Annotated in this window: 54 protein-coding genes and 1 pseudogene (2 of these 55 cut by a window edge); 18 read left to right on the plus strand and 37 right to left on the minus strand. The window is 36.6% G+C overall.

Going from position 1 to position 57,671, the window contains the following annotated elements; translation table 11 throughout:
- Nucleotides 1–63, minus strand: partial view of a DegV family protein gene (locus HHT355_RS07390; RefSeq protein WP_103202801.1) — the 5' end (the start) only. The gene continues 816 nt to the left of window position 1, outside the view; 63 of the gene's 879 nt are visible here — the first part of the coding sequence; the start codon lies at nucleotides 61–63; its stop codon lies off the left edge, out of view.
- Between the two features lie 427 nt (nucleotides 64–490).
- Here HHT355_RS07390 and HHT355_RS07395 point away from each other — a divergent pair, with 427 nt between their 5' ends.
- The 4 genes from HHT355_RS07395 (at nucleotide 491) to HHT355_RS07410 (ending at nucleotide 3,573) form a co-directional block, all read left to right on the plus strand.
- Nucleotides 491–1,057, plus strand: a complete 567-nt coding sequence (locus HHT355_RS07395) for a manganese efflux pump MntP (protein WP_103202802.1) — start codon at nucleotides 491–493, stop codon at nucleotides 1,055–1,057.
- A 123-nt stretch (nucleotides 1,058–1,180) separates the two neighbouring features.
- Nucleotides 1,181–1,777 (plus strand): GNAT family N-acetyltransferase, encoded by a 597-nt coding sequence (locus tag HHT355_RS07400; protein ID WP_158245923.1) that lies wholly within the window; start codon nucleotides 1,181–1,183, stop codon nucleotides 1,775–1,777.
- Nucleotides 1,770–2,609 carry an HAD family hydrolase gene (locus tag HHT355_RS07405; protein WP_103202804.1) on the plus strand — a complete coding sequence of 280 codons (840 nt, stop codon included), beginning with the start codon at nucleotides 1,770–1,772 and terminating at the stop codon, nucleotides 2,607–2,609. The genes HHT355_RS07400 and HHT355_RS07405 overlap by 8 nt, the downstream gene beginning before the upstream one ends.
- A 115-nt stretch (nucleotides 2,610–2,724) precedes the next feature.
- Nucleotides 2,725–3,573, plus strand: coding sequence for an aldo/keto reductase (locus HHT355_RS07410; protein ID WP_103202908.1), 849 nt, complete (start codon nucleotides 2,725–2,727; stop codon nucleotides 3,571–3,573).
- A gap of 278 nt (nucleotides 3,574–3,851) precedes the next feature.
- On the opposite strand, the gene asnA is transcribed toward HHT355_RS07410, so the two are convergent.
- From asnA to HHT355_RS07450, 8 genes are all read right to left on the minus strand, one after another.
- Nucleotides 3,852–4,859 (minus strand): aspartate--ammonia ligase, encoded by a 1,008-nt coding sequence (gene asnA, locus HHT355_RS07415; protein ID WP_103202805.1) that lies wholly within the window; start codon nucleotides 4,857–4,859, stop codon nucleotides 3,852–3,854.
- A 123-nt stretch (nucleotides 4,860–4,982) separates the two neighbouring features.
- Nucleotides 4,983–6,134, minus strand: a complete 1,152-nt coding sequence (gene mmsB, locus HHT355_RS07420; RefSeq protein ID WP_103202806.1) for a multiple monosaccharide ABC transporter permease — start codon at nucleotides 6,132–6,134, stop codon at nucleotides 4,983–4,985.
- Between the two features lie 2 nt (nucleotides 6,135–6,136).
- Nucleotides 6,137–7,675 carry a multiple monosaccharide ABC transporter ATP-binding protein gene (mmsA, locus tag HHT355_RS07425; protein WP_103202807.1) on the minus strand — a complete coding sequence of 513 codons (1,539 nt, stop codon included), beginning with the start codon at nucleotides 7,673–7,675 and terminating at the stop codon, nucleotides 6,137–6,139.
- A 105-nt stretch (nucleotides 7,676–7,780) separates the two neighbouring features.
- Complete coding sequence (gene chvE / locus HHT355_RS07430; protein WP_103202808.1) at nucleotides 7,781–8,860, minus strand: multiple monosaccharide ABC transporter substrate-binding protein; 1,080 nt, start codon at nucleotides 8,858–8,860, stop codon at nucleotides 7,781–7,783.
- Nucleotides 8,861–9,066: 206 nt separating this feature from the next.
- Nucleotides 9,067–10,101 (minus strand): sugar ABC transporter substrate-binding protein, encoded by a 1,035-nt coding sequence (locus HHT355_RS07435; RefSeq protein ID WP_103202809.1) that lies wholly within the window; start codon nucleotides 10,099–10,101, stop codon nucleotides 9,067–9,069.
- A gap of 66 nt (nucleotides 10,102–10,167) precedes the next feature.
- On the minus strand, nucleotides 10,168–11,775 hold the full coding sequence (locus tag HHT355_RS07440) for a helix-turn-helix domain-containing protein (protein ID WP_103202810.1): 1,608 nt from the start codon (nucleotides 11,773–11,775) through the stop codon (nucleotides 10,168–10,170).
- Nucleotides 11,776–11,907: 132 nt separating this feature from the next.
- Nucleotides 11,908–13,434 (minus strand): sensor histidine kinase, encoded by a 1,527-nt coding sequence (locus tag HHT355_RS07445; RefSeq protein ID WP_103202811.1) that lies wholly within the window; start codon nucleotides 13,432–13,434, stop codon nucleotides 11,908–11,910.
- Between the two features lie 42 nt (nucleotides 13,435–13,476).
- The gene (locus tag HHT355_RS07450) at nucleotides 13,477–14,520 is read right to left on the minus strand and encodes a substrate-binding domain-containing protein (protein ID WP_103202812.1); all 1,044 of its coding nucleotides are present in this window, start codon (nucleotides 14,518–14,520) and stop codon (nucleotides 13,477–13,479) included.
- A 192-nt stretch (nucleotides 14,521–14,712) separates the two neighbouring features.
- Between HHT355_RS07450 and HHT355_RS07455 the strand changes: the two genes are divergently transcribed.
- The gene (locus HHT355_RS07455) at nucleotides 14,713–15,288 is read left to right on the plus strand and encodes an N-acetylmuramoyl-L-alanine amidase family protein (RefSeq protein WP_103202813.1); all 576 of its coding nucleotides are present in this window, start codon (nucleotides 14,713–14,715) and stop codon (nucleotides 15,286–15,288) included.
- A 251-nt stretch (nucleotides 15,289–15,539) separates the two neighbouring features.
- Here the strand turns inward: HHT355_RS07455 and HHT355_RS07460 are convergent, their stop codons facing one another.
- From HHT355_RS07460 to HHT355_RS07525, 14 genes are all read right to left on the minus strand, one after another.
- Nucleotides 15,540–16,025, minus strand: coding sequence for a ferritin-like domain-containing protein (locus HHT355_RS07460; RefSeq protein ID WP_103202814.1), 486 nt, complete (start codon nucleotides 16,023–16,025; stop codon nucleotides 15,540–15,542).
- An 84-nt stretch (nucleotides 16,026–16,109) separates the two neighbouring features.
- A complete protein-coding gene (rlmH, locus tag HHT355_RS07465; RefSeq protein WP_103202815.1) occupies nucleotides 16,110–16,589 on the minus strand; it encodes a 23S rRNA (pseudouridine(1915)-N(3))-methyltransferase RlmH in 480 nt (159 codons plus the stop codon).
- A gap of 631 nt (nucleotides 16,590–17,220) precedes the next feature.
- Nucleotides 17,221–18,141 (minus strand): carbohydrate ABC transporter permease, encoded by a 921-nt coding sequence (locus HHT355_RS07470; RefSeq protein ID WP_103202816.1) that lies wholly within the window; start codon nucleotides 18,139–18,141, stop codon nucleotides 17,221–17,223.
- A gap of 15 nt (nucleotides 18,142–18,156) precedes the next feature.
- Entirely contained in the window at nucleotides 18,157–19,791 is a 1,635-nt protein-coding gene (locus HHT355_RS13910) for an ABC transporter permease (RefSeq protein ID WP_330403385.1), read from the minus strand.
- 175 nt (nucleotides 19,792–19,966) lie between these two features.
- Entirely contained in the window at nucleotides 19,967–21,721 is a 1,755-nt protein-coding gene (locus HHT355_RS07480) for an extracellular solute-binding protein (protein ID WP_103202817.1), read from the minus strand.
- A 159-nt stretch (nucleotides 21,722–21,880) separates the two neighbouring features.
- Nucleotides 21,881–23,473, minus strand: a complete 1,593-nt coding sequence (locus HHT355_RS07485; RefSeq protein ID WP_103202818.1) for a response regulator transcription factor — start codon at nucleotides 23,471–23,473, stop codon at nucleotides 21,881–21,883.
- A complete protein-coding gene (locus tag HHT355_RS07490; RefSeq protein ID WP_158245925.1) occupies nucleotides 23,474–25,279 on the minus strand; it encodes a sensor histidine kinase in 1,806 nt (601 codons plus the stop codon).
- Nucleotides 25,280–26,083: 804 nt separating this feature from the next.
- Nucleotides 26,084–27,400: a hemolysin family protein gene (locus tag HHT355_RS07495; protein ID WP_103202820.1), complete on the minus strand. Its 1,317-nt coding sequence runs from the start codon at nucleotides 27,398–27,400 to the stop codon at nucleotides 26,084–26,086.
- 27 nt (nucleotides 27,401–27,427) lie between these two features.
- Nucleotides 27,428–27,796 carry a type II toxin-antitoxin system PemK/MazF family toxin gene (locus tag HHT355_RS07500; RefSeq protein WP_103202821.1) on the minus strand — a complete coding sequence of 123 codons (369 nt, stop codon included), beginning with the start codon at nucleotides 27,794–27,796 and terminating at the stop codon, nucleotides 27,428–27,430.
- 130 nt (nucleotides 27,797–27,926) lie between these two features.
- Nucleotides 27,927–29,075, minus strand: coding sequence for an alanine racemase (alr, locus tag HHT355_RS07505; protein ID WP_103202822.1), 1,149 nt, complete (start codon nucleotides 29,073–29,075; stop codon nucleotides 27,927–27,929).
- Nucleotides 29,076–29,082: 7 nt separating this feature from the next.
- Nucleotides 29,083–30,696, minus strand: coding sequence for an NAD(P)H-hydrate dehydratase (locus HHT355_RS07510; RefSeq protein WP_103202823.1), 1,614 nt, complete (start codon nucleotides 30,694–30,696; stop codon nucleotides 29,083–29,085).
- Nucleotides 30,697–30,728: 32 nt separating this feature from the next.
- A complete protein-coding gene (gene acpS / locus HHT355_RS07515) occupies nucleotides 30,729–31,094 on the minus strand; it encodes a holo-ACP synthase (protein ID WP_103202824.1) in 366 nt (121 codons plus the stop codon).
- Nucleotides 31,095–31,127: 33 nt separating this feature from the next.
- Nucleotides 31,128–31,733 (minus strand): hypothetical protein, encoded by a 606-nt coding sequence (locus HHT355_RS07520; protein ID WP_103202825.1) that lies wholly within the window; start codon nucleotides 31,731–31,733, stop codon nucleotides 31,128–31,130.
- Between the two features lie 32 nt (nucleotides 31,734–31,765).
- Complete coding sequence (locus HHT355_RS07525; RefSeq protein WP_103202826.1) at nucleotides 31,766–32,407, minus strand: redox-sensing transcriptional repressor Rex; 642 nt, start codon at nucleotides 32,405–32,407, stop codon at nucleotides 31,766–31,768.
- A gap of 179 nt (nucleotides 32,408–32,586) precedes the next feature.
- Between HHT355_RS07525 and HHT355_RS07530 the strand changes: the two genes are divergently transcribed.
- Nucleotides 32,587–34,545 (plus strand): ABC-F family ATP-binding cassette domain-containing protein, encoded by a 1,959-nt coding sequence (locus HHT355_RS07530; RefSeq protein ID WP_103202827.1) that lies wholly within the window; start codon nucleotides 32,587–32,589, stop codon nucleotides 34,543–34,545.
- Nucleotides 34,546–34,786: 241 nt separating this feature from the next.
- On the opposite strand, the gene HHT355_RS07535 is transcribed toward HHT355_RS07530, so the two are convergent.
- The 9 genes from HHT355_RS07535 to HHT355_RS07575 form a co-directional block, all read right to left on the minus strand.
- Nucleotides 34,787–35,455, minus strand: a complete 669-nt coding sequence (locus tag HHT355_RS07535; protein ID WP_103202828.1) for a GntR family transcriptional regulator — start codon at nucleotides 35,453–35,455, stop codon at nucleotides 34,787–34,789.
- A gap of 55 nt (nucleotides 35,456–35,510) precedes the next feature.
- Nucleotides 35,511–36,677: an isocitrate/isopropylmalate dehydrogenase family protein gene (locus tag HHT355_RS07540; protein ID WP_103202829.1), complete on the minus strand. Its 1,167-nt coding sequence runs from the start codon at nucleotides 36,675–36,677 to the stop codon at nucleotides 35,511–35,513.
- An 81-nt stretch (nucleotides 36,678–36,758) separates the two neighbouring features.
- Nucleotides 36,759–38,150, minus strand: a complete 1,392-nt coding sequence (locus HHT355_RS07545; RefSeq protein WP_103202830.1) for a beta/alpha barrel domain-containing protein — start codon at nucleotides 38,148–38,150, stop codon at nucleotides 36,759–36,761.
- A gap of 265 nt (nucleotides 38,151–38,415) precedes the next feature.
- The gene (locus tag HHT355_RS13625; RefSeq protein WP_158245926.1) at nucleotides 38,416–38,571 is read right to left on the minus strand and encodes a hypothetical protein; all 156 of its coding nucleotides are present in this window, start codon (nucleotides 38,569–38,571) and stop codon (nucleotides 38,416–38,418) included.
- Between the two features lie 200 nt (nucleotides 38,572–38,771).
- Nucleotides 38,772–39,503 carry a DUF554 domain-containing protein gene (locus tag HHT355_RS07555; RefSeq protein WP_103202832.1) on the minus strand — a complete coding sequence of 244 codons (732 nt, stop codon included), beginning with the start codon at nucleotides 39,501–39,503 and terminating at the stop codon, nucleotides 38,772–38,774.
- 41 nt (nucleotides 39,504–39,544) lie between these two features.
- On the minus strand, nucleotides 39,545–40,114 hold the full coding sequence (locus HHT355_RS07560) for a hydrolase (protein WP_103202833.1): 570 nt from the start codon (nucleotides 40,112–40,114) through the stop codon (nucleotides 39,545–39,547).
- Between the two features lie 85 nt (nucleotides 40,115–40,199).
- Nucleotides 40,200–40,964: a tRNA threonylcarbamoyladenosine dehydratase gene (locus HHT355_RS07565; protein WP_103202834.1), complete on the minus strand. Its 765-nt coding sequence runs from the start codon at nucleotides 40,962–40,964 to the stop codon at nucleotides 40,200–40,202.
- 96 nt (nucleotides 40,965–41,060) lie between these two features.
- Nucleotides 41,061–41,222 (minus strand): rubredoxin, encoded by a 162-nt coding sequence (gene rd, locus HHT355_RS07570; protein ID WP_103202835.1) that lies wholly within the window; start codon nucleotides 41,220–41,222, stop codon nucleotides 41,061–41,063.
- 63 nt (nucleotides 41,223–41,285) lie between these two features.
- Entirely contained in the window at nucleotides 41,286–41,510 is a 225-nt protein-coding gene (locus HHT355_RS07575) for a hypothetical protein (protein ID WP_103202836.1), read from the minus strand.
- A 162-nt stretch (nucleotides 41,511–41,672) separates the two neighbouring features.
- On the opposite strand from HHT355_RS07575, the gene HHT355_RS07580 reads away from it, so the two are divergent.
- Nucleotides 41,673–41,861, plus strand: a complete 189-nt coding sequence (locus HHT355_RS07580) for a ferredoxin (RefSeq protein ID WP_103202837.1) — start codon at nucleotides 41,673–41,675, stop codon at nucleotides 41,859–41,861.
- 110 nt (nucleotides 41,862–41,971) lie between these two features.
- Here HHT355_RS07580 and xylA read toward each other — a convergent pair whose 3' ends face one another.
- The 4 genes from xylA to HHT355_RS07600 form a co-directional block, all read right to left on the minus strand.
- Nucleotides 41,972–43,291: a xylose isomerase gene (xylA, locus tag HHT355_RS07585; protein WP_103202838.1), complete on the minus strand. Its 1,320-nt coding sequence runs from the start codon at nucleotides 43,289–43,291 to the stop codon at nucleotides 41,972–41,974.
- Between the two features lie 553 nt (nucleotides 43,292–43,844).
- Nucleotides 43,845–44,819: a glycosyltransferase family 2 protein gene (locus HHT355_RS07590; RefSeq protein ID WP_158245927.1), complete on the minus strand. Its 975-nt coding sequence runs from the start codon at nucleotides 44,817–44,819 to the stop codon at nucleotides 43,845–43,847.
- Nucleotides 44,819–45,916: a glycosyltransferase gene (locus tag HHT355_RS07595; RefSeq protein WP_146039177.1), complete on the minus strand. Its 1,098-nt coding sequence runs from the start codon at nucleotides 45,914–45,916 to the stop codon at nucleotides 44,819–44,821. Before HHT355_RS07595 ends, HHT355_RS07590 begins: the two co-directional genes overlap by 1 nt.
- A gap of 28 nt (nucleotides 45,917–45,944) precedes the next feature.
- Nucleotides 45,945–46,901 carry a S8 family peptidase gene (locus tag HHT355_RS07600; protein WP_103202910.1) on the minus strand — a complete coding sequence of 319 codons (957 nt, stop codon included), beginning with the start codon at nucleotides 46,899–46,901 and terminating at the stop codon, nucleotides 45,945–45,947.
- Between the two features lie 378 nt (nucleotides 46,902–47,279).
- On the opposite strand from HHT355_RS07600, the gene HHT355_RS07605 reads away from it, so the two are divergent.
- On the plus strand, nucleotides 47,280–47,498 hold the full coding sequence (locus tag HHT355_RS07605) for a hypothetical protein (RefSeq protein WP_103202841.1): 219 nt from the start codon (nucleotides 47,280–47,282) through the stop codon (nucleotides 47,496–47,498).
- A gap of 323 nt (nucleotides 47,499–47,821) precedes the next feature.
- On the opposite strand, the gene HHT355_RS07610 is transcribed toward HHT355_RS07605, so the two are convergent.
- Nucleotides 47,822–48,031: a hypothetical protein gene (locus HHT355_RS07610; protein ID WP_103202842.1), complete on the minus strand. Its 210-nt coding sequence runs from the start codon at nucleotides 48,029–48,031 to the stop codon at nucleotides 47,822–47,824.
- 254 nt (nucleotides 48,032–48,285) lie between these two features.
- On the opposite strand from HHT355_RS07610, the gene aroC reads away from it, so the two are divergent.
- From aroC to HHT355_RS07660, 10 genes and pseudogenes are all read left to right on the plus strand, one after another.
- Entirely contained in the window at nucleotides 48,286–49,398 is a 1,113-nt protein-coding gene (gene aroC, locus HHT355_RS07615) for a chorismate synthase (RefSeq protein WP_103202843.1), read from the plus strand.
- 176 nt (nucleotides 49,399–49,574) lie between these two features.
- Entirely contained in the window at nucleotides 49,575–50,249 is a 675-nt protein-coding gene (locus HHT355_RS07620; protein WP_146039178.1) for a hypothetical protein, read from the plus strand.
- A gap of 560 nt (nucleotides 50,250–50,809) precedes the next feature.
- On the plus strand, nucleotides 50,810–51,349 hold the full coding sequence (locus HHT355_RS07625) for a cupin domain-containing protein (RefSeq protein ID WP_103202845.1): 540 nt from the start codon (nucleotides 50,810–50,812) through the stop codon (nucleotides 51,347–51,349).
- Nucleotides 51,350–51,371: 22 nt separating this feature from the next.
- Nucleotides 51,372–52,448, plus strand: a complete 1,077-nt coding sequence (gene potA / locus HHT355_RS07630; RefSeq protein ID WP_103202846.1) for a spermidine/putrescine ABC transporter ATP-binding protein — start codon at nucleotides 51,372–51,374, stop codon at nucleotides 52,446–52,448.
- An 81-nt stretch (nucleotides 52,449–52,529) separates the two neighbouring features.
- On the plus strand, nucleotides 52,530–53,339 hold the full coding sequence (locus tag HHT355_RS07635; RefSeq protein ID WP_103202911.1) for an ABC transporter permease: 810 nt from the start codon (nucleotides 52,530–52,532) through the stop codon (nucleotides 53,337–53,339).
- Nucleotides 53,333–54,079 (plus strand): annotated as a pseudogene (locus tag HHT355_RS13975) (ABC transporter permease); the annotation flags it as partial. The gene HHT355_RS07635 and the pseudogene HHT355_RS13975, both read left to right, overlap by 7 nt.
- A gap of 139 nt (nucleotides 54,080–54,218) precedes the next feature.
- Complete coding sequence (locus HHT355_RS13980) at nucleotides 54,219–55,265, plus strand: ABC transporter substrate-binding protein (RefSeq protein ID WP_103202848.1); 1,047 nt, start codon at nucleotides 54,219–54,221, stop codon at nucleotides 55,263–55,265.
- A 239-nt stretch (nucleotides 55,266–55,504) separates the two neighbouring features.
- The gene (locus HHT355_RS07650) at nucleotides 55,505–55,954 is read left to right on the plus strand and encodes a DUF2975 domain-containing protein (protein WP_103202849.1); all 450 of its coding nucleotides are present in this window, start codon (nucleotides 55,505–55,507) and stop codon (nucleotides 55,952–55,954) included.
- A 12-nt stretch (nucleotides 55,955–55,966) separates the two neighbouring features.
- Nucleotides 55,967–56,212 (plus strand): helix-turn-helix domain-containing protein, encoded by a 246-nt coding sequence (locus HHT355_RS07655; RefSeq protein ID WP_278320047.1) that lies wholly within the window; start codon nucleotides 55,967–55,969, stop codon nucleotides 56,210–56,212.
- 328 nt (nucleotides 56,213–56,540) lie between these two features.
- Nucleotides 56,541–57,671: the 5' portion of a DUF4153 domain-containing protein gene (locus tag HHT355_RS07660; protein WP_103202850.1), read on the plus strand. 321 nt of this gene lie beyond the right edge of the window; 1,131 of the gene's 1,452 nt are visible here — the first part of the coding sequence; its start codon is at nucleotides 56,541–56,543; its stop codon lies beyond the right edge, outside the window.

Genomic DNA, 57,671 nt, shown 5'->3' on the forward strand with positions numbered 1-57,671 from the left:
TTCTTCTATTATGGAATAGGGTAAATCTAAAGTTGCGTCACTTACTATAACATAATCTCTCATAACCAATCCCCTTTTTACGATAACTTTATAGATAATTTTATACGATAAATACTATTATAGCAAGTAATTTACATAAAAACCTATGATGTAATCATAAATGAGTTCTTATATTCTAATATATTAATAAATTCTAAAATTATCATAAAAATGATATTAGTACTTGCACAGTTTTTAACCGATATGTTATAATCCTGACAATAAAATAACCTTATGAGGGAGTAGTTTGCATACCTATGGTATGTGTGTAAGTCAACATCATGATTTGCCACTGTGCAAATCTGGCTTACCTTAAAAAACGAGACTCATGTATGGCTCAATAACCATGCATGAGTTTTATTTATGCGAAGGGAAACAAGCAGATAAATTAAATATTAAATCTGCAAGTAAGTAATATTATATAACATATAAAAACGGAGAGGATACCTGCATGGATTTGATAACCCAGATATTGCTAGGCTTTTGCTTAGCTGCGGATGCATTTGCTGTTTCTATTACCAACGGGATGTGCAGCAGTCAGATTAATCAAAAAAATGTTTTGTCCACAGCTCTTACTTTTGGCTCTTTTCAGGCGGTTATGCCGTTACTTGGGTATACCCTTAGCAGTACCTTTACAGAAATAATATCAAAATATCAACATTATATTGCTTTATTTTTGCTTAGTGCCATAGGGATTAACATGGTCGTTGATGCCATAAAGGAATATAAACATCCCGAAAATGTATGCAGTACAAAAAACATCTTTGCAGTCGGAAACTTGCTTTTACAAGGGGTAGCTACCAGTATTGATGCATTGGCGGTTGGTGTCAGTCTGGCTGCCATTAGTGCCAATATCTCTACTACTTCCCTCATAATCGGAGTTGTTACCTTTATTTGCTGCGCAGTTGGGGTAGTTATAGGACGCAAATTCGGTCTGCTGTTAGGTATCAGAGCAAAACTAGGCGGCGGTATTTTGCTTATATTAATAGGAGTAAAAATATTTGCAGAACATATGTAGGGAAATTATATTTGTAGGTTTATGTTATAATATAAGACAAAACTTTTTAAATTGATTGATATTTTTATCCTTTTGTAAGATAATAGACTTAAATTAACGCTTATCTTCGAAAGGAGAATAAAATTGGACTTTTCCAAATACTTTCCTGCCCTGCCGTCAATTGAAACAGAGCGTTTGCTGCTGCGCCAGATTACATTAAGTGACAGCGACGGCAGAGATTGCTTAGAATTTATCAATGATTACGATGTATACCGGTTCTGGGGCCTGTATGACGAAAAAAGAGAGCCTGACAAAAAGCCTGAAAAAGTTGTCAGGTTGGATGCCCATTATTATGAAACGATGAAAGAATATAAAGCCGGCAGAGAACTGACCTGGCTGATAGAACTTAAAGAAAACCGAAAAGTTATCGGCGAAATAGTCCTATATGATTTTTTGCTTGATCTTCAGGCCGATATGGGTTACAGGCTGAATAAGAAATATTGGGGCCACGGATATGCTACCGAAGCAGGGCTTGCAATCGTAAAATTTGCTTTTGAAACTTTAAAACTAAAGAGGCTTCAGATCCGCTGTTTTAAAGAAAACCAAGCCTCCGCAAAAATAGCACAAAAACTCGGTTTCAAACAGGAAGGTTTAATTCGTAACGGGGTAATACTAAATGTAATGACCGATTACTATATATTTGGTTTGCTACAGGAGGAATATAATACAAACAATGATTAGCAAATTAACACCTAAGACGCTTTATGTATCCGATTTGGACGGTACACTGCTTAACAATAACGCCAAAATATCCGACAGGAGCTTAAATATAATTAACAGCCTTATTGATAAAGGAATGCTTTTTACCGTAGCCACAGCCAGAAGTATTGCCTCAGTCAAATATATACTCAAAGATCTAAAACTTACCCTTCCTGTGATATTGATGAACGGGGTATGTATCTATGATCCCGTGAATCAGAAATATATAAATGTAGAAACATTAAGTAAGGAAAATATACGTATATTGATATCTCTTATCGAAGAAAATAATCTTAAAGGATTTATGTATGCTGTTAAGAACGAAAAACTTTCTACCTATTATGAAGAATTAAGCAATAAAGCCCTTAGGGATTTTTATGAAATTAGAGTAAAAAGATATAAAAAACCCTTCACAAAGGTCAATAAGTTTGCAGAAATTAAGGACGAGCCTATTATTTATTTTGTCCTTATGGATTATAAAGAAAAATTAGAACCCATATACCGTTTGGTTGAAAATCTTCCGAATATAAACAGTGTTTTTTATAAAGATAATTATGAAAAAGATATGTGGTATCTTGAAATATTCTCAAATAAGGCTTCAAAATACCATGCCGTGCAATATCTTAGAAAATACCTATCTGCAGATTACGTCATAGGGTTTGGAGACAATCAAAATGATTTATCCCTCTTTGAAGCCTGCGATAAATTCTATGCTGTAGATAACGCTATTGAAGAATTAAAGCAAAGAGCCGATGCCGTAATCGGAAAAAATTCCGAAGACGGAGTTGCAATGTGGCTAAAAGAAAATTTTTAAGACAGAAATGCCAAAACAATATAATATTGTCCATTTACAATCCCTATGTTAAAAATGATATAGTATAAATACTCTATAAACCTATGTGCTTAAAAGGAGGATTAATATGAATGATCTGAACAGCATCCAAGACTGTCTTGTATTAATAAACGGTGTCAAAATTCCCTGCGTAGGTTTCGGAACATGGAAACTGCCTGATGCAGATTCTACGGTTGATTTAATAAAGACAGCAATTGATTGCGGTTACAGGCATATAGACACTGCCTTTATGTATCAAAACGAAAAGTCTGTAGGTAAAGCTATACGTACATGCGGCTTGTCAAGAAGCGAGATTTTTGTCACATCAAAATTAAGCAACGCTAGTCATGGCTATGAAAACACATTAAAAGAATTTGAACAGACAATGGAAAATTTGGGTATTGAATATCTTGACCTTTATCTTATACATTGGCCCAGACCGCTTCCTGTTCGTGAAACCTGGAAAGAGGCCAATGAAGGTACATGGAAAGCATTTGAGGAGCTTTATAAAGCAGGTAAAATCAAAGCAATCGGTGTAAGCAACTTTATGGAACACCATCTGGATGCTTTACTTGATACTGCAAATATTGCTCCCATGGTAAATCAGCTTGAGCTTCATCCGAGATTTGTACAAAGAGAACTGGTCACATACTGCAAGGACCGCAGAATGATTGTAGAAGCATACAGTCCATTAATCAGAGGAGATTTCGACCATCCTGTTTTGGTCGAAATTGCAAAGAAATACAATAAATCTGTAGCCCAGGTATTGCTGCGCTGGAGCATACAGCAAGGCTTTGTACCTCTTCCCAAGGCATCCTCGAAAGAAAGAATCCTGGAAAATGCCGATATATTCGATTTTAAATTATCCGATGAAGATATCGAAGCCATGAAAGTTCTTGAAGAACTCGGAAGAACCGGGTCCCATCCGGACACCGCCCCGTTCTGATTGTTATATATACTTTAATGGTTGGATTAATCAAATTTAAATTATTTTATTTGCGAATATTATAAATAATAGAAATAGGTATAAAATAAAAGATGGTTTTAAGTAACCATCTTTTATTTTTATATAAAACTTGTTTTATAATAACTTGTTAAAAAACCCTGTAAAAATTATCTTTATATAAACAAATGAAAAATAACTTACCATGATAAATTAATAAACCTGCCCCATTAAATATTTATACTTAACACTTTATATCCTTTTTACATTTTTATAATTTATTATAATAAAGGAATTCCTCTCTTTTGCGCCTCTTCTGTGACCTCATCCGGCCATACGGATGACTGCACTTCTCCTATATGGGCCTTTCTTAAGTAGAACATACATATTCTTGATTGGCCTATGCCGCCGCCTATAGTGTAAGGAAGTTCACCGTTAAGAAGAGCCTTGTGAAAAGGAAGTTCGGCTCTTTCCAGACAGTTTCGTTCTTTAAGCTGCTCCATTAAGGTTTCTTCATCCACCCGGATGCCCATAGAGGACAACTCCAAAGCAATATCCAATACAGGATAATATACAATAATATCTCCGTTAAGCTTCCAGTCATCATAATCCGGGGATCTGCCGTCATGAGGTTTTCCGGAGGCTAAATTTCCCCCGATCTGCATAATAAATACCGCACCTTTTTCTTTGGCTATTTTATATTCCCTTTCTTTTGGGGTTAGGTTGGGATACCTATCCTCCAACTCCTGTGATTTTATAAAATATATTTCATCCGGAAGAATTTCCTTTGTATAATCATATTTACCCGCTATATATTTTTCGGTATTTTTAAGGGCATTATAAACGAGCCTGACGGTTTGTTTCAATGTTTCTTCATTTCTGTCATTTTTATTGATAATCTTTTCCCAGTCCCACTGGTCTACAAAGATTGAATGAATATTGTCCGTTTCCTCATCTCTGCGGATGGCGTTCATATCGGTATAAAGGCCTTCTCCCGGTTCAAAACCGTATCTTTTTAAGGCCAGCCGTTTCCATTTTGCCAGGGACTGTACTATTTCCACCATGGCTTCATTTTGCTCCTTTATATCAAATGCAACCGGTCTTTCCACTCCGTTAAGGTTATCGTTCAAACCGGAATTCGCTCTTACAAACAGGGGCGCCGAAACCCTGGTCAAATTCAACTCTTTTGCCAGCTCTCTTTCAAAATAGTCCTTGATTTCTTTTATGGCTATTTCCGTTTCTTTTATATCTAAATGCGGCTTGTAACCTTCAGGGATAAAAAATTTCATCAGCTACCTCCCGAACATATAAAATATATGTGGGATATTATATCATAAGTGTCAGGCACTGTAAACAAAATGTGAACAATCTATTCAGATTGTTCACATTTTGTTTACAGTGCCTGACACCAATTATTTCTTTCTTGATTTGGATATTACGTCAAAGGCTACCGCAGCCAAAAGAACTAAACCTTTAACGACTTTCTGAATATTTGTATCTACACCCATAATGGACATACCGTTATTAAGCACGCCCATAAATATCGCACCGATTACTACACCGGATACTTTACCTATACCGCCGTATGCGGAAGCTCCACCGATAAAGCAAGACCCGATGGCATCCATCTCATAGTTTTGTCCTGCAGTCGGAGCTGCTGAATTGAACCTTGCCACGCATACCAAAGCAGCTACAGCACTTAAGAATGCCATATTTACATATGTAAAGAACAGCACCTTATTGGTATTTATACCCGAAAGCTTGGCGGCCTTTTCGTTTCCGCCCATGGCATATATATAGCGGCCCGGTACGGTTTTATTTGTAAAGTAAGAATAAATCAGGACAACCGCGAGAAGTATGATTAAAATTGTAGGTACCCCTTCATGTTTTGCCAGAGTATATGCCAATACCATTATAACTACGGAAAATACGATAGATTTAGCCGCAAGCATTGATACTTTTTCCGGTTCATATCCTTTTTTGATTGCATTTATTCTTTTAATTACCTGCAAAGCTATGTAAATAATACAGGATATAGCTCCGATCAGCAAAGCAGTAATATTTATCGAACCTGAGAATATATCTGGTATATTGCTGTTAAACAGTTTCAGGTAATTTTCAGGAAACGGATTAATGGTAAGTCCGTTAAGTACGATTAAGGCAACACCGCGCCAGATTAACATACCTGCCAAAGTAACTATGAATGCAGGTATTCTTATATATGCTATCCAAAAGCCCTGCCATACTCCGATCAAAATACCGATAAGCAGGCATACAATAATGCTAACCCATATATTTACATTCATATTTACAATCAATGTACCTGCTATAGCCCCTATCAGTGCAACTATAGAACCTACCGAAAGGTCGATATTTCCTCCGGTCAGGATACACATAAGCATACCGACCGCCAGTATTACCACATAGCTGTTTTGCCCTATTAATATGGCAACGTTTCTGGGATAAAGCAGTTTTCCTCCCGTACCTATGGAAAATATGACAGTAACTATGATAAGTGCTACAAGCATTGTATTCTTTTTTAATACTTCCTTTACTTTATCCATTGCTACGCTCCTTTGCTAGATTTTAATATCTGTCCCATAATATATTCCTGAGTTGCTTCTTCCCTAAGCACCTCTCCTACTATCTTGCCTTCATTCATTATATAAATGCGGTCGCACATACCGATAAGTTCGGGAAGTTCCGAAGAGATCATCAGAATAGATTTACCTTCTTCTACCAACTGATTAATAATGCAGTAAATTTCGTATTTGGCACCGACATCAATTCCTCTGGTCGGTTCATCCAGAATCATGATATCCGAATCTGTAAACATCCATTTGCTTACAAGAACTTTTTGCTGATTACCGCCGCTTAAATTTCCGACCATATGCTCTATGGATGTACATTTGGTTTTTAGCTTTATAACAAATTCTTTGGCGGCCTTTGCTTCCAGGTTGTGATCTATGATATTATAGCGGCTAACTTTTTTCATCTTAGCCAAAGTAGTATTTACACGGATCGGATTTGACAGAATAAGGCCGTCTCCTTTTCTGTCCTCGGTTATATAGGCAATTTTATGATCTATTGCCTGTCTGGTATTATTTAATTTAACTTCTTTACCGTCAATGAGTATAGTTCCGGAAATTTGGCTTCCGTAACTTTTGCCGAAAATACTTCTTGCCAGTTCCGTCCTGCCGGCACCCATCAGCCCGGCTATACCAACTACTTCACCCTTTCGCAAATAGAAAGAAACGTTATCTACCACTTTACGGCCTTCGTAAATGGGATGATATACGGTCCAGTTTCTAACTTCCAGCTTTATATCACCAATCGTACCTGTTTTCCGTTTGGGGAATCTGTCTGTCAATTCCCGTCCTACCATACCTTTAATTATCCGTTCTTCAGTTATGTCATCCTTCTTTTTGTCCAATGTTTCTATTGTTGCCCCGTCTCTGATAATCGTAATCCTGTCGGCAACATATTCTATTTCATTTAACTTATGGGAAATTATTATTGAAGTAATTCCGTCCTTTTTAAGCTGTAAAAGCAAATCAAGAAGTTTACGCGAATCTGCTTCGTTTAATGATGCCGTAGGCTCATCCAGTATCAGAAGTTTAACATTCTTTGACAATGCCTTGGCAATTTCTACAAGCTGCTGTTTGCCGACACCTATGTCTTTAATAAGTGTTCTGGGTGATTCGTGCAGACCTACAATATCCAGCAATTTCTTAGCCCTGGCATAGGTCTCATCCCAATTTATCTTAACAACCGAGCCGCATTCATTTCCCAGAAATATATTCTCTCCGATAGTCATATAAGGTACCAAGGCCAGTTCCTGATGTATTATGACAATTCCTTTTGCTTCACTGTCTTTTATGTCTTTGAATTTACATTCTTCTCCCTGATACAGAATCTGGCCTTCATAACTTCCATACGGATAAATTCCGCTAAGCACATTCATCAAGGTGGATTTGCCGGCACCGTTCTCTCCCACAAGAGCATGGATTTCCCCTTCCTCCACCTTAAGATTGACGTTGTCCAGTGCTTTTACTCCCGGGAAGCGCTTGGTTATGTTTTTCATTTCCAGAATAAAATTAGCCAATCTTACTCCTCCTAACATTCATTAGAAAAATAAGTGTACGGGTATTGCGATTGCATAAGGAGGCACTAAAGGCAACCGCAATACCCATTAGTTTAAAATAACCGATTACTTAAGCTGGTCCTCTGTATAATAACCTGAATCAATCAACAGTTCTTTATAATTATTTATGTCAGCAAATACAGGGTCACACAAGTATGTCGGAATAATTCCGGTGCCGTTATCATAAGTCTTTGTATCGTTTACAGGTACCTCTTCACCTTTCATTATGGCCTCAACCATTTCAACAACTTTGGCTGCCAATGTACGGGTATCTTTAAATACGGACATGGACTGCAGGCCCGCTAAAATATTCTTTACGGAAGCAATGTCACAGTCCTGACCTGTAATTATAGGGAAGTTATCCTTTGTAAATCCGGCATTAACGAGAGCATTTGTTATACCGATAGCACAAGAGTCGTTGCTGGAATATACGACATGAAGCGGAGTACCGTCAGAATAATAAGCGGTTATCAGGTTTTCCATACGGCTCTGAGCAGTTTCCGTTGACCAGTTAAGGGTAGCAACCTCTTCGAATGATGTCTGACCGGATACTACATTAAGTTTTCCGCTGTCAATGTAAGGCTGTAATACATCCATAGCTCCGCCAAAGAAGAAACGGGCATTGTTGTCATCAGGAGAACCGGCGAAGAGTTCGATATTGAAAGGTCCGTCCTGATTATCAAGATCAAGAGTTTTTACTATATATTCACCTTGAATTTGACCAACCTTGTAGTTATCGAAAGTTGCATAGTATGATACAGCATCGGTTTCCATTATCAGACGGTCATATGCAATAACAGGAATCCCTTTTTTCTTGGCATCAGCAAGAACAGTTCCCAGTGATCCTCCGTCGATGGATGCTATAACAAGAACGTCTACGCCGTTGGTAATCATATTCTCAATCTGGCTGACCTGAGTAGCAATTTCGTTGTTTGCATACTGAAGGTCTACCTTATAGCCGGCTTTTTCCAGCTCCTTCTTCATGTTGTCACCGTCTTGGTTCCATCTCTGCAGGTCTTTTGTGGGCATGCAAACACCTACGGTTTTTCCTTTACCTGTGTTTCCTGTCTCTTTAGCTCCGCAAGCAGTCAGCAATGAGACAACCATCATGATGCACAGCAAAATCCCAATAATTTTTTTCTTCATAATAAATATCCTCCCTTTATAAAAATTTACGTTGCCTACATTTAAAATATATCACTGCAAAAGCAGGACTATCTTGCTAAATACCGTAAATTTTTATTGGGAGGACAAATTTAAAAATTGCAAATATGGTAAGACAACAAAAATATGCTAGCATATTTTTGAAATTTAATAATTAAAAATCAAAAAATAATACAGAAAACTCTGTTTTACTTGTCAGTTACATTTAAATATACCTCGTCCCTTTTTTGGAAACCGCCTTCAATTATTACTTCATCCAAATTGTTTTTGTCTACGGCTATAGGCTCCAGTTTTACATATGGTACATCCCAGGTGCCGTCATTTATTGTTGTATCGACATCAATACTTTCTCCTTTTGCAAGTTTTATGGCATACTCTGCTGCCGCTTTTGCCAGTTTGTCTACAGGTTTATACACGGTCATGGTCTGAGTCCCTTCAACTATCCGCTGACATGCCGCAAGATCGGCATCCTGCCCAGTTACTATGACGCTGCCTGCAAGACGGTTTTCTGCCAAAGCTCTTACTGCTTCGGTTGCCAGATTATCATTGCCGCAAAGCACCCCGGCAATATCCGGTGTTATTTTCAAAGCTTCATAGACCGCATTGTACGCTTCTTCCGCAAGCCAATTGACAGCATTGACCGAATATACAACATTCAGGTTAGACCCGTCAATGACTTTCCAAAATCCCTGTTCGATCAACATAACATTATGGTCTGTTGTGGGCCCGAAGATTGTTACAATATTGCCGCCTGGAGGAATATTGTCTTTTAATGTTTTTGCCATAAGACTTCCCACTTTTTCGTTATCAAATGAGATATAAAGGTCCACATTGGAATTAATCAGGAGTCTGTCATAAGCAACAATTTTTATACCCGCTTCCTTTGCCTTTTTTACCACATCTTTGCAGGCTTCGGAATCTACGGCAATAATAACTATTACGTCCATACCTTTATCGATAAAATATTCAATCTGTGAAATTTGCTTATTCACATCCCCGTTGGCATTCTGTACATTAACTTCGGCACCCAGTTCTTCGGCAGTATAAACAAATACATCCCTGTCCCTTTGCCAGCGTTCGATTACAAAGGAATCAAAAGACAGGCCTATTTGAATCTTTTCTTCTGTTTCGTTTTTATCAATGGCAGGCAAATTACTGTTCCTGCATCCTGTGCAGGTAAAAATCGCCACAAGAATTACAGTAATAAAAACTATTTTTTTCATAACACTCCCATCCTCAGTGCTTGCCTTTTTAATGAGGTTGATGAGCAAGTCTAGCAGGCACGAAATTTAATTTTTATTTGCTTTATCGGTTTCCCTGAATTCAGTAGGGGTTAGCCCTACCTGCTTTTTAAATATCCTGCTGAAGTAATTTGGGTCACTGTAGCCTATGTCTAAGCATATGTTCTTTATATTCATATCGGTGTATAAAAGAAGTCTTTTTGCCTTCTCAATCCTTATGTTTGTCAAGTAATCTATGAAATTTACCCCCGTCTCTTCCTTAAACAGTTTGCTGAAATAATAGGGGCTTATGTCCACATTCCTTGATACCTCATCCAGGGATATATCCTTGTTGTAGTTTTCTTCAATATAAGCCTTGGCCTTGCTTATAAGCCCCCTGGTCTGCTCCTGGCGTTTTGTTACAATGTTCCTGCAGGCCTGAGTAACCTTGTCTATAAACCATTTTCTTAGCTGCTCAAAGTTTTCAATTTGAATCAAAGTAGGAAGATAGTCTTTTCGGTAAAGGAAATAGTATTTCATTCCGCCGCTTAAAAAAGCTTTTTGCTCCGCAAACAGGACGAACTCAAGAACCTTTAATTTTATATCCATCACATGCTCAGGATAATTCGAAACCATCCAGTCAAAAAAGCTGTTGGCTTCTGCCTGGGTCCCTTCGATATCTCCTTTTTCTATTTTTTCAAATAACGCATTCTCAATATGAACCGGATAATCTTCTTCGTATTCGCATCCGATAGGAAGGTCCTTAACATGAGCTACCCTTCCTTTACTGTTTCTTATGGCGCTTAAAGCTTCTTTATAGGAATCTTCAAGTCTGTTGATGGGAGTAACTGATCCTATACCTATTTTAATCTGGATATCTATCTTCTTTGTAAGTTCCCTTACCAGATTTCTGGCCTTTTCGATAATTTTAATCCTGTCATCATACTCAAGCTGTGATTTGTCTGACGGAATAAATACAATTATTTTGTTTACCATCAGAGGCCCTACAATACAATTAAATTCTCCCTTAAGACTTTCCCGTATCGCATGATAAAAGGACTGGGCTTTCACACTTATTCCCACCGGATTTGTAAGATGCCCTTCAATAATTGCATCTCCAAGCTCCATAATAAGTATCATGCCATACTCATCTTTAATACCAAGCAAATTGCAAAAATCATCCTTGACCCTTTCAAAATCAGATCCGGAAAGAGCCGAATATATAAAGTCACTTTCTATTATGGGAATAACGATTTCCAGCTTTTCCCGTATCATCAGGTCATTGCTTCTTTTCTTTCTCTCTGCTTCGATTATGTCCATGGCTTTCTGCAGTACGCCGGTTATAACCGCCTGATTGACAGGTTTTGTCAGGTATTCCAAGACCCCAAGGTTTATTGCCTCTTTTGCATAATTGAATTTATCATATGCCGTCATAATTATAAAAATTACCGATTTATTGGTTTTCCTGATTTCTTTCATAGCCTCTATTCCGTTTATGCCCGGCATATGTATATCCATTATGGCTATGTCCGGCTTGAATTTCTCTGCAAGTTCAATTACACTTCTGCCGGTATGAGCATATTCAATACTACATTTGTCTCCGAAATTCTTTTCTATGATAAATTTTAAGGAATCGATAACTATACCCTCGTCGTCGGCCAGCATAATTTTATACATGTCTATACACTCCCATCGGAATTATTGTCCTTATTATAAGCGGCTGTATAAGCTTTGTCTGTCAAGGTTTTTTATATAAGCTACTATCTGTAACGTATAAACTGCTTAAAGTATCTTGCTAATTTGCTATTGTCAAGATTCTTTAATTAACTGATTCATATATGGTATTTTATTTTTTGGTATAAGAATGGTAACAGTTGTCCCCATATATTTCCCTTCACTCTCGATATTTAATACATTTTCCATATCATAGTATAATTTCAGACGGTTGATTACATTACCAAGCCCTATACCGTTGGAATCTTTGGTAAGGTTAATTTCTTTTTCTGCCTTTTCAGATTCTATTTTAAAATTCATTACCCGGTCTATGATTGCCTTGTCCATACCGATTCCGTTATCACGAATTGTAATCCGGATTAAATCATCATCCTGGTCTACTTTCAACAAAATTTTTCCCTCATAGTCTATATCCCTTATACCGTAGTTTACAGCATTTTCTACTATAGGCTGCAAGATCATGCTGGGGACCTTTACATCAAGTACACTTTCATCAATCTGCTTTGAAAAATTAATTTTACCTGAAAAACGAACATTTAATATATAAATATATGTGTCAACAAGCTTAATCTCATCCCGTAAAGTAGAATCCTGATTAAAACACTTCATGTTAAATCTGAAAAACTCAGCAACATTTTCAATAAAAAGACAGGTTTTATCGGCTCCCTCCATCATGGCAAGCTGTGCCCCGGCATTTAATGTATTAAAAAGGAAATGAGGATTAATCTGTGCCTGAAGATATTTTAGCTGAGCATCTTTTAAGTGATTGGTCATCATCAGCTCTCTTTCTTTCATTCTGCTTTCGAATTCCATGCTTTCTTTTATTCTCTTAATGTACTGATGGATGTTTATAGTCATTGTGTTAAATGCTTTAGTTACAATTCCTATTTCATCTGAAGACGTAACCGGAACAAGGTCTACTTCAAAATTTCCTGCTGCAATTTCATTTGCTGCCTTGGTAAGTTCCATTAAAGGTCCGGTAATGCTTCTGGTTACGATAACTATCAAAATAATATTAAATGCCATAATAAAGAGTAATACGGAAGTGCTTATTACTTCCAGATAATTCAGGGATGTCCTGAGAAGGTCATAGTTATTGGAATTATATTTAAACTGCTCATTATTCAATGTACTGATATGGGTACTTATAAAATCATACATTTTCGTAGCTTCTTCGTAATTGGTCTTATATTTTTCAATATTGTTGCCACGCTTGGCATCCACCGCCATATCTACCAGTTTCAGATAGGTCTCGGACATATTTTTTATGTTTTTCTGCATCAGAATCATATTATTGTCTGTTATATCCCCTTTAAGATCCTGAAGCATATTTCTGTAATCCTGTTCACTTATATAATAATTCTCAAGCGATTCGGTGCTTTTTGTATTTAGGTATTCATAAACATATCCATGAAGTTTCGAAAGAGATTCCATAAGTTCGTTAAGGCTTATATTGCTTACATATACTTCATCTATATTGGAAATGGATTTGTTTATATTATAACACATGAACATATTGGCAAAAAATACAACTCCGGTTGTTAAGACAAATATTAATACCAGTCTTAATCTGATAGAACTGTTAATTATTTTTTTCCCCATAACAATCACCAGCCAAGTTAAAACGATATGATAAAAATACTACTATTGTTGATTCTGATTTTTTTCAGTTCTTGATTTTATATAATTGTCTATATTTTCTCTACCGATAGCGTAAATATCCACCGAAAAATAATCACTTACCTGTCCGGTTTGCATAAATTCATGCAGGGCCTCAACACAATATGCCCCCATCTGTCTTGCATCTATTGTCATAGTCGAATGTATTATTCCTTTTTTTATTCCGCTCAATATCAAATCGGAATCGTAATAGCCTATGATATCAATAACTCCCACTTTATTATAATCCACTACCGCCTGATATGCGCAGCGGGTATCGACAGCCGTCAGGCACACCAACACTTCCGTAGGATCATTATTGTCCTTTATAATATTTCTAATATCTTCTTCGGAACTGAAAGTACTCTGAGTATTTACGTTTACGGTTTTAACATTGACATTTTTGCCGGCAACCATTTCACTGATACTTGAGTAAATCATGTTTTTGCTGGAGTCACTGCTGTCGGAATTTAAAAGAATCGTGACATTTTTTCTCCCGTTTTCTACAACCTCGAGTACCTGTTTACCGTATATCTGTCCCTGATTATATGAATTGATTCCTATAAAACTTTTTCTTTTGCTGTTCGGTTCATCATTTAGTACTGTTACAACCGGAATCCCTTCTTCATCCGCCAGATTGATAAGATTTGCTATTTCCTCTTCGCCGTTGGGTTCTATGATAATACCGTCCACTTTATAGGATATTGCCATTTTCATTAAATCTTGCAGGGAATAAGTGCTTGGAAGATTACCCCCTATTCGTTCGACATATATATCTAATTCGTTTCCTTTTTCATATGCTCCCTCATAAATATCTTTCCAGAAAGGCGCGTCCGCTTCTTCGGAAATAATAGCATAATGATATTTATATTTATGGTAATTTAAATTATCGGCAAGCCCTAATTGGGATAACCGATTTTTATATAAAGCCATTCCTGTCAAAATAATAAAAGCTCCGACAGATATGCTGACAATAGCAGCCAGCATAATCACCTTATTTTTCTGTTTTCTTTTAACAATTTTTAGCATATTTTACCTCTTATTGCTTGTGACCATAAAAATATTTTAGAAATATATATAAAAGAATATCATATTATTTTAAATTTTTCTATAATTTTTACAGTGCAATGAAAAATTAGCAAGTAACAATTTCCAATTTATAGAATATGATAAAATAACCGCTGTATATAAAATTTTATAGAGTGAAAAGGAAGTGCCTCTATGGCTATAAGAATTTTTATCGATCAAGGTCATAATCCGACCGGATTTCATAATGCAGGAGCAACAGGAAACGGTTTATTGGAACAGGATATTACTTATCAGGTAGGGATTTACCTTGCCAATTTACTAAATAACGACTCAAGATTTGAAGCCCGTGTATCAAGGCCTACCCCTACCACAGTTCTTGGTACAAATAATGCAACAAGTCTGTATGAAAGGGTACGTATGGCCAACGAATGGCCGGCCAATTATTTTTTAAGCATCCATTGTAACGCAAATCCAAATCCTGCCATAAACGGTACTGAAATATACATCTTCCAGTACGGTACCCAGGCAAACTGGCTGGCACAGCATGTAATGGACGGCATTGTGCAGATTGCCGGTACAAGAAATAACGGAATAAGAGTCAATCAGACTTTATATGTTCTTAGGCGGACCACCATGCCTTCAATATTGGTTGAACTGGGTTATTTAACAAATACCTCCGACGCAGCCAAACTTCGTGATAACCAATATCAGTTTGCCTATGGTATGTATATAGGCATTCTCAGGTACTTCGGTTTTGCGCCAGAATAAACCTGTAATATCAGGTGTTTTAAAGTTTTTTAAAGTAATTGAATATAGCAGCCTTTATGAAAAACCTGTGCTTAAAACAGATATTCTAAAATCTATCATATTAAACCTAATTTTTTATAATTAAATAAGTAAAGAGAGTGTTTATTAGGCTGCGATAAGAAGTTTTTGCTTCATACCGGGTTTAATAAAACACTCTCTTTTGCATTTGTAGTTTACAGATTATTTATAGATTTATTTTCATACTCCAGAAACTAATAGTCCTCCCTTAATCCGAATTCGGCAGATTCAACCCATTCCTCCGGTCGGGAAACCATTTTAACAAACTCTTCAAATAAAATCAGATGCTGATTTTCCTCATTTATTAAAAATTTCAACAGCTCCTTATCCTTGTCATTATCAGCTTCTTTAAGCATATCCTGATACAGCTTTATGCTTTTTTCTTCGATATCGACTGCCAATCTGTATACATCAAGCTGTGTTGTCTTAAAAGTATTTTTAACATCAAAATTTTTAAGTCCGTTAAAAACTTCTTTTATCTTGTCAATATTAGAGTTGTCAAGTACGTAATCTTCATCATTCAGTCTTTTTCTTAACAGCTTCTCATGTTCTTTTTCGGCGTCCGCAAGCAGGTTGAAAACTTTAAAAAGCTCATTATCCTTATTTTTATTAGCCTGTTCCAGGTAGTATTTCTGTCCTTCAATCTCAAGCTGTATGGCAAGTTCCAGGGTCTTTTGCATATTTTCGCCTCCTTATATCCTATAAGTAATTTTACCTTACTGTAAAAACTATATTTTGCTTAAGATTTTATAGAAATAAGCAGTTTACTTATGATACGGCTCATTATTCATAATCCTGAAAGCCCTGTAAATCTGCTCCAGTAAGATCATTCGCATCAGTTGATGGGGAAAAGTCATCTTAGAAAAACTTAGCCGAAAGTCTGCTCTTTCCAATACTTCATCGGAAAGGCCCAATGATCCGCCTATCACAAAGCTGATATGGCTTTTTCCCCTGATAAAAAGTTTTTCCATATACCCGGCTAATTCCTCCGAAGACAGCATATTGCCTTTTATATCCAATACTATGCAGTATGAATCCTCTTTTATTGCCTTAAGAATCCTGGCTCCTTCCGTCCTTTTTATAGCTTCTTCAACGGCCGCAGGAGCATTATCGGGAGTTTTTTCGTCCGCAAGCTCTATTATTTCAAGAGAGCAATATCTCCCAAGCCTTTTTTTATACTCATCTATACCCATATTAAGATACTTTTCTTTAATTTTTCCGACACAAATCAGAGACAATTTCATTTTTAGTTTATTCCTTTTCTTTCCTAACCTAATTAAAGCCCGAACATAAGTTATTATGAGTTTAACGGATACAATTATTAATTAGAATATTTTTTATTAATATTTAACATATTTTTCAAAACTATATCCTTTAAGATTTTATACTTTAGTATTATTGTACAAAGAATTATATATTATTTCAAGTACGGCTTAGATTATGTATTTTACTTAATGCTAAATCCCTTCTATAGCTGTTATTTAAATTTACCTTATATCAATAATAAGGGTTACCACAATAATATTTCTATGCATTGTAAGTTAATCTACTCTACTCATAATTTGTACTGCATCAGATTTAATTAATATTTTACGTTTTTTTGTGGTTGGCAAACCATTTTCATGATAACATAGGAGTTTCTTAACTTAAAACTAAAGCTTACCGGGAGGGGCTGTTTCAAAATTAAATTAAGATGATATAGATATAACCAAGCAAATAGTAATTTGTTTGTTATATCTATATCATAGGTAGAATTATACGACACCCTCTTTATTTTACTCTATACAAGAAAAGAGGCTGTCCCAAAAGTTATACTTCATATTGGAACAGCCTCATTTTATATAAATCGCTTTGGGGGAAAAGTCTTAAAAACTTTTACTCCTTAACTCCACCGATTGTTAAACCGGTTACAAAATATCTTTGCAAGAAAGGATACAGGCATACGATAGGTAACGCTGTTACCATTGTTGCAGCTGCTCTGACAGATTCCGGTGTTACCATGCTGGATGCATGTTTAACGGCATTCGGATCACCGGATTGCTGCGAAACGGCTGACAAAAGTTTCATAAGCTCATATTGCAAAGTTGTCATATCTTCTCTTTGTGCATTATAAATCATTGCATCAAACCATGAGTTCCAGTGCCCTACAGCTACAAACAGAGCAACCGTTGCCAAAACAGGTTTACATAATGGCAATATTATCTGCAAGAATATTCTTACATGCCCTGCTCCGTCAACCTGGGCCGATTCTACGAAACTGTCCGGCAAACCGTTCATGTATGTACGAATAACTATCATGTTGAATGCAGATACCATACCGGGTATTATATATACCCAAAACGTATTGGTAAGCCCTAATCTTTGATAAAGAAGCAGTGTAGGAATAATACCCGCATTAACGTACATTGTAATAACATAAATTAAAGATACCTGCCTATTGAAGTAAAACTCTTTTCTGGAAAGAACATAAGCAAGCATAGCAGTAACAAAAGTTTGCGAAACAGTTCCGATAACCGTTCTGAGAACCGATACATAGGCACCCCTCATAAGGGTTCTCATATTTAATACGGTTCTGTAATTTTGCACAGTCCACTTTCTAGGCAATAAACGAATTCCGCCCGTCAAAGTATCAACCGCTTCATTAAATGATATAGCCAAAGTATTTATTATAGGATACAGAGTAACTATACAAAAAATTGTAAGTATTATTGTATTTACAATTATAAATGCTATGTCGTACGGACTCTTTTTTATTTTATTTTTCTTACTTGTTTTAATCATTTCTACTTCTTTCATATCAAGCCCACCCTCCTAATATAATCTTTCCTGGCCAAAAGCTTTTGCTATCCTGTTTGAAACTGAAACCAGGAGGATGCTGATTATACTTCTGAATATACCAGCAGCAGTACCTATTGAGAAGTCCGCACCATGATAGAATGATTTATTAAGGACATATGTATCAATTACCTCGGCAGTACTCTTTATAAGGTCATTTTTTAACTGCAATTGTGCTTCAAATCCCGAGTTTGTTATCATACCGAGATTTATAATAAGTAGTACCAATATAGTTGATCTTATTCCCGGCAAGGTAATATGTATCATCTTTCTAAATCTTCCTGCCCCGTCAATGGAGGCGGCTTCATAAAGGTCCGGGTTTATCGAAGTTATGGATGCCAGGTATATGATACTGTTCCATCCTGTTTCTTTCCATATAACCGAGAAACCTATAATCCACCAGAAATATTTCGGATTGACAAAGAAGTTGATAGGCGAATCGATCAATCCAAAACTCTTCAATAAGTCATTTAGCATGCCGCCGTCTACCGACAACACGTTTCTTACAATTGCCGCCACTATAATCCATGAAAGGAAGTGCGGCAGATAAGAAATTGTCTGAACCAGCTTTTTACCTTTTACATTAGTTACTTCATTTAATAGCAGCGCAAACCCGATTGCAAAAGCAAAGCTTAATACAAGGTTTATCAAGCTCATGGCTATGGTATTTCTGAAAGCCATGATAAAGTCTACATCACTAAACAGGGTCTGAAACTTATTCCAAGCTACAAAAACCTGATTAGATTTTAAGGCCGGCTTGTAATTCTGAAAAGCCATAATCCAGCCCCATAAAGGTAAAAAGTAGAATATGATTACAAAGGCAACAAACGGTAATGTCATCAGAATAAGCTGTTTCTGCTTTAAAATCATTTTGAATGTGACAATTCCTGCCCAGCTTTCATGCATATTTCCGATTGATGCAATGACCAATACCAGGAAATTAATCGCTGCAATGAACATAAATCCTATACCAAAGTTTTCTTTATAAAAACTTTCTACCTGCAAAGCCCCAATACTGATTGCATTGATACATAAAAGTCCCAGGCCGGACAATGCTATATTAATCAGTGATATTATCTTAACCAGTTTATAAGAGCTTATTTTTTTGTTGAATAGTTTCCAAAAGCCTGCCACAAAAGACAATACCACTGTCATTATCAAAGTAATAATAACCAAATAAGCACTTATAATATCCTGTTCAAAATCTTTTATTACGGAGGCTGACAATTTTATCATGTCAATATAGTTAAATGTGCGCTTATCCAGTTCTCCCCATTCTTGAAGTTCCGCTACCTTCTCATTCATTCTTTCCGCTAAAATATCGATAATAAAATATTCCTCTTCTTTAAGCCTGCTTTCAATTGTCTGCCTGTCTTTTCCGTTTACAATATTTTTTGCTGTATTATAGACAATACTTTTGGGAATGCCTGATTCTTTTGCTACATCTTTTACAACTTTACTGTTTAAAGCTGCCAGAGTTGTGTCAATAACGTATCCATCACCTGTAACTCCCTTTTGTTGAGGAAGATGCAGAAAAGGGAGAAAAAGACTTATAATGGTTGAAAAACACAGGGCAGCTATTATCAGAAAATACGGTTTACGTTTGCTCATAATAAGCCTCCACTCATAATTCGTAAATCAAACACGCAATATTTAGCTTTAAATATGGGGTGCCTTATATGGCAAACATGCCATATTCTAAGACACCCCTATTTAGCAACTACCTATCCCTTGTTATTCGATTTTGAAAATACGATACAACAAGGCATTCAATCTATATTATAAATTACTCCCCACGAGCAACTGCAGCTCTTCTGCGGGCTTCAGCAGTAAGCTCGTCAAGATATGCGTCAATGTCAACTTCTCTTCTGTAAACTTCCATGTATTCATTCCAGATGGCATCAAATTCCTCATCAGACATAGCCATCATAGCCCTAGGCAGGTATTCATGCTTAAGCTCAGTAATCTTAGCTTTAGCTCTGCCGTAATCGGTATCAGTAGTCCAGGTATTGGTATAAGACCACATCGGATACCAAGGCTCATTAGGAACACTAGGACTTAAGAATTCAAGGAATGTCTTATATCCATATCTGTCAAGAAGTTCTTTCTCGATAGGCTCTAAGCTGTCAAAGTATTCTCTAGGCTGCTGATCAGGATTGATAGCGTTGATGCCGTCATCAAACAGACCTTCGTAGTGAGGGAAGTAAGCATATGCACCGCTTACCATGTTCTGGGTTACCCAGTCGGTATTTCTGACATTTTCTCTCATTTCAGGAGTTCTATATAAAGTACCGTCGGTATCTACCAGATAGTCTACGCCTTCTTCACCCCAGTAAATCATCTTCATGATTTCGTCATCAAGAAGATCGTTGATGAACTGAAGAGCACCTTCAATATCCTTACAGCTCTTGGTAATACTTAAACCGTTGGATACGTCCAGAGCGGCCGGGCTGTGCCATCTGTCAAGTCTTTGACCGTCAATGGTGATAGGCAGCGGAACATAGGTATCTCCGAATTTACCCTGAGATTCCAGAGCCTGGGTTGCTGTTGTGAAGTTCCAAGCCTGGTCAAGGATACCTAATACTCTACCTGTGGACAGCAATGATATGTATTGGTCATAAGACATAGTATAGGTTTCAGGATGAACAAGGTTTCTTCTCCAAACTTCGCTCATCTTCTTGTAATACTGATATGCAATATCAGTAGTATTATAGTCTAATGCAGTAATTGTTTCAGGATCTATGATGCAGGCACCGTCGTTAGGATAACCCGCTAAGAACAGAGGCGGATTCTCGATACCGAAGTATCTCCAATCTTCTGTACTCATACTAAATCCTACGGTTTCCTGACCGTCTTCGGTTGTAGGATGAGCTTTCAAATAATCTTCGATTAAATCAAAGTATTGATCCAAGGTTTTGATAACAGGGAAACCAGCCCAGATGAGAACTTTCTTCTGAATCCAGAATGCCTCATCCCAATGTTCGGTTTCCATTTCTTTTCCTTTAATAATACCGAACTGAGGAATTAAGTAAATATGACCGTCGGAATGTCTTACCTTATTCCAGTCTTCCTCGGAAAGGTAATTCTTGATATTAGGATAGTTATCCCAATATTCGTCGATAGGAATAAGTGCACCTGCTTCAATCAGGGCAGCTGTTCCTGTAGAACCGGTAATTAAATCGGGATATTCTCCACCGGCAATCATAATACCGATTCTTTCATCAGCAGTCTGACCGGTAAGCCATGTAACTTTTGCCCAAGCACCGATTTTTTCCGCAATCTTTCTTAACATACGGTTGTCATCGGGTACTTCGGTTCCCGGTACAGCATGGAATGCTGTAAACATTTTTTCTTCCTTCTTTTCAGTACCGGTAGTGTTGGTATTGTCGTTGCTCTGCTGCTTGTCTTCATTCTTACTGTCATTGTTAGTCACATTGGTATCATTGGTTGCATCCTGTTCTTTTTTGCCGCAACCGGTAAAAAGAACAGCCAACATGGTTACTGCAAGGATTGCAATAAGCAACTTCTTGATTTTTTTCATGTTATTCCTCCCTATACTTTTTAGCTGTGAATTTTAATATAATAACCAATTCACCATTCCCAGCCAAGTATATTCTATCATTATTGCACAAATACCTCAATTTAAAAAGTATAGGTTAAATATAAAAAATTATATATTTTAGTTTACATATATACTTATTTATATCATTTTATTCAAAAACTGCTTCCTGTACTGTAGTGGAGTTGTTCCTTTAATTTGTACAAATTTACTGATAAAATAATCGGTATTGTTAAAGCCCACAGCCTCTGCAATTTCATAGATTTTATCGTCGGTCCTAAGCAGTATCTCACAGGCTTTTTCAATTCTGTAATTATTCAGATAGTCCTTAAAAGAAACACCGAACTGTTTTTTGAATATCTGACCCAGATATGCCCTGTTAATGAAATATTTTTCACTTAAGGATTTTAAACTTATATTATGCATATAATTTTCCGTTATTTCCCGTTCAATATCGGCAAGAATTCCTCCAAAGACATTCTTTCTTAATGAATTAAGATAATCCGAAAACTCCAGAGCAAACTTTTTAAAATTGTTTACGCTTCCTCTTATGGCATATCCTCCCTGGCTTACCATCTTATAAATTTCCTCATAATCGAAATCAGAATCCAATTCTCTTGCAAGGCTAATTAAATTAAACAGAAAATAATCCATGCTTATCTTTATCATCTCAGGTTCGCCGGCTAATTCCTTAAAGTGAGTGTATAAATTTTCTACCGCCGAATTTATCTGTTCGATATCATTTTCTTCTATCACTTTAATAAGGTCATCTATAAGCTTTTTATCAACCGTATACTTTTCCGTACTGATTTTATCTTTTATTTCCTCATAAAAAGCAATATCCATAACTTTTGAATACAACTGAAAATTTTTTGCTATGGTAGTCGATTTGAAAGATTCGGAAATCAGGCTGATATCATCTACTTTTTGACCGATATAAAAATATATTTTAAACGATAATAATGAACTAATATTTATATGAAGTTTTTTTATGTAATCTTTTTCTTTAAGGCCTTCCATCTCTGCCAGTTTACCCGCATATATGAAACCGACAGAATAATCCCGGTTTGCATTACTTGGTATAAATACATGATGCCAGTGATTACCAAGACATTTTTTCACCGCATCATAAAGGCGGTTTTGCTCCCCGGCTTTTTCATCATCAGACAAATGATTGTATTTTTCGTCGGTTGTATCGTACTCAATGCTGATATACCTGATATTAGCCGTATCGGTTAAATACCTTTTTACATAATCAATACTTTCCCTGTCATATATTCCCGACATAAGAGCAGTCAAATGCCTTTCCAAAATAATTCGTTCCGACATCTGCTGCTTTTTTAAATTTTCAATATGCTGATAATAAGCCTCTTTATATTCTTCCAGCACTTTTATTAACTCTTCTCTTTGCACCGGTTTTAAAACATAATCCGCAACATCGTATTTTATAGCCTTTTTGGCATATTCAAACTCATAAAACCCGCTCAAAATAATAAATCTGATATTACTTGATATATGTTTACGTGTATATTCTATCAGTTCAAGCCCATCCATCTGCGGCATCTTGATATCGGTAATGACCAAGTCAATGTCCGTATTTTTCAATACATCAACCGCTTCATGTCCGTTTGATGCTTCCGCTGTAATCCGAAAACCGTATTGTTCCCAATCGATTAATATTCTAAGCCCCTGACGGATATACGGTTCATCATCCACGATCATAACTTTAATCATTTAAATTTCCTCCCTGTTCGGTATTTTGTGGTTTTCTTCGTTTTGGCTTTTTTCATAAATTATCGGTAACCATATCGATATATCCGTTCCTTTCTCAGGCTTACTGTCTATATCAATTCGCAAATTACCGTCACTGTACATTTTCAGTCGCAGGTAAGCGTTAAGTACTCCGGTACTCCTTGCTTCATAAAGCATTTCACTGCTTGCATTGGCTATCATAAATTTTAACTTGGAAAGCCTTTCTTCATCCATGCCTTTACCGTTATCTGAAATCTCAATCAGCAATTCCTTATCCTGTTTTGTAACGGTTACGGATATTACCCCTTCTTTATCGGTCATTTCCAACCCATGGATGCAGGCATTTTCAATAAAGGTACTGATAGACAATTTGGGAATCAGGCATTTTTTGCAGTCTTCCATAACATAGTGATAATATTTGATCTTATCACCAAATCTGTATCTCTGAATATGCATATAATTGTCGATAAATCCCATCTCTTCTTCAACTGTGATATAATCGTCTCCCCAAGTCATGCTCTTTCGGAATAAAACTGCAAGTTCACCGATTATATCCGCCGTTTCATGTTCATTTTTCAATAAACTTCTCATCCGAATAGATTCTAATGTGTTAAACAAAAAATGGGGATTTACCTGACTCTGCATAGCCTTAAGTTCAGCGTTCTTTTTTGCCAGTTCCAGTGCCTGTTTTTCTGCCTGGCCTTTAAAAACTACTTCTATAAGTTCTTTTATCCTTGAAACCATCAGATTATATCTGTTTATTAACTTGCCAATTTCGTCTTCCCCTTCATTTATATCAATAACTTCAAACTGTTCTTTTTCCACTTTACCCATATAAGCCGTTATAATTGAAAGCCGCTTACTTATGGATCTGCCCACAAAATATATCAAAACTGTCGGAATAAAAATACTAATAAGTATTATTGGGATTAGCCATTTATTCATATAGAGAACCGACCAAAAAGGAGTTTCTTCAGCCATTATAAGAATTTCCCATTCATCAAAACCCGTCTGAAAAGTCATAGACATGGTGGCATCTTCAGTCCTTACGGTGTTTGCAGGTTCAAATTCTTTAAGGCCGCTGGTTCCCGGTAAATTTGAAAACAAAATATAATCCTTATTTCTTACATAAATTTCACCTTCTATTTTTTCATTTAGGACATCTTTCAGCATATAGTTATAGTCCAGATCAACTTTAAGTATCTTTAACATTCCCCGTTTATCAAAGTTGTTCAGTTTTCTTATAACACTTATTGTTCTGCTGGTACCGCTTCCCGGGATATGCTTTTTTCCGCTGTCATAATAAGTATATAAGAAGATATCCTGTCCACTTTCGATATATGCCTTATACCAGTCTTCACTTTTTGCTGTTTCCAGTCTAGCTATACTGCCTCCGTTAACAAGAGTGTCATTATCCGCATAAATTACTATTTTATACATCCTTCCATAGTTATAATTGTAACTTATGCTTTTATATTTGAGCATTTCTGTATATTTTTCATAATAATCAAGATGGCTCTTATAATTATAGGAAAGAAATTCATCGAGTTTCTCGTCAGAATAAAGGTTATATGTAAATAAGATACATCCCTCTACGGTGTCGGTAAGATTGACCTTAATCCTCTCCATAGTATTGGTAAGATCCTTAAGATAGTCTTCCTGATAATTTTGATGAACCGTATACAGAATTATAGAATCGATTAATATGATAGGAATCAGTACACAAAAACAATAAATCAGGAGTAGTTTAGTCCTGATTTTAAAGTTATTAAAACTAAATCTTTTCATATCCATTATCCTTTATAAATTACACAACATGATTTACAAGATTAAAAATATTTACAACTTATTTTACATAATAAACGATAAAATAGCAAGTTAGTCCCATAAAAAATATATAATTTATTAGCTTTTTTATCAAAGAATTTAAGCAATATTTTAAACTCATCCATGTTTTTTTTAATACTTTGTTATAATATACACAAATATTTAAATTATATATGCCAAAATTATATAATCGTTATAAAACATGAAGTATCATGTAAAAAAGCTCCGGTACCGCCGAAAAAAATGGGTATATAGTACACCTAGCATATATTTCATGTTTTGACATAAAAATGAACTAAATTGTTTACAAATTATCTTTATTCTATCCATAATTTGAACATAATTTTGGTATATACTACAATCAGAAGGTGTTAAATACAATTTTTCACTCTCCTCCTCCCTACTTATATATAGATTCAAGGGTGTCTGTAAGCTCAGCTTATCAGACACCCTTTTGATTCATTTACTTTAATTATTTATTCAAATTATTATGAGTATTCCATAAATCTCCATTTTAAATTATTTATTTTACTTTTTTATTAATATAATTTAATTTATTTTTATTTTATATATCATTCACAAATTATACACATATTAGTTGTATATTATAACCATAGACAGTGTGAATAGCACTTCTACTCCCACCCTATCATACGTTATGGTAAACTAACACCCCTGTTATTTACCGAAAAAGTCGGCCTTAATGGCCGACTTTTTTACACTTTTTAAATAAATATTGTTGTTTATTAATAAAATATACAGATTCTATCCGACTACTGTTTTTTCCAGGTCTTCATCCATTCTCATCGGATTAACAGGCAGCTTGGTTATCCTGACCTGTCCTATCATTTTATTCATAGTTTCAAGAATGTCAAACTGATATCCGCCATACTGCAAAGTAGCCTTTTCACCGTCTGCAGGTATTCTGTCAAGAATTGATATTAAAAAGCCGTTTAATGTATCAAAATCTTCATTTTCAATTACTATATCAAGCTCTTCCTTCAGGTCTTCCAGGCTTATGGAACCTTTAACCACACAGGAATCATCTTCAACTGAAATTATCATCTTTTCTTCCATATCGTATTCATCCTGTATATTACCCACAATTTCTTCCAGAAAATCCTCCATAGCCACCAGTCCGGCAGTTTGTCCGTATTCATCGACAACTATGGCCATATGAATTTTCTTGGCTTGCATTTCCCGGAACAACAAATTGACACTTTGGGTTTCGGGTACAAAGTAAGGTTCTCTTGCTATTTCCTGCAGCGTTTTATTATTTTCGTCCCCGGATATGTATGCGGATATTACATCTTTCAAATGAAGAATTCCGACTATATTGTCCAAATTATCTACATATAATGGATATCTTGAATAGTTTTCCGAAAGCATTAATCTTAGTGCTTCTTTAAGTGAAATCTCGGCATCGATAGCTACAATACGTTTTTTATGAGTCATTATATCCTGGGCTTTCTTATCATCCAGTTCTATAATATTTGATATCATCTCCGCTTTCCCGGCATCGATTACACCTTGTTCATGGCCTTCATTTACTATGGAAATAATCTCTTCTTCTATTTCACCTTCATTTTTATCATCAGGATTTATTTTAAAAATCCTGAATATAAAGTTCATGATAATATCAAACAGAAAGCTGACCGGTGTAAAAATTAAGCATATAAGTTTAATAAGCCCTAATAACCTATAACTTAACTTCTCCGAATACTTGGCCGAAATTTTTTCCGGCAACACCACACCGAATACGGTCATGCAAAATACCAAAAAAATTATGAAAATAATACAAGATATATGGTATTTTATAGCCGGCAAAATATATTCTTCCGCATAAATCACTGTAATTGCCGATGTGCCGCATAACAATAAAGCCAAAGTATTTTGATATTTTGTGCCTTTTTCAATAAAAGCCAGAAGGCTTGCTGCTTTTTTATCACCCTTATCTGCTTTCTTTCTTATGCTGCTTTCATTTACATTTTCCAGTGCAGCTTTCATACAGGATATGATAGCCATAACAAGAATAAGCAGAATAACAGTCGAAATCCCCCATAAAGGACTGTCGCTATCCATTGTAAAAATAATCCCTTCCTTCTTAAATTAAAATAATATATTTTTAAAATATGTATCCAGTGAAAGACTAATAATCAGTGCCTTGTCAATTTTCTTCAATACCTCCTTATCCAAATGACATACTTTTTCCTTTAATCTTGATTTGTCTATAGTTCTTACCTGTTCAAGCAAAATAACAGAATCTTTAACGATACCATATTTATCGGCAGCCAGTTCCACATGGGTCGGAAGCTTGGCCTTATTCATCTTTGATGTTATTGCCGCACATATCACCGTCGGACTGTGCTTATTGCCCGTATCATTTTGGACTATCAATACCGGCCGGATACCTCCCTGCTCAGATCCTATAACCGGTCTTAAATCGGCATAGAAGATATCTCCTCTTTTAATTACCACTTTACTCACACTCCATTGCAAGCTTTTACTCTTATTATTGCCAGTTTCGTCGTGAGTATTCCATAAAGTGATATCTTTTTTATTCAATATGTAATATTTTAAATCTACAATTGAATAAAAAGTTTACCGATTACTTACTTTCTTCCTGGCTAAGAAAAACTCTGGGAATTCTTTTGCCGACGGTGCAAACCATTTCATACGGGAAGGAATGAGACCATAAAGCCAGTGTTTCCGCACTGATTACACAATCCCCGTCCTTTCCCAGTAAAGTTACGGTATCACCCTGGGTCACATCTTCTATATCTGTTACATCAACCATAAAATAATCCATACATATTCTTCCGATAATCGGCGCATATTTGCCGCGGATTATAACCTTTCCTACATTAGAAAGGTTTCTGGAATAGCCGTCTGCGTACCCCACCGGAATTGTAGCAACCTTTGTTTTTCTTTTGGTTATGTATGTAGAGCCGTAACTGATACCGGTACCTGGAGGAACTTCCTTAATATATACCACATGACTTTTTAATTCCATAGCAGGTATCAGATTTGCAAATGAATGGTTGACATACTCGGAAGGATATAATCCGTATGTTACTATTCCGCATCTGACCATTTCATACTGGGCATTAGGAAATTCGATAACACCTGCGCTGTTAGCCATATGCCGAATCGGAATATGTATGCCTTCATTTTCCAGCCGCCTGTAAAAATCATTAAATCTCCTGATTTGGTCGTTTACACTGCTTTTATCTTTTTCATCCGCATTGGCAAAATGAGAAAAAATTCCTTCTATATATAAACCTTTAAGGGTTGATATCTTTTTTATTTCCGTAATGCTTTCCTGTGAATCAGAAAAGCCAAGCCTAGACATGCCTGTGTCTACTTTTATATGAATTTTTGCGGTCTTTCCCTGTTTTATAGCTTCTTTTGACAGTTCTTGTGCCATTTCATACTGATAAACAGTCTGTATGACATCATAGGATACAACGAGATCAAATTGCTCTTTGGGGGTAAATCCCAGTATTAAAATAGGCTTTGTTATACCCGCCTTTCTAAGCTCAACTGCTTCTTCAATGATGGCAACTCCGAAGGCATCTGCCAGACCGTTTTCCAGCGCCTTTGAAACGGCGACAGCTCCGTGACCGTAAGCATCAGCCTTTACTATAACCATAAGTTTTGTATCTTTTTTTAGATGTCTTCTTATCTCATTTATATTGGAACGTATTGCATCAAGATTTATATTAACCTGCGCCCTGTAATAATCACACCTATCCAATTAACCTTCACCTAGTTTCTAAAATTGTATTTTGCTTATCATGCAGTATTTCTCCAATGGCATCGGCAATATCTCCCGCCATTACTGAATAAACACTTGATTTTTGGGCAGCCAATTCACCTGCCAACCCATGCATATATACGGCAAGGCAAGCCGCTTCATAAGCATCAAGCCCCTGTGCCGTAAGGGCCGCAATTATTCCCGTAAGCACATCACCGCTTCCTGCGGTAGCCATTCCGTTATTGCCTGAAATATTTATATATTTACCGCCGGGTCCCATTACAATTGTTCTGGCATTTTTTAAGACATATATTAATTTACTATTATAAAAATATTGATTTGCAATGTCAATTATATTATCTGTTATCTCGGATGCCGGAACGTTTAGAATCCTTGATAATTCTATGGGATGAGGGGTTAGAACCGAATTTTCAGGAAGCAAGGATTCGATTTTTTCCAAACGATCTTTAACAGATAAACTCTCCCTGTCTAACATCCCGGCAAGTATATTGATTGCATCAGCATCGATAACTAAAGGCTTTCTTTTATTTTTTACGACATCTAAAACAAATGTTAAAAGGTCTCTTGATTTATCAGATATACCAAGACCCGGACCGATAACAGACACATCAGCCCAGTCAAGCGCCTTAATTAAATTTCCCACTGATATAGATACACTTTCGCCTCTTCTGTTGCCATTCGAAATAATTTCATTTTCTTCATCATCTTCGTCATAATCATACGGCGCAAAAAGAGCTTCGGGAAGTAATGTCTGTATAACATTCCGGTTTTTTGCCGCGGTAAGTATCTTTACCATACCTGCTCCGGTTCTGTATGCAGCTTTGGCGGACAGATATGCGGCTCCTGCCATTCCCTCACTTCCGGCTATAACCAATACTTTGCCGAAAGTACCTTTATGTCCGTCACTTTTTCTGTAAGGAAGCCTGCAAAGATCTTCTTCCGTATAATAAAAAGCAGCGGGGCCTACCTGACGTAAGGCGATATCTGGAAATCCGATATCCGATACGGTTACTTTACCTGCATATGAAACTCCGGGATACATTAAAAGTCCCTGCTTCATATAACCGAAAGTTACCGTATAGTCTGCTTTTATGGCAGTTTTAAGCACTTTTCCGTTGTCAGCCGATATGCCGGAAGGTATATCTACCGAAAATACGATATGTTTGCCACCGTTTATTTCGTCAATTATTTCGGCAAATCCTCCGGTAACAGGTTTGGATAAACCGATACCAAAGATAGCATCGACTATTATATTATATTCACCGATGTTTATACTGTTATCAATTTTAATCCCCAATTTAGAAGCTATTTCAAGCTGCGTCTGCATCTCCCTGCTGCATTTTTCCCTGTCAAAAGTCAAAAGAATTGCAACCTCAAAACCTTGCATAAACAAGATTCTTGCGGCTGCAACTCCATCGGCTCCGTTATTTCCGGGACCGCATACTGCAAGTATACGATCCTCTTTTTTTATTACTTGCTTCATGACAGAAACAACTTCCAAAGCCGCCCTTTCCATCAGGACAAGAGACGGAATACCAATTACATCCATGGTATATATGTCAATTTGCTTCATTCTGTTTGAATCAACTATATATTTCATTTTTATACACCACTTTAACTTTCCATATATCCTTAATCAATTTTCTCGCCCACGACAAATGCATTTGCATAGTCTTTTGTATTTGTAATCGAAACGTGGATATATGATATCTGCCGGTCTTTGGCCATTTGAGCCGCTTTGCCGTATAAATTCACATAAGGTTTTCCCAGGCTGTCACGAAGTACTTCTATATCTTTCGGAGAAAATCCTCTGAAGCCTGTACCAAACATCTTGGCTACGGCTTCTTTTACGGCAAAATTCCCGGCAGCTTTCTGCCAGTTATTATCTATAAGCCTTACTTCGTCTTCGGTATAGCATTTATTAAGAAATCCTTCTTTTTCACAGGCTTTGCCGATCCGATTTATTTCAACCAGATCTACACCGATTCCTACTATCATTCAGAATCATTCCTTTATAATAGCTTGCAATAGTTATAATTTTTCCTGCATCTTGTCAAAAATGTCAATAATTTCTGCACCTAAAATATCATGCATATGAGAATAGATCTGTTTTGTCAAAGTTTCTAAGTCTTGTTTTAAAAGAATATTCCTTTTTAATTCTTCTCTTGTTTTTGCTATCCAGTCCGTTATCCTTTCCAGTTCTTTTCTGTTTTCGTAAATGTTATTATAGCAGACTTTAAGACTTTCCAGTAAAAGTTCCTCATTTGCTTCTTTAATTTTATCCGGAATTTCCCTTAGCTGCTCGGAAGCTTCTTTAATCTTGTCATTCAGCTTGTCAATATAACGTTTGTTCTTATCCATTCGCTTTTCTTTAGATTTGCTTATGTCTTCTTTTGTATCCATATTGACAATGATATCATCCAGGAAAGTTTTTTTGAGCTTTTTCATATCCTCTATATCGTTTATTAATTTTCCCTGGGTTTTTAACAGCTGATTGACTTTTTGCTCAAGCTCTTTTATACGTGCCGTCTTTTTTTCATCGGGAAACAGTTCATGCCATCTTGAATCCAAGGTCAAAATCGGAACCTTTTTATCCCGGATAATCGAATTAAAGTCAACTTTCATTCGTTTTCCCATAATCAACCTGCCTTGTAATAGTTTATATAATATTAATCGGCAAGTTTTCTTTTTTCTGATAGCTTATAGGACAATTTCATCAGACTGTCTGAAAGATGGACATTTTCAACCACTACATCATCCGGCAAATTAAGGTCTGTAGGGGCAAAATTCCATATTCCTTTGATACCCCATTTTACAAGATCAGCAGCCACCTGAGGCGCCTTTGCTTTGGGTACGGTCAAAGCTGCAATATCAATATCATTATTTTTTACAAAATCTTCTAACTCATCTACGTTTTTTATTTCAATACCCCTTATGGACATTCCCACCAGTCTGGGGTTAATATCAAAGATTCCCTTAACAAAAAAGCCTCTTCTTTCAAAATCCGCATAATTTGCCAGGGCCTGTCCCAAATTACCTGCACCGATAATTATTAAGCTGTACTGTTTTTCCAGCCCCAGAATTTTTCCAATTTCCGAATGTAGATATTCCACATTATAGCCATAGCCCTGCTGGCCGAAACCTCCGAAATTGTTTAAATCCTGCCTTATCTGGGATGCAGTCACTTTCATTTTCTCACTGAGTTCTTTTGAAGAAATACGGACAACATCCTTCTCAAGCAAATCCCCGAGATATCGGTAATATCTGGGCAATCTATTTATAACTGCTTTGGAAATCCTTTTTTTCTCCAATATATATCCTCCTTCCGGCTATGCGTCTATATGGTTTATTATATTTTATTGTTAATAATAAGTCAATCAATTGCTTATTTATGGATATGTCCATTTTCGGCATCCTTTACTTGATATTTATAATATGCTAAAATATAAAAAGTCATTATATTTTGGCAGTTGAGAAAGAGGTTATTATCATGGTTTTGTCATGTAACAATATATATAAATCTTTCGGTACGGAAGAAATATTAAAAGCCGTATCTTTTCATATTAACGAAAGAGAAAAAGCCGCTATTGTAGGTATAAACGGTGCGGGAAAGTCCACCTTGCTTAAAATCATAACAGGTGATCTTCAAGCCGATGAAGGCGAAGTAGTAATTGCCAAAGACACTTCTGTCGGATATCTTCCCCAGCATCAGGATTTAAAATCCGACTTTACAATATATGAGGAGATGTATAATGTAAGAAAAGATATAATCGAACTGGAAGAAAGAATTTTAAAACTTCAGGAACAGATGAAGCATGCACAGGGCAAAGAACTTGACCAAATGCTTAATACTTATACCAGGTTAAACCATGAATTTGAAGTTAAAAACGGATACGCATACAGAAGCGAAGTCACGGGCATATTAAAAGGCCTGGGATTTAGCGAAGATGATTTTAATAAAAAAGTAGATACCTTATCCGGAGGGCAAAAAACCAGAATCGCTCTCGGAAAACTGCTTCTTTCCAAGCCTGATATCCTGCTTCTTGATGAGCCGACAAACCATCTGGACCTGGTGTCTATAGCCTGGCTCGAAACCTTCCTGATAAATTATGACGGAAGCGTAATTATTGTGGCTCACGACCGCTATTTTCTGGATAAAGTTGTAACTAAGATCATTGAAATTGATCATCATAAAGCTCAAGTTTTTTTAGGCAACTATACTGATTATATAAAAAAGAAAGAACTCCAAAAGGAAATTCAGCTTAAAGCATATATTAACCAGCAAAGAGAAATTAAGCATCACGAGGAAGTAATAGCAAGGCTTCGCTCCTATAACCGTGAAAAATTCTTTAAAAGAGCAGAAAGCCGCCAGAAAATGCTTGATAAAATTGAACGTATAGAAAAGCCGGCGGAAAATATGCAAATGCATTTTTCCATTGAGCCAAGAATTATTTCCGGAAACGATGTCCTTCGGGTGGAAGGCTTAAGCAAGTCTTACGGCAACTTAAATTTATTTAAGGATATAAATTTCGAAATAAAAAGAGGCGAAAAAGTAGCCCTTATAGGCAATAACGGAACAGGAAAGACCACTATTTTAAAGATAATTACCGGATCTGTACAGGCGGATTCAGGTGATATATACCTGGGTTCAAAAGTACATATCGGCTATTATGACCAGGAGATGCAAAGCCTTGACCCGGAAAAAACTTTAATCGAAGAACTGCAGGATACCTACCCGCATCTTGACAATACAAGCATAAGAAATATACTGGCTGCTTTCCTTTTTACCGATGACGATGTTTTTAAGAAAATTAAAGACTTAAGCGGCGGTGAACGGGGAAGGGTTTCCCTGGCAAAGCTGATGTTATCCGAAGCTAATTTCCTTATCTTAGATGAGCCGACCAACCATCTGGACATTATCTCAAAAGAAATTCTTGAAAATGTCCTCAATTCCTACAGCGGCACCATACTGTATGTTTCCCACGACCGCTACTTTATTAACAGGACTGCAAGCAGAATCCTGGACCTGGCCGACGGGCGTATAATAAATTATCTGGGCGACTACGATTATTACCTTACTAAAAAAGCCGAATTGGAAGCCGCAAATTTGAACAAGTCGGCTAATACAGGTACAAAAACTACCCCTTGGGCGGTCAAAGAAAATGCAGCCGAAACAGGTAGTGTAAGTTCCAATAAGATGACATGGCTGCAGCAGAAAGAAGAACAGGCAAGGATAAGAAAGAGAAAAAATGACTTAAAAAAGGTTGAAGATGAAATCAGTGCCTTAGAAACAGAAAATGCCGAAATTGACGATCTTCTGGTCAGAGAAGATATTTATACGGATCCCCAAAAACTTATGGAGCTTCATAAAAGAAAGGAGCAGATTGAGGCAAGGCTTGAAGAACTTCTGAAGTTGTGGGAAAAACTGTCTATGGAGGATTTAAGCTGAAATTTGATATTCAATATATATTACTCTCTAAAATCCTATGGCAAAACATTTCGGTTATTTAGGTTTTCTGTCCTGCTAGCCTTATACTACTTCCTAATACAGGTTTATTATTCAGAATCAGAAATCCAATAATGCGAAACTATTCTTAACACTAATAAAAAAAGATATGATGAAAAGCAATTAAAGTCCCCTGCATTGAGAATTTTACCGAATTTCTCAATACAGGGGATTATTTTAGTATCTACAAACCCTGTTCTATAAGATTTTTTATGGTATTCATGATATGCTCGGTAGCCAGGGCTTCGGCCAATTTCCCGTCTCTTTTTTTAATGGCTTCCACAATGGCCGCATGCTCCTTGCTGGACTTTTCCGCCCGGTAAGGCATGGACAACGTTACCTTTCTTACCCTTTCCACATATTGGTGAAAATCAGACAATACATGGTTTAATATCTTGCTGCCCGATGCCTTATATATCAGTTCATGAAATTTATTATCCAGTTCTACCATCTGGTCATAATGGCCTCTTCCCGCATGGAAGTCCGACAGGTATAAAATTTCTTCCAATGCTTCAATTTGCGCTTCCGTTATGTTTTCGCAGGCCCATTTTGCACAAAGCCCTTCCAGATAAGACCTGATAATATAAATATCATGAATATCCTTTTTTGTAATTCCCGTTACATATGCCCCTTTGTTAGGAATTATGGTTACAAGTCCTTCCAGTTCCAATTGCCGAAGCGCTTCCCTTACCGGAGTCCGGCTTACACCCAGTTCCGCGGCAACGGCGTTTTCCTTCAGTTCTTCACTTTCTTTGTATTGGCCGGACAGGATTTTATCCCTTATCGCATTGTAAACCCTTCCCCCAAGGGTATATCTGTCGGCTGTTTCTTTCTGAAGATTATACTCTTCCAAGGAAATCCTCCTTATTATCCGAAACAATATTAAGATTGCTTAGGTGCGTACACTTTTATAAAACGGCAATTGTATCCATAAGATAATTTGTAAATTCCTCACCGGTGGCACCGGTATCTCTTCCTGTAATAACCAGTTTCTTTTCGGTTACGGTGCAAATATCCAGAGCACGGTAAAGTTTTTCAGCTTCCTTGGTATATCCGATATGGGATAAAAGCATAGCCCCGGCACGAATCATGCTGCTGGGATCGGCATAAATTTCTCTTCCTTCCTGTACCATTCTTGGAGCGGAACCGTGAATGGCTTCAAACATGGCATACCTTTTTCCGATATTGGCACTGCCGGCTGTTCCGACACCGCCCTGGAATTCCGCTGCCTCGTCGGTAAGGATATCCCCATACAGATTAGGAAGCACAAGTACCTGGAAGTCCTTCCTTCTCTTTTCGTCCACCAGTTTTGCTGTCATGATATCGATATACCAGTCATCGGCTGTGATGTCCGGATATTCTTTGGCAATCTTATAGAATATATCCAGGAATTTGCCGTCTGTTACTTTTATGATATTGGCTTTAGTTACTGCCGTAACTCTTGTTTTATTATTGTTTTTTGCATATTCAAAAGCCGCTCTTATAATTCTTTCACATCCCTGAGTAGTTACTACCGTAAAGTCTACTCCCAGATCTTCTGTCACATTGATGCCCTTGCTGCCTAAAGCATAGGCTCCTTCCGTATTCTCACGGAAAAATGTCCAGTCAATACCCTGCTCCGGAATTCTTACAGGCCTTACGTTGGCAAAGAGATCCAGTTCCTTTCTCATAGCCACATTGGCACTTTCAACATTGGGCCAGGGGTCTCCTTTTCTGGGAGTGGTAGTAGGGCCTTTAAGTATAACATGGCATTTCTTTATTTCTTCCAAAACTGCCGGAGGAATCGCAGCATTTTCTGCGGCTCTTCTTTCAATTGTAAGCCCTTCTATGTTACGAAAAACCACTTTACCTGCTTCAACATCGTCTTTCAGTAAATATTCCAGGACCCTTCTTGCCTGGCTTGTTATGGCGGGTCCTATACCGTCTCCCCCGCACACCCCTATAATTATCTGATCCAGGGACTTATAATCTATAAAATCACCCTGGTTTTTCATTTCTTCAACTCTTTGCAACTGCTCGGCAAGCAGTTTCCCAAATATTTCCTTAGCCTTTTCAATTTGCTCCGTTCTTAACATATTCGTCCTCCACATCTTTATTGTAATAATTTTATTGTAAGTTAAGGAATCTTCCTTGTCAACCGATCCTAAAATATGTACTTACCATGTGTCAATTCCAAGTTCTTCTTTTACTTTGCTTACTACATCCACCAGTTCCTCGTCGGTAATTACGGTAACCCTTCCCTCATCATATTCTTTGTCAACCCAATCTTTAACTTTTGCTACCAGCGGGTGATTTTTATCCAGGGCTTTATCCTCATTAAGCCTATAATAGCTGTTTATCCAGTGAGCAATTCCCGCAAGGCCGGAAGTATTTGATATGGCTACTCTGGGCGGGCGTTTAAGGAATTTTTCCGTATCAAAAATATTATAAATCTCTTCGTTCTTTAACAAACCGTCGGCATGAATTCCCGCTCTTGTTACGTTAAAATCTCTGCCTACAAAAGGTGTTCTTGAAGGGATCTTATAACCTATCTCTTTTTCATAGTACTCTGCTATCTCGGTAATAACCGTGGTATCCATGCCGTCTAAGGTCCCCTTTAACTGGGCATATTCAAATACCATGGCTTCCAAAGGCGTATTGCCCGTTCTTTCACCTATGCCGAAAAGTGAACAGTTAACAGCTGCGGCACCGTACAGCCATGCGGTGGTAGAATTAACGACAGCCTTATAAAAATCATTGTGACCGTGCCACTCCAGCCATTCGGACGGTACACCGGCATGGGCGGTTAAACCGTAAATGATACCCTGAACAGAACGGGGAATTACCGCTCCTGGGTAATTTACTCCATAACCCATGGTATCGCAGGCTCTTATTTTAACAGGCATATTATATTCCTTGCTTAACCTCATTAATTCATAACAAAACGGAATTACAAATCCATGAATATCGGATCTTGTGATATCTTCCAGATGACAACGGGGTATAACGCCTGTATCAAGACATTCCCTTACCACATTCAAATAATGGTCCATGGCTTCCTTTCTTGTCATCTTCATTTTATAAAAAATATGATAGTCAGAACAACTTACCAAAATACCTGTTTCCTTAAGGCCTATTTCTTTAACCAGTTCAAAGTCTTTTTTACTGGCCCTGATCCATGAGGTAACTTCAGGATATTTGTATCCCTTTTCCAGGCATTTATATACGGCATCCCTGTCTTTCTTGCTGTATAAGAAAAACTCACACTGGCGTATTATTCCCTTGGGCCCGCCAAGCCGGTGCAGGTACTCATACAATGTCACGATCTGTTCTGTAGTATAGGGAGCTCTGGATTGCTGCCCGTCTCTGAATGTTGTATCGGTAATGAATATTTCTTTTGGGAAATTGTGTGGTACTATTCTGTCGTTGAATGCAATTTTCGGGACTTCATCATAAGGAAACAAATTGCGAAACGTATTAGGCTCATCGACATCAACCAGTCTGTAGATGGGCTCTTCCAGCTGAAGCAGGTTATTTTGCGGATTAATAGTTACTTTTCTCTGTTCCATTGTCTACTCTCCACTCCCTTGTATTTTTATTCACAATCATGATTTGTATAATTGTATACAATAATACATGTAATGTCAATCCTGAATTTGAAAATATTACCCTTTAAAATAAAAAAATCGCAGTTGCAGACCTAAGCCCGTTTAACAAAGATATTTACGATAAGCTAAAGTCTGTTCTGCGAATGTAGATACCAATAGAAATCAATTTTATTAAGTATATTTACTTAGAAAAATATGGGAGTATATACGGATATATGTATAAATATCAAATCATCGAAGATTTCAATAAACTTAATGAAGTTCCAAATCCAAAAGCCAGAAACAATGCAGATTTTAATGAAAATACGGGAAAAATCACTGCCAAAACAATGGCTACGGACATAACAAATATTCTTATACTTACGGCTATAATTTTTTTCATACCGTACAACTCCCCTGCTTCCATATATTTACTATTATTTCAATATTATAAAAGCAATTTAACGTATGTCAACTAAATTTTTCATACAAAAACTGCCCAATAAGTTTAACATACTCTCGGACAGATTTTTGTGATTATTTGCTTATTAGAGGTATACTAAAATGAATAATTTAATATCAGATAATTTACATTTAAACAAGTTACAAAATAACTAATATTAGTTCATAAATAATAGGTACTACTATGGCCGGCAAAAGATTTCCGGTTTTTATTTTCTTACCGAAAATCATATTTATACCTATTGCAAAAATAAGTATAGACCCAATAAAAGAAAGATTTGACACCAGCCTCTGTGTTAAAAACGGTTCGATAATTCCCGCAGCAAAAGTAATAATCCCCTGATATAAACCTACGGGAATTACTGAGAAAAATACGCCTATACCAAATGTAGATGCAAAAAATATGGCGGTTACTCCGTCTATAAGGCCTTTGGCAAGAAGCATGGACGGATCTGCAGAAAGTCCGTCTTTAATTGAACCTATAATAGCCATAGCTCCTACACAAAACAGCAGGGAACTGTTTACAAAGCTCTCCACAAATCCTTTTTCCTTGCCGTTTGAAAGTTTTAACTTGCCTTTTAGCCAAACGCCGACCCTGTCAAGTTTTTCTTCAATATTGACAGCCTCACCGATCAGGCTGCCTATTGCTAAAGACACTATCATCAGCATCATATTGGAACCGGACAATTTCCCGTCATCCACCACGAGAAGGCCTTCCAATGCTCCTACAATACCTATAAACATCACCGCAAGCCCAAGAGCACTCATAATAGTTTCCTGAAAGCGCTGCTTAAGGCCCCCTTTTATCAGTAGTCCTACGGTTGAGCCGATCAAAATTAAAGCTATATTACCTAATGTACCTAATCCTATCATAATTATCCAGCACCGGATTACCGGCTATCCTCCCTGTCATACTATACAAGCCCAGTCGTTTGCTCAACTTCCCTCATGGCAAGTATAGTTTTTTCAAAAAGCTTGTCCAATTCCCAGCCAAGCATATTGGCCCCGTTGCTTATAACCTCCCTGGAGCAGCCGGCAGCAAACTTTGGCGTTTTAAATTTCTTTTTTACCGAACTTACTTCAAGGTCCATTGTGCTTTTTGAAGGCCGCATAATGGCTGTGGCCCCAATTAAACCCGTAAGCTCATCTACCGCATACAGAACTTTTTCCATCTCATGTTCCGGTTTTATATCGCAGCAGATACCGTATCCGTGGCTTGCCACCGCATGAATAAGTCTTTCATCCAGCCCTCGGTCTCTCATAATTTCCTGAACTTTTATGCAATGCTCATCAGGGTACATCTCAAAATCAAGATCATGAAGAAGACCGACTACTCCCCAAAAATCCTCTTCTCCATGACCTAACTCCCGGGCAAAATATTTCATAACCCCTTCAACGATTCTGGCGTGTTTTAAATGGAATTCATCCTTATTGAATTCGCATAACAAATCCCAGGCTTCTTCTCTGGTAGGTATTTTTCCCATTGTCATCATCCTTCCGCTTATTTTACATAATGCATATTTATTCGTTAAGTATGAATATACAACAATGAAAAAGGAATTACAAGCCCTATCTGTCATTTAGTCCGACCAAATCTTTAATAACTTCACCGGCTATAATAAGTCCTGCAACCGAAGGAACAAAGGCAACACTTCCGGGTATCTGCCTTCTTGCCGTACATTTTCTTGCTGTTCCGGGAGGGCATATGCAATTGCTTTTACAGCTTATCCTCATATCCTCTACGGGTTTCATAGCCGGTTCTTTTGAATATACTACCTTAAGAGATTCGATTCCTCTTGCTTTCAGCTCTTTTCTCATTACTTTTGCCAGAGGACAAATAGATGTTTTATATATATCCGCCACCTCAAACTTCGTGGGATCAAGTTTATTTCCCGCGCCCATGCAGCTTATTACCGGAACATTTTTTTCTTTGCATCGTACTATTATCTCTATTTTACCCGATACCGTATCTATGGCATCCACCACATAATCGTACTGCGAGAACTCAAACTGATCGGCAGTTTCTTTTGTAAAGAAACACTGATGAGTTACCACCTGGGCTTTCGGATTAATCTCCAGTATCCTTTCTTTCATAACCTCGACTTTAGATTTTCCTACGGTTTTTCTAGTAGCTATAAGCTGCCTGTTAAGATTAGTCAGACACACTTTATCGTCGTCAATCAGATCTATGTATCCGACTCCGCTTCTTGCCAGAGCTTCCACAGTAAAACTGCCGACCCCTCCGATACCAAACACAGCAACTCTTGAATTATTTAGCTTTTCCATAGCTTCTTTACCAAGCAATAATTCTGTTCTTGAAAATTGGTTAAGCATTAATATCCTCCCAAAAAATAAATCCAGTTTATATTATATAAATTTATAGGGTGCTGCCATATGAAGGAAAACCCTGCTATAGCAACACCCCGGTTTTTAGCTTATTTCTTCAAAGTCTTCCTTACCGACACCGCAAAGAGGGCAAACCCAGTCATCAGGAAGATCTTCCCACTTAGTTCCGGGAGCTATTCCGTTATCGGGATCGCCCAATTCTTCATCATAAATGTAACCACAAGCAGTACACTCAAATTTTCTCATAATAATATACCTCCATATGTTAGTAAATATTATTAGTTACACTTTATGTATACCACAATACTTTTAAAATCTCAAGCACCATTCTACCCAAGCGTCATATATTTCTTGCCCATCGGCTCCGAATGCTGTTTTACAGTCTCCGGTTTTGGCAAATTCGCCTACCCAAATATTCAACTTTTTTTCTTCATTTATACCTAGCAATTCGGCCAATTCTTTTGCCCTAATTTCAGCAAACTTAAACGTATCTTTTGCAGCGTTTTTTCTTTCTCTTAAAAGACGTTTACCCACAGCCCTTTAATTACCCTCATTTTAACATTCCCCATTTTACGGTTTTTAATTCTAAATTTCAAGATTTAAAATTTGATCGTAATCAAAATACTTAAAAAAAATGGACTTAAGCCAAATTTTGTGATATATTATATTATCATAAAATTATATGGAGGAATGCATATGAAAGCAAAAATAGATCGCGACGGATGCATCGGATGCGGATTATGCGCCGCCACATGCCCGGAAGTATTTAGAATAGACGACGAAGGACTGGCCGAGGTCTATACAGATCCCATTCCTGAAGGAGCTGAAGCTTCAGCCAAGGAAGCAGCCGACAATTGTCCCGTAGGAGTAATTTCTGTTGAATAGTACATATAAAAATTAATTTTGAATTAATTTAATTAAAAGAAATGATAAGTCATAAAAAATGCGGCATACCCTTAAGATATGCCGCATTTTTTATATTTAAAATTTATCGATTATTTTGTTTCGATAATGTATTGATTCAGGATGCTTTCAAGCATTTCCTGTCTGCCGGATTTGTTAGGAGTTACTCCGTTCTTTAATGCGTATGCTTCTAATTCCTTAAATCCGACTTTACCTTCAACGATATCTTTACCGATACCTTCTCTGTAGCTTGCATAGCGCTCAGCTTTGAAGTTTTCAAATACCTTATCCTCAAGAAGCTTAGCTGCAACTTTCAGGCCTCTTGCGAATGTATCCATACCTGCAATATATCCGTAGAATAAATCGTCATCCTCGAATGATGCACGACGTACTTTAGCATCGAAGTTAAGACCGCCTGAACCAAGTCCGCCGTTTAACAGAATTTCATACATAGCAAGAGTAGTATCATAAAGGTTTGTCGGGAACTGGTCTGTATCCCATCCAAGCATAGGATCACCGATGTTGGCATCTACACTGCCCAGTACACCGTTAATTCTTGCCATGTTAAGCTCATGCTGGAATGTATGCATAGCCAGTGTTGCATGGTTTGCTTCGATATTCATCTTGAAGTAAGGCAGTAAGTCATATTTTCTTAAGAAGCCGATTACTGTAGCCACATCAAAGTCATATTGATGCTTTGTAGGTTCCTTCGGCTTAGGCTCGATCAGTAACTGACCGGTAAATCCGATTTCCTTAGCATAGTCAACTGCCATTCTAAGCAGTCTTGCAAAGTTATCAAGTTCAAGAGCAGTATCTGTATTCAGAAGGGTTTCATATCCTTCACGGCCGCCCCAGAATACATAGTTCTCACCGCCGAGCTCCTTAGTGATTTCCATAGCCTTCTTAATCTGAGCTGCGGTATATGCAAATACGGTAGCATTGCAGGATGTTCCGGCACCATGTACAAACTTAGCATCGCCAAATGCATTTGTAGTACCCCACAGGCACTTAATACCGGTGCGTTTCATCTCTTCTTTAATAACGGCTACGATCTCATCTAATCTTCTGTTTGTTTCAGCAAGATCGTTAGGAACTATAGGAGCAATGTCCGCATCGTGGAAGCAGAAATATTGAATCTGCATTTTCTCCATAAATTCGAATGCGGCACGTACTCTTTCTTTAGCCTTTTCCATAACATCTTCGGTATTGTCCCAATGGCGGTTCATAGTATCTCCACCGAAAGGATCTCTACCCATGTAGGTAAAGGTATGCCAATAGGACATTGCAAATCTTAAGTGCTCTTTCATGGGTTTTCCCATTACTACTTCATCGGGATTGTAGTACTTAAATGCGAGAGGGTTCTTGCTTTGAGGGCCTTCATACTGGATTTTGTCAACTTTAAAATATGCCATATTTTATTCCTCCTTTTATAAAAGATTAAATTCTTATTGTTTACACCTAAAGCTCCAAGCCATACAAAACAGTTCAGGTAATCATTGTGTGTTCTATACCAATTTAAATTAACGCACTATAAATATGCTTAACAATTATATGTAATCTATTCTATAAAAAATCTTTATCATAAAATTCTTGATATAGACTGCTAATGAATTACCTGATTATATTATAATACCTTGATGACAATTTTACAACAACAATTTGTCAATTTAATAAACTAATTTAGAAAATGTTAATAATCATACTAAATCTGTTTATTTTTTTGTTAATATTGCTTATTTACTCCCGTTTGATTTATCACCGATTTATCATACACTTATTAAATAAAAAAATATATAAAAACACTTCCCCGCCTTACCCCCTAATTTAAAAATGATATTTAAATCAGGAAAAGATGAATCATTATAAACAAAAAAGACGGCAGCCATATGTATGCCGTCTTGTACCTGTCAGGTTATAACTTACTCATGCTTCTTTTTTTAAACCTCATCTGATTTTAAAAAACATTTATAATCTTTTTAAATTATTTATCATAGTCAATTTATTGTTTATGCGACAGATTTTTATTAAAGCAAGATAAAATTTAGGTAAATAATATATCAGGCCCAGACGCATTCTGGTATAAAACGGCGTAGTTTTAATATGTCTAACTATGCCGTATTCTTTTCTAAATTCGGCTCTTGCATTTTCAAGACTTTTCGGATCCTCTTTTATCTTAAGCTGATAAATATAATAATCCCCAAGAAATTCGCAGTAATATTCATGGGTCAAATTTAAAAGATCGCTTTCACTGTTTTTGAAATATTGAATTCTGTCTTTATAATATTTCATAACGGTATCCAAACATAATTTAATTTCACTATTAAAGCCGATTTCAGGATCTTTAAAATACATTTTTCTTTCTGTTTCTGATATTTTCTCTGTCCTGTAATACAAAGGATACATATAGAAATCAGACATGGACAAGTCTTCAAATAAAGCTATGTCAAAGACCTTGCCGTAAAGATCATAAGTAAACTTTCGGCTCATAAAGGCCGGGGTTCTCTTATATACCCTGATTTTTCCCCTTTCTGACAAGTACCGGGTATTGCTATCCTTTTTTGTACCTGTCTTGCAGCATGCTATCCGGCATTTATATTTTAAACATATCCTCGCTAATATCCTAATCATATCTTTGTGGAGCCTGTCATTGCTGTCAACAAATGCGACATAGTTTCCGTTAGCATGCTTAAGACCCTCATAAAAAGCCGATAGTTTTTCATTGTCTTTATTGTCAGGACTATAGTTAACTATACGTATTCTAAAATCCATCAGGGTAAGATTATGGCATATTAAGTTAATGCAATCTTTTGAATTATTCACCATTAAGATAATTTCCAAATTCGCATATGATTGCCCTATAATACTTTCTATGCACCCGTATAAGGTTTCCTCATTATTTGACACAGCCACAATTACACTGACCAAAGGTTTGGTTTTCATTACATCCTCCATGTTATTTCAAGTTTCTGTTCCAACTTATCTTTGATTAATTTACTTATTATCCTGCTGTCATGCATTCTGCCGCATAATTCGCGGGAGCAATCAGCCATATTGGCTTTAAGCTCCTTATTTTCAAGCAAAAGAAATATCTTATCCGCCCACTTTTTTGCATCGTTAGCAGGCAGGATAAATCCGTTATATCCTTCTATAACCAGGCTTCTGTTAACCGGATGGTCGGATGCCAGTATCGGTCTTCCGGCTGCTTCTGCTTCGATAATATGTCCTTCCCTTACAGAAACATTTATTTGAACGAATATGCTGCAAACTTCCAGATATGGTCTTATATCGGGGGTATCTCCTATATAGTATATATGTTTGCTCTCACATGCTTCATTAAACTCCCCTTCTGATAAAACCGTTGACTCTTCGGCTAAAGTTCCCGAAAGCAAAAACCTGACTTTTGGATATTTCTCTCTGACAATTTTTGCAGTTTCAATAAAACATTTTATTCCATGACTGCATAAAACAGGCATTGACATATATACCAAATCTGTTTTTGGAAGGGGATATACGTATGCCTTTTCAATATTTACCCCCCAGCTTCTAAGCAAAACTGCCCTGTCTTTACAATTAAATTTAAATCTGTCTGCCATTTCATAATCATCATTATAGACAAAAAATACTGTTTTGGAACGACCTATTATGTATCTGTACATCAGCCTGTACATAATGCTTCTTTTGCTTTTTACTTGCTGAAGGCTTTCAATTATTACAGAATACATGGTATTTTTAAAAAGCCTGAACATTATTCCTGCTGCCAGAGTCCCTTTGCTAAGATGAAGAAGGATTTTATCCGGTTTTAAAACTTTATATGCCATAAGGCAGTAAACCATAAATTTAAAGTATCCTGAAACATATTTTTGCCCGTTTGTGGACACGTAAAATAGCTTATATCTCTTATTATAGGAATCAAAAAAAGGCTCTCTTTCAACTGATAAAAGTATAACCTCGTATCCCGAATCAAGAAGTTCTTCGATTAAACATTTTTTTTCTTTTTTGTATGATGACCATTTATCAACTATAACCATAATTTTCATTGTGATATTCACCCGACCTGCCGATAAATTATAAATCAAGAAGCCTTCTTACATTCAAAAGTCCCCATCCCTGCTTTTCCCATTTTTCACCCAAATCTACCGCACTGTTTCTGAGCCTTAGTTTTACTTCACGGTTGGTAAGCCATGGATATGCAGACAAAAGCAAGGCAATTGCACCTGAAACCACCGGTGTAGCCATTGAGGTTCCGCTTTTTATCGTATACATCATAGGAAAAGATTCGCTTATAAATTTTGGGGTACCCATTCTGCCTTTAGTTGCCAAACGATTAGTGTTACAGGAAATTATGTTGGAGCCGGGAGCCACAATATCAGGTTTTTTTATGCAATATGGAGTCGGTCCTCTGCCCGAATAATTTTTGGTTTTAGAGCCGAATACTTCCACTGACATATTATCATCGGAAGAACCTACCGTAATTACTTTCCTACTGATTCCCGGAGTAGATATAGTCATGGGTTCTGGCCCGTTATTTCCTGCCGCAACCACAACTACAATCCCACTGTCCCAAACCGCATTTACTCCCTGTACCAGCAGTGAATTCTCATCCAGGCTTTCTTTAGCGGTAGTTCCTACACTAACGTTTACCACCCGTATATTATATTTCTTCCGATTATCAATGATCCACTGAAGTCCCGCAAGGACATCAGATATATTGCCGTCTCCTTTATGATCAAGGACCTTAACGGCAATCAGATTGCATTTGGGTGCCACTCCCATATATTTGCCCTTTGATGAATATCCGTTTCCTCCGATAATCCCGGCAACATGGGTACCGTGCCCGTTGTCATCATATGGTTCTGTCCTGGCATTTACAAAATCCTTAAAGGCAATAACCCTGTTTCCGCCTTCGGTAAAATCCCTATGAAGGCATATTCCGGTATCTACTATTGCAACCCCTATCCCTTCTCCGTAGATCCCTCTTTCATGGGCCCACTTAGTTTCGATTATATCGTTAACCCTATTCATCTGAGCGGTTATATGGGCATCAAGCTCAATATCAATCAGCCCGTCCAGCCCTTTTATCAAATCAAGTTTGCTTTTTTCTACTTCAAGAACATAAGCATCTATCATGGGTAATTTATATTTTATGTGTCCAAACTCTTCTAATGCTATCCGCCTGCTTTCATAATCCTTACAATGAACTATAATTTGTATTTTATTGCTTTCTTTCATGCAAAACTCCAATCGTTTTTTTATTATCCTATTCCGACAGCTTACCCAATATTCTAATCACATTTAATTCGTTTTTTGTTTCCAAAAATATCTATGATTTATTATAAAAACAGGAAATCAGTCAAGCTGTCTGTCATATGATACAGTGTAATTAATATTAGGAGGAAGTCTATGAGTGATTTAGCAGCTACTCATTGCGACCGTGGCGTCGGCGGATTCAATGACTGCGGATGGTTAATCCTGCTGATTATCCTGATTTTGTGTTGCTGCAACAACAATAACGGTGTATTCGGAGGAAGAGATTGTAACGGTGATGATAATTGCGGATTCCTTATCATCATTATCCTTCTCATCCTCTGCTGCTGCAACAACAACGTTTTCGGCTTCTAATACGGGACAAAAAAAATTCTTTAAAAAAAGCTGTCAAATCGTAGCACAGCTACGATTACGGCAGCTTTTTTTATAATATTTACAAGTTATGATTATTAACCGAAGATATAATTTGTTTAGCCTAAATCAAATTTTATGATATAATGTACTAATCTTTAGCGGTATTAATATTTTACTTTATAAAAAAATGTTGCGCAGGCTGAAGTTTTTATACTTCAGTCTGCGCAGCTTTTTAATACAGTTTTCGTAGCAAATATGATTATTTTGCCTAAAAGTATGACCTCATAACTGCTTTTTAATATTTTAAATAATGAAACATAAAATTATATTAAACGTTTTCTGTTTCTTTTTAACCGTTCCAAACATTCCCTGTCTATTTCATATATTGTATTCTCTTCTATAATTAAATCATCATCGCTCTTTCTGCCTGAGGTTTCTCTATGCCCGGGACGGTTCGTGTTTTTATAATTTCCTTCATCCCTTGTATATCCGTATCCGTAATAATAACGAGGATAATTATTATGATTATCCATCTTAAGCCTCACAGTTTTATTGTCATTTCAGTATATGATTAATTTTTTACAAATGTCATTAAACCGTTGAAACAGGATAAGATTTCCTTTATACTATGAGTAAATATTTTCGCCGATGCTTAAAATAAATTTTCTGAATGAAAATTTATTTATCGACATCAATAATATATAAAGCAGAAATATTGCCTATTATTGTCCCGTTATTATGATAAAGATTTCAATAATGCATAAATTACAATATTGGAGTGATAAAAATGTCAGGATCAATTTACGGAAAATGTTTTACTATATCTACCTGGGGCGAATCCCACGGTGAAGGATACGGAGTTGTTATAGACGGCTGTCCGGCAGGCCTGCCTTTAGACGAAAGTCAGATACAGGCATATTTAAAACGCAGAAAGCCCGGTCAGTCAAAATTCTCTACTCCAAGAAAAGAAGAAGACAAAGTACGGATTTTATCCGGAGTTTTTGAGGGAAAGACTACGGGAACCCCTATTTCTTTAATAGTTTTCAACGAAAACCAGCGTTCATCCGATTATTCCGATATAGCTTCCTATTACCGGCCCGGGCATGCCGATTATACCTATGATATGAAATACGGTTTCAGAGATTACAGGGGAGGCGGCCGTTCCTCAGGAAGAGAAACTATAAGCAGGGTGGCTGCCGGTGCTATAGCTTCTGCAATTCTTAAGGAACTGGGTATTACGGTATATGCCTACACAAAATCCATAGGCCCGGTAACTATCGAGTATCAGAAATGCCGTAAAGAATTCTCTATGCAAAATCCCCTTTACATGCCGGATCTTGAAGCGGCAAAAAAGGCCGAAGAATATATCATGGAAAAACAGGCAGAAAACGATTCGGTTGGCGGAGTAATTGAATGTATAGTAACCGGAATGCCTCCCGGCATTGGAGAGCCGGTATTCGACAAGCTTGATGCCGCTCTTGCCAAGGCTGTTATGTCTATCGGAGCAGTTAAAGGAGTAGAAATCGGAGACGGTTTTCAGGTTACTACCCGAACAGGATCAGAGAATAACGATCCTTTTGCTTATGATCAAAATAAACGCTTGATAAAACTAACCAACCATGCAGGGGGAATATTGGGAGGTTTAAGCGACGGTTCCGAAATAATCCTTAGAGCCGCTATAAAACCTACCGCTTCAATAGGAAGGCCTCAAAGAACTGCTAATAAAAATAATGAAAATATAGAAATTCAGATTGTCGGCCGCCATGATCCCATAATCGTACCCAGAGCCGTTGTTGTGGTAGAATCCATGGTAGCAATTACTCTGGTTGATTTCCTTTTCCAGGGAATGACCGCAAGAATGGACCGGATTAAGGAATTTTATAACCTATATAAACAATAAAAATTAACTATAAGACAAATTTGACAGTTTTAGTTTTCTTATAGTATAATTTTATGGAATTATATGTAAAATATAGGTTAAGTATTAATGTATTATTTTATGGATATGTAATGATATATACTTACATTAAAAAAATAAACCGCTAAAATAATATATTAGTGAGGTTTTAGTTTAGTATGAAATCACAAAAATACTTTATATTATTTTCAATTTTCATCATAATTCTCTTATCTTTATATGGCTGTAAGAAAAAAAGCGAAAACATTGAGCCTATAGAGGATTTACTCTTGTCACAACTTGACTGGAAAGCCGATGATTTCCTGTCTTTTCTTGATGATGAAAAACAAAAAAATATAATTTCGATTAAAAATATCTATTACGGGGATTTTACTGACGATGACGAAGAAGATTTACTGGTACTTTTTCATGTTTCACATGACGATATAGGCGGGCGTGACCATTACATTGCTGCCGTATACAATAGAAAAAGTCTTGATATCAGAACTCAACAAACCATACTATCTGAAAATGTAAGTATATATGTTTTGCCATATGAAAACGGAAAAGATTATATCTTATGTGTGGGCAATACGGTTTATCAGGGAATCCCGGCTTATACGGCACAATTGTATCAAATACAGGATAATAATTGGGCATCAATTCCCATATCAAATTATAATCAGGATGATAGCTATATTTATGCGGTAACAGACAATTCATTATTGCACATTGTTGAAATAAAATTCGATGATCATATGGAAATATCCTATAATTATATGTCTACTCTCTATTGGGACAGTTTTAGCGGAAAATTTGTTGATATATCAGAATCCGGATATCCTTACAGGTAACAGAAAAAACCTTAAGTGCTTACCATAACCTAATCTATCATTTCAGGGCTGTTTAGATGTGAGTTTAATATTACTGTTAAAACAGCCTTGTTTTTGTGCCCATATAAATAAAATGATAAACAGTAATAGTTTTTATATTTTAATCATATCCGATCTACTTTTAGCAATTATGTTCAAATCATAAAAATCAATTCATTTTAACTAAAATTATTCATTTCTGCCTACTATTCATAATTTTATCTTTTCATATCTTATTTTAAATGTGACATCCTATTTATAAGAAATATTTTAGTCAATTTAAAATATTTAGTTATTTCATTTATTATTTTATTCACTGAATATGCTCAAATAATTACTGCATTTTTTAACTTTTTAGCCTCAATCTAATAGAATAAAATTACAGTTTCTATAACTTTTTGCCATGCCGAAACTACTTTATAATTAAATAAAAAAAGGTATTGACATCCATATTTTTATATGTATAATGGTAATTGCATTTTGTTTAGAAATGCTAAACTCTAAGTTTATTTTTATTAAATTTTCAAAAAAAGGAGTTTTTTATGAACATCGGTCAAAAGATTAAGGAATTACGTATCCAAAAAAACCTGACTCAGGAAGAATTGGCCGATCGGGCAGAGTTGTCCAAAGGCTTTATTTCTCAATTAGAACGGGATTTAACCTCTCCTTCCATTGCTACCCTGGTAGACATCTTACAATGTCTGGGAACAAATTTGGAGGAGTTTTTCAGCGGTACCTCTGCCGAACAAGTTGTTTTTAAAAAGTCAGATTATTTCGAGAAATATGATGCTGAACTTAAGAGCCTGGTAAAGTGGATAATCCCCAATGCCCAAAAAAATATAATGGAGCCGATACTCCTTACTTTGGAACCCGGCGGTTCTACATACCCGGATAATCCCCATGAGGGCGAGGAATTCGGTTATGTATTAAGCGGCAGTATAACTCTACATATCGGGAACCGTACCTATAAGGTCAAAAAAGGAGAATCATTCTATTTTACGGCAAATAAGCAACATTATGTTACGGCTTCAGAAAAAACCGGAGCTACCTTGCTCTGGGTATCCACACCACCGAGTTTCTAAAATATAAAAAGGAGAATTGCCCATGACGGATAATAAATTAATAAATCTTGTAAATATAACCAAATCCTATGGCGACAATGTCGTGTTGGATGATTTAAACTTATATATTCGAGAAAATGAATTTGTTACTTTGCTTGGCCCTTCCGGCTGCGGCAAAACTACCACATTAAGAATAATCGGTGGTTTTGAAACACCAGATAAAGGGCAGGTAATTTTTGAAGGCAAGGATATTACGAAAGTGCCGCCTAATGAAAGACAGGTTAATACCGTATTCCAAAAGTACGCTCTTTTTAATCATATGACAATCGCCGAAAATATAGCATTCGGACTTAAAATAAAGAAAAAAAGCAAGGCCTACATTCAGGATAAAATAAAGTATGCCCTTAAGCTTGTTAACCTGGATGGATTTGAAAATCGTATGCCGGATTCATTAAGCGGTGGCCAACAACAACGTATCGCCATAGCCAGGGCAATTGTTAACGAGCCGAAGGTGCTTTTACTGGATGAGCCTCTCGGAGCTTTGGATTTAAAACTTCGTCAGGATATGCAGTATGAGCTTATAAGGCTTAAGAATGAACTCGGCATTACTTTTGTATATGTAACACACGATCAGGAAGAAGCCCTTACAATGTCTGATACCATAGTCGTAATGAATCAGGGCTATATCCAGCAGATAGGTACTCCGGAAGAAATTTATAACGAGCCTAAGAATGCTTTCGTTGCGGATTTCATAGGAGAAAGCAATATTCTTCCCGGTATAATGGTTGAGGATAAACTTGTAAACATATTCGGAGTAAACTTTGTATGTGTTGATACCGGTTTCGGAAAAAACAAACCGGTGGATGTGGTAATACGTCCCGAAGATATCGATTTGGTTAAACCTGAAGAAGGTATCATCAAAGGAGTAGTAACTTCTCTGATATTTAAAGGTGTCCATTATGAAATGGAAGTTCACGCTTGCGATCATGACTGGCTGGTACATTCTACGGATTTGTTCCCTGTAGGTACCGAGGTAGGCATCTGGGTGGATCCTTTTGATATCCAGATTATGAATAAACCCGAATCCGAAGACGAAGAAGCTGTTGAAGTAGAGTTATAGGAGGATCCCATGAAGTTAAGGAATGTTTTAAAAACCAGAACTCCAAAATCTCCTGTGCACAAAAGCGCAAGCGGTCCGAATATGCCGAAAGCAAAATGGTTGTCTTTCCCTTATATAGTATGGATGATTGGCTTTATTATAATTCCTCTTGTTGTAATTTTTTACTACGGGCTGACAACATCAGACAGCACATTTACACTGAATAATATAGCACTTGTCATGGATCCTATAAACCTTAAAGCCTTAAAACAGGCATTGGAGCTGTCTCTTGTAAGTACTGTTATCTGCTTATTGCTGGCTTACCCACTTGCCATGATTTTAAATAAATCAAAAATGAACAGTAACAGCTTTATAGTAATGATTATTATTCTTCCCATGTGGATGAACTTTTTGTTAAGAACTATAGCCTGGCAAAACATCCTGGAAAAAACCGGAATAATAAATACCATACTGAACTTTTTCAAACTGCCTACAGTTAATATCATTAACACTCCTGCTGCAATCATTCTCGGTATGGTATATAATTTTTTGCCTTTTATGGTCCTTCCCATATACAATGTCCTGATAAAAATTGACCAGGATGTTATAAATGCGGCAAGAGATTTGGGTGCAAACGGAATGCAGACCTTTTTAAAAATTATACTTCCGTTAAGCCTTCCCGGAGTCATAAGCGGTATAACAATGGTATTTGTACCCTCTCTTACTACCTTTGTAATTTCAACTATTTTGGGAGGTAACAAAATCGTCCTGATTGGTAACGTTATCGAACAGCAATTCCGTGTCGGTAACTGGCATGCAGGTTCGGGACTTTCATTGGTGCTTATGATTTTTATCTTGATAAGCATGGCTATATTATCCAAATACGATAAGGAGGGAAGCAGCCTATGGTAAAGAAATTTTTCGAGCGGTTTTATGTAGGGCTTATAATATTATTTTTATACGCTCCGATTATTATATTAATTTTATTATCCTTTAACAGTTCAAAATCAAGAGCCAAATGGGGCGGCTTTACCCTCCGCTGGTATAGGGAGCTGTTTAAAAACGAAAGTATAATGAATGCCTTATATACTACATTGATTATTGCTGTTTTATCAGCACTTATTGCAACCATAATCGGTACCGCAGCCGCAATCGCAATTAACAGTATGAAAAAGACTCCGCGGACCATAATGATTGCGATAACCAATATCCCTATGCTTAATGCAGATATTGTCACAGGTATTTCGCTTATGCTTTTATTTGTGGCGCTTAAGTTTACTTTGGGCTTTACCAGCGTGCTGATATCACATATAACCTTTAACATACCTTACGTAATATTAAGCGTCATGCCTAAACTAAAGCAATTAAACCCTCACACATATGAGGCTGCTTTGGATTTGGGAGCCACACCCCTTTATGCTTTTTTTAAAGTTATTTTGCCCGATATATTCCCCGGCGTACTGACAGGATTCTTTTTGGCCTTCACCATGTCATTGGATGACTTTGTAATTACTCACTTTACCAAAGGCCCTCAGATAAATACTCTTTCAACCAAGATATATACGGAAGTACGTAAAGGTATAAAACCTGAGATTTATGCCCTTTCCACCTTAATGTTTGTAACGGTATTACTTTTACTGATTATCATCAATCGTAAAAATGATAAGAATGCAAATAAAAATACAATAATCAGTAAAATATAGCTTATTTAATTAAGTAATATTTTCATTTAATTAAATATGGTAACTTTTTATTGTCATAATTTTAAATCAAAATATAAGGAGGCACGAAATGAAAAAAATCTTTACTTTAACTGCCCTTTTGATATTTGCGGTCATGCTTACGGGATGCTCCTCAAAAAATGAGAAAAAAGTATATGTATATAACTGGGGTGAATATATTGATCCCGAAGTACTGGATCTTTTTGAGGAAGAAACGGGTATCAAGGTAGTTTACGATGAATTTGAACAAAACGAAGATATGTATCCTAAAATTCAATCAGGGGCAGTAAATTATGATGTTGTTTGCCCTTCGGATTATATGATCCAGAAGATGATAGAAAATGATCTTTTGTATGAGATTAATTTTGATAATGTTCCCAATATAAAATATATTGATCCTGCTTACTTAAAAAGTGCCGAAGCATTTGATCCCGGCAACAAGTACTCCGTTCCTTACTGCTGGGGAACCGTGGGCATCCTGTATAACAAGACCATGGTTGACGAACCGGTAGACAGCTGGAGCATTATATTTGACGAAAAATATGCCGGCAATATCCTTATGATGGACAGTGTAAGGGATGCATTCGGAATTGCCCTCAAATATCTCGGTTATGACTTAAACTCCACAAACGAGGCAGAACTGGAAGAAGCCAAAGCCCTGCTTCAGAAGCAATATCCTCTTGTTCAGGCTTATGTAGTTGACCAGGTCCGCGATAAGATGATAGGCGGAGAAGCTGCCATCGGTGTGATTTACTCCGGAGAAGCCATTTATACCAAAAGAGAAAATCCTGACCTTGAATATGTAGTTCCTAAAGAAGGTTCCAATGTATGGATTGATGCCTGGGTAATTCCTAAGACCAGTAAAAACAAAGAATATGCCGAAGCATTCATTAACTTTATGTGCAAACCTGAAATAGCTTTAAAGAACTTTGAATATATCACCTATTCCACACCTAATATGGGTGCCAGAGAGCTTATTGAGGACGAGGAAATCAAAAACAGCCCTATTGCTTTCCCGCCACAGGAAATCCTTGACAGATGTACCGCTTACAAATATCTTGGCGAAGAAGTCGAAAGCCTCTATATCCAGAAATGGAATGAAGTAAAAGGGGAATAAAAAAGATTGAATTAAAGATTTGTGTTTCAGTAGCTTTAATTCAAAAAGAAATTATTTAGTGAAAGATAAGATATTAAAATTTGCATAAAGTCCTAAAGTAATTGTAAGTCAATAAATATTATTGATTATCGATAAATATTTATTGACTTACATTTTTTTATGTGATATTTTCAAGAAAAACCGGCTAAATCAAACTATGCAGCATTTTACATAAGGTTTAATTTACAGGAGGATTTAAAATGAAGAAATTTTCTCTGGTTCTGTTTACAAAGGGATTGCTGGACTTTATGTTTTTTAGCGGGATAATAATTTGTATAAGTGTCCCCTTCCTGTTTAAGCATGCAGGAAGATATATCAATATTTTTGATCTCTATTATGTACCCTTATCCATAATTTATATAATTTCAGGAATATTCGCTCTGGCAATATTAAGTGAGCTTCGCAAAATGTTCAAAACTGTAATAAATGAAAATCCCTTTATAAGGGAAAACGTAACTTCTCTTAAGAAAATGGGCATCTATGCTTTTGTTATAGCCGTACTTATGGGAGTAAAACTTATTTTTACGGTAACATTTGCTGCTTTGGTACTTATACTGGTATTTATAATTGCCGGTTTGTTTTCCCTGGTGCTTGCCCAGGTGTTTGATCAGGCCGTTACTTATAAACTTGAAAATGATCTGACTATATAAGGAGGGATTTGAGTGATTTTAGTAAATCTGGACGTTGTAATGGCTAAACGCAAAATCGGACTGGCCGAACTGGCAAAAAAAGTAGACATAACCCAGGCAAATCTCTCCATACTGAAAAACAATAAAGCAAAAGCCATCCGTTTCAGTACCCTGGATGCAATCTGCAAGGCCCTAAACTGCCAGCCCGGAGATATACTGGTATATGTTGAGGATGAAGATAATGATGGAAACGAAATCCGCAGCGATGTTAAAGCCTGACATTTACCTGTCCATATTGGCCGCCAATCAAGGCGGTTTTTTTATTTTACATATTCTTAAAATCGTATATGCTCAGCCGTAAACTAAAAGCTAATATACTTAAAGTTTTTAGATTGGTATTATTTTTATTTTACGGCCTCCCGATTCAATATATTCCGTCTGTACTTCGTAATGTAACATCATTTTTTGAAAGTCAATAAAAATTTATCGATTATCGATAAATTTTTATTGACTTTCAATTATTATTATGATAATAAATTATATAGAAATTATAAAGTCAAATAAAACTGAACCTATATAATTTTCATCTTTAAGGGGGTTATATATTATGGAACATGATGATAACAACTTGATAATTAAAATACGCCGTGAATTCGGATTTTTTGCGGGAATAAGTGTGCTTTTTGGTATATCTTCCACCGCTTTGTTTTACAGAGCAAGTGTCGGACTAAATTCACTTTTATTTACCGTGATTATTGCCGGGCTTTTTATATTTATTTCAAATAAACTAAATTTAAAAATGACACCGGAAGTTGTTTTTTGCTTATCAGGTGCCTTACTGTTGGGCCTTTCCAATGTATTAACCTCAAGCTTTAATTTGCAGTTTTTAAATAATGTAGGCATACTTTTACTTTGGGATTTCTCCTTAATCCGTTTGCTTTGCATAAAAAAATCCCCGGACTTTGCGGATAATTTGCTTGAGTTAATTAAACTTCCTTTTAACGCCATATCCTCCATAGGAATGATCTTTACAGACGGAAACCGTTTTGTTAAAAGCAAAAAGATTATAAAAAGCGACAGGCTCAGAAATATTTTAATAGGCTGCATTATTGCAATACCGCTCTTAATTATAAATCTTGCCCTTTTATCAAGAGCCGATTTGCTGTTCGGAAAAATAACAGGCAAAATGTTTTCATGGATTTTTAGCAGTGATATTTTCATTGTCCTTATATTGGTTATTTTAGCTGCCATTTGCTGTTATTCCCTCTTATGCGGGGCGGCCAAGGAAACTCCCGATGAACAAAAAGAAATCAAAGCAAGCCCGACAATAGGGATAACGATTTCTGCCATTATGCTTGCCACATACATTATTTTTTGCGGAATTCAGATTTTGTATCTTTTTGCCGGCGGAATATTTACCCTGCCCGAAGAATTTACCTATTCCGAATATGCAAGGCGCGGTTTTTTTGAGTTGCTGGCAGTTACAGGCTTTAATATAATCCTTACTTTGGTTTGTTCAAAAGTTTTTGAAGCCAACAGACGGCTAAGGTTTATACTTACAGCTATAACAGCCTGTACTTATATTATGATAGCTTCTGCCACATATCGGATGCTTTTATATATAGGGGCGTATCATCTGACTTTCTTACGGCTTTTTGTTCTCTTGTTTTTACTTATAGATGCCCTGATACTGGCCGGTGTAATCATATCCCTGTATAAGAAAAGCTTTCCCCTGTTC

The organism is Herbinix hemicellulosilytica, from assembly GCF_002904165.1.
In the GTDB taxonomy this organism is placed as follows: Bacteria; Bacillota; Clostridia; order Lachnospirales; family Lachnospiraceae; genus Mobilitalea; species Mobilitalea hemicellulosilytica.

Bases quoted from the DNA above. Each gene is read 5' to 3' on its own strand.
- HHT355_RS07485 (WP_103202818.1), bottom strand. From the start codon at position 23,473: ATGATTAAAGTTATGATCGTGGATGATGAACCGTATATCCGTCAGGGG.
- mmsB (WP_103202806.1), bottom strand. From the start codon at position 6,134: ATGGATAAAGTAAAGGAAGTATTAAAAAAGAATACAATGCTTGTAGCA.
- HHT355_RS07530 (WP_103202827.1), top strand. From the start codon at position 32,587: ATGGTTTTGTCATGTAACAATATATATAAATCTTTCGGTACGGAAGAA.
- HHT355_RS07455 (WP_103202813.1), top strand. From the start codon at position 14,713: ATGGCTATAAGAATTTTTATCGATCAAGGTCATAATCCGACCGGATTT.
- HHT355_RS07490 (WP_158245925.1), bottom strand. From the start codon at position 25,279: ATGAAAAGATTTAGTTTTAATAACTTTAAAATCAGGACTAAACTACTC.
- chvE (WP_103202808.1), bottom strand. From the start codon at position 8,860: ATGAAGAAAAAAATTATTGGGATTTTGCTGTGCATCATGATGGTTGTC.
- HHT355_RS07560 (WP_103202833.1), bottom strand. From the start codon at position 40,114: ATGGGAAAAATACCTACCAGAGAAGAAGCCTGGGATTTGTTATGCGAA.
- rlmH (WP_103202815.1), bottom strand. From the start codon at position 16,589: ATGAAATTGTCTCTGATTTGTGTCGGAAAAATTAAAGAAAAGTATCTT.
- aroC (WP_103202843.1), top strand. From the start codon at position 48,286: ATGTCAGGATCAATTTACGGAAAATGTTTTACTATATCTACCTGGGGC.
- acpS (WP_103202824.1), bottom strand. From the start codon at position 31,094: ATGATAGTAGGAATCGGTGTAGATCTGGTTGAAATAAATCGGATCGGC.
- HHT355_RS07565 (WP_103202834.1), bottom strand. From the start codon at position 40,964: ATGCTTAACCAATTTTCAAGAACAGAATTATTGCTTGGTAAAGAAGCT.
- HHT355_RS07495 (WP_103202820.1), bottom strand. From the start codon at position 27,400: ATGGATAGCGACAGTCCTTTATGGGGGATTTCGACTGTTATTCTGCTT.
- HHT355_RS07590 (WP_158245927.1), bottom strand. From the start codon at position 44,819: ATGAAAACCAAACCTTTGGTCAGTGTAATTGTGGCTGTGTCAAATAAT.
- HHT355_RS07595 (WP_146039177.1), bottom strand. From the start codon at position 45,916: ATGAAAATTATGGTTATAGTTGATAAATGGTCATCATACAAAAAAGAA.
- HHT355_RS07440 (WP_103202810.1), bottom strand. From the start codon at position 11,775: ATGTATAAAATTATGCTGGCCGACGACGAGGGTATAGTTATCGATTCC.
- HHT355_RS07480 (WP_103202817.1), bottom strand. From the start codon at position 21,721: ATGAAAAAAATCAAGAAGTTGCTTATTGCAATCCTTGCAGTAACCATG.
- HHT355_RS13910 (WP_330403385.1), bottom strand. From the start codon at position 19,791: ATGAGCAAACGTAAACCGTATTTTCTGATAATAGCTGCCCTGTGTTTT.
- HHT355_RS07625 (WP_103202845.1), top strand. From the start codon at position 50,810: ATGAACATCGGTCAAAAGATTAAGGAATTACGTATCCAAAAAAACCTG.
- HHT355_RS07555 (WP_103202832.1), bottom strand. From the start codon at position 39,503: ATGATAGGATTAGGTACATTAGGTAATATAGCTTTAATTTTGATCGGC.
- rd (WP_103202835.1), bottom strand. From the start codon at position 41,222: ATGAGAAAATTTGAGTGTACTGCTTGTGGTTACATTTATGATGAAGAA.
- HHT355_RS07520 (WP_103202825.1), bottom strand. From the start codon at position 31,733: ATGGGAAAACGAATGAAAGTTGACTTTAATTCGATTATCCGGGATAAA.
- HHT355_RS07470 (WP_103202816.1), bottom strand. From the start codon at position 18,141: ATGAAAGAAGTAGAAATGATTAAAACAAGTAAGAAAAATAAAATAAAA.
- xylA (WP_103202838.1), bottom strand. From the start codon at position 43,291: ATGGCATATTTTAAAGTTGACAAAATCCAGTATGAAGGCCCTCAAAGC.
- HHT355_RS07605 (WP_103202841.1), top strand. From the start codon at position 47,280: ATGAGTGATTTAGCAGCTACTCATTGCGACCGTGGCGTCGGCGGATTC.
- HHT355_RS07395 (WP_103202802.1), top strand. From the start codon at position 491: ATGGATTTGATAACCCAGATATTGCTAGGCTTTTGCTTAGCTGCGGAT.
- HHT355_RS07450 (WP_103202812.1), bottom strand. From the start codon at position 14,520: ATGCTAAAAATTGTTAAAAGAAAACAGAAAAATAAGGTGATTATGCTG.
- HHT355_RS07580 (WP_103202837.1), top strand. From the start codon at position 41,673: ATGAAAGCAAAAATAGATCGCGACGGATGCATCGGATGCGGATTATGC.
- HHT355_RS07650 (WP_103202849.1), top strand. From the start codon at position 55,505: ATGAAGAAATTTTCTCTGGTTCTGTTTACAAAGGGATTGCTGGACTTT.
- HHT355_RS07540 (WP_103202829.1), bottom strand. From the start codon at position 36,677: ATGTTAAGAACGGAGCAAATTGAAAAGGCTAAGGAAATATTTGGGAAA.
- asnA (WP_103202805.1), bottom strand. From the start codon at position 4,859: ATGAAATTTTTTATCCCTGAAGGTTACAAGCCGCATTTAGATATAAAA.
- HHT355_RS07405 (WP_103202804.1), top strand. From the start codon at position 1,770: ATGATTAGCAAATTAACACCTAAGACGCTTTATGTATCCGATTTGGAC.
- HHT355_RS07610 (WP_103202842.1), bottom strand. From the start codon at position 48,031: ATGGATAATCATAATAATTATCCTCGTTATTATTACGGATACGGATAT.
- HHT355_RS07620 (WP_146039178.1), top strand. From the start codon at position 49,575: ATGAAATCACAAAAATACTTTATATTATTTTCAATTTTCATCATAATT.
- HHT355_RS07510 (WP_103202823.1), bottom strand. From the start codon at position 30,696: ATGAAATATATAGTTGATTCAAACAGAATGAAGCAAATTGACATATAT.
- HHT355_RS07600 (WP_103202910.1), bottom strand. From the start codon at position 46,901: ATGAATAGGGTTAACGATATAATCGAAACTAAGTGGGCCCATGAAAGA.
- HHT355_RS07460 (WP_103202814.1), bottom strand. From the start codon at position 16,025: ATGCAAAAGACCCTGGAACTTGCCATACAGCTTGAGATTGAAGGACAG.
- HHT355_RS07445 (WP_103202811.1), bottom strand. From the start codon at position 13,434: ATGGGGAAAAAAATAATTAACAGTTCTATCAGATTAAGACTGGTATTA.
- HHT355_RS07635 (WP_103202911.1), top strand. From the start codon at position 52,530: ATGCCGAAAGCAAAATGGTTGTCTTTCCCTTATATAGTATGGATGATT.
- HHT355_RS13625 (WP_158245926.1), bottom strand. From the start codon at position 38,571: ATGAAAAAAATTATAGCCGTAAGTATAAGAATATTTGTTATGTCCGTA.
- HHT355_RS07545 (WP_103202830.1), bottom strand. From the start codon at position 38,150: ATGGAACAGAGAAAAGTAACTATTAATCCGCAAAATAACCTGCTTCAG.
- potA (WP_103202846.1), top strand. From the start codon at position 51,372: ATGACGGATAATAAATTAATAAATCTTGTAAATATAACCAAATCCTAT.
- HHT355_RS07435 (WP_103202809.1), bottom strand. From the start codon at position 10,101: ATGAAAAAAATAGTTTTTATTACTGTAATTCTTGTGGCGATTTTTACC.
- HHT355_RS13980 (WP_103202848.1), top strand. From the start codon at position 54,219: ATGAAAAAAATCTTTACTTTAACTGCCCTTTTGATATTTGCGGTCATG.